Origin of the sequence: Streptomyces sp. NPDC091972, from assembly GCF_044756385.1 — a bacterium.
Lineage (GTDB): Bacteria > Actinomycetota > Actinomycetes > Streptomycetales > Streptomycetaceae > Streptomyces.
The window spans coordinates 57672-113926 of record NZ_JBIVSV010000018.1 but is presented as its reverse complement, the minus strand read 5'-3'; the positions used below and the strand labels follow the sequence as shown (position 1 = coordinate 113926).

Annotated in this window: 53 protein-coding genes and 1 pseudogene (1 of these 54 only partly in view); 33 read left to right on the top strand and 21 right to left on the bottom strand. The window is 69.0% G+C overall.

Annotation, left to right across the window (positions count from 1 at the left end):
* Window positions 1-10: 10 nt before the first annotated feature.
* A complete protein-coding gene (locus tag ACIQJT_RS37980) occupies window positions 11-1594 on the bottom strand; it encodes an FMN-binding glutamate synthase family protein (protein WP_402650171.1) in 1584 nt (527 codons plus the stop codon).
* A 398-nt stretch (window positions 1595-1992) separates the two neighbouring features.
* Here ACIQJT_RS37980 and ACIQJT_RS37975 point away from each other — a divergent pair, with 398 nt between their 5' ends.
* Complete coding sequence (locus tag ACIQJT_RS37975; protein WP_097276311.1) at window positions 1993-2196, top strand: cold-shock protein; 204 nt, start codon at window positions 1993-1995, stop codon at window positions 2194-2196.
* A gap of 194 nt (window positions 2197-2390) precedes the next feature.
* On the opposite strand, the gene ACIQJT_RS37970 is transcribed toward ACIQJT_RS37975, so the two are convergent.
* Window positions 2391-3278: an SDR family NAD(P)-dependent oxidoreductase gene (locus ACIQJT_RS37970; protein ID WP_402650170.1), complete on the bottom strand. Its 888-nt coding sequence runs from the start codon at window positions 3276-3278 to the stop codon at window positions 2391-2393.
* Between the two features lie 68 nt (window positions 3279-3346).
* On the opposite strand from ACIQJT_RS37970, the gene ACIQJT_RS37965 reads away from it, so the two are divergent.
* The 5 genes from ACIQJT_RS37965 (at window position 3347) to ACIQJT_RS37945 (ending at window position 10627) form a co-directional block, all read left to right on the top strand.
* Window positions 3347-4018, top strand: coding sequence for a TetR family transcriptional regulator (locus ACIQJT_RS37965; RefSeq protein WP_402650169.1), 672 nt, complete (start codon window positions 3347-3349; stop codon window positions 4016-4018).
* Between the two features lie 58 nt (window positions 4019-4076).
* A complete protein-coding gene (locus tag ACIQJT_RS37960) occupies window positions 4077-4292 on the top strand; it encodes a hypothetical protein (protein ID WP_402650168.1) in 216 nt (71 codons plus the stop codon).
* Window positions 4293-4315: 23 nt separating this feature from the next.
* Window positions 4316-5692, top strand: a complete 1377-nt coding sequence (locus tag ACIQJT_RS37955) for an MMPL family transporter (protein WP_402650208.1) — start codon at window positions 4316-4318, stop codon at window positions 5690-5692.
* 336 nt (window positions 5693-6028) lie between these two features.
* Window positions 6029-8659, top strand: coding sequence for an alpha-L-rhamnosidase C-terminal domain-containing protein (locus tag ACIQJT_RS37950; protein ID WP_402650167.1), 2631 nt, complete (start codon window positions 6029-6031; stop codon window positions 8657-8659).
* Between the two features lie 996 nt (window positions 8660-9655).
* Window positions 9656-10627: an amidohydrolase family protein gene (locus ACIQJT_RS37945; protein ID WP_402650166.1), complete on the top strand. Its 972-nt coding sequence runs from the start codon at window positions 9656-9658 to the stop codon at window positions 10625-10627.
* 16 nt (window positions 10628-10643) lie between these two features.
* Here the strand turns inward: ACIQJT_RS37945 and ACIQJT_RS37940 are convergent, their stop codons facing one another.
* The gene (locus ACIQJT_RS37940; RefSeq protein ID WP_402650165.1) at window positions 10644-11324 is read right to left on the bottom strand and encodes a GntR family transcriptional regulator; all 681 of its coding nucleotides are present in this window, start codon (window positions 11322-11324) and stop codon (window positions 10644-10646) included.
* Between the two features lie 79 nt (window positions 11325-11403).
* Between ACIQJT_RS37940 and ACIQJT_RS37935 the strand changes: the two genes are divergently transcribed.
* Window positions 11404-12504 (top strand): MBL fold metallo-hydrolase, encoded by a 1101-nt coding sequence (locus ACIQJT_RS37935; RefSeq protein ID WP_402650164.1) that lies wholly within the window; start codon window positions 11404-11406, stop codon window positions 12502-12504.
* A 9-nt stretch (window positions 12505-12513) separates the two neighbouring features.
* Here the strand turns inward: ACIQJT_RS37935 and ACIQJT_RS37930 are convergent, their stop codons facing one another.
* Complete coding sequence (locus tag ACIQJT_RS37930) at window positions 12514-13170, bottom strand: TetR/AcrR family transcriptional regulator (RefSeq protein ID WP_365463997.1); 657 nt, start codon at window positions 13168-13170, stop codon at window positions 12514-12516.
* A gap of 121 nt (window positions 13171-13291) precedes the next feature.
* Between ACIQJT_RS37930 and ACIQJT_RS37925 the strand changes: the two genes are divergently transcribed.
* From ACIQJT_RS37925 to ACIQJT_RS37905, 5 genes are read left to right on the top strand one after another with little or no spacing between them, the layout of a single operon-like run.
* Entirely contained in the window at window positions 13292-14422 is a 1131-nt protein-coding gene (locus ACIQJT_RS37925) for a VOC family protein (protein ID WP_402650163.1), read from the top strand.
* Window positions 14419-15360 carry a fumarylacetoacetate hydrolase family protein gene (locus tag ACIQJT_RS37920; protein ID WP_402650162.1) on the top strand — a complete coding sequence of 314 codons (942 nt, stop codon included), beginning with the start codon at window positions 14419-14421 and terminating at the stop codon, window positions 15358-15360. The genes ACIQJT_RS37925 and ACIQJT_RS37920 overlap by 4 nt, the downstream gene beginning before the upstream one ends.
* Window positions 15357-17219, top strand: coding sequence for an acyl-CoA synthetase (locus ACIQJT_RS37915; protein ID WP_402650161.1), 1863 nt, complete (start codon window positions 15357-15359; stop codon window positions 17217-17219). Before ACIQJT_RS37920 ends, ACIQJT_RS37915 begins: the two co-directional genes overlap by 4 nt.
* Window positions 17216-18745, top strand: coding sequence for a bifunctional 3-(3-hydroxy-phenyl)propionate/3-hydroxycinnamic acid hydroxylase (locus ACIQJT_RS37910; protein ID WP_402650160.1), 1530 nt, complete (start codon window positions 17216-17218; stop codon window positions 18743-18745). Before ACIQJT_RS37915 ends, ACIQJT_RS37910 begins: the two co-directional genes overlap by 4 nt.
* Window positions 18732-19820 (top strand): alpha/beta fold hydrolase, encoded by a 1089-nt coding sequence (locus tag ACIQJT_RS37905; RefSeq protein ID WP_402650159.1) that lies wholly within the window; start codon window positions 18732-18734, stop codon window positions 19818-19820. The genes ACIQJT_RS37910 and ACIQJT_RS37905 overlap by 14 nt, the downstream gene beginning before the upstream one ends.
* Before the next feature lie 58 nt (window positions 19821-19878).
* Here the strand turns inward: ACIQJT_RS37905 and ACIQJT_RS37900 are convergent, their stop codons facing one another.
* Both ACIQJT_RS37900 and ACIQJT_RS37895 read right to left on the bottom strand, forming a co-directional pair.
* A complete protein-coding gene (locus tag ACIQJT_RS37900) occupies window positions 19879-20121 on the bottom strand; it encodes a hypothetical protein (RefSeq protein WP_402650158.1) in 243 nt (80 codons plus the stop codon).
* Window positions 20122-20197: 76 nt separating this feature from the next.
* Window positions 20198-21070 carry an MBL fold metallo-hydrolase gene (locus tag ACIQJT_RS37895; RefSeq protein ID WP_402650157.1) on the bottom strand — a complete coding sequence of 291 codons (873 nt, stop codon included), beginning with the start codon at window positions 21068-21070 and terminating at the stop codon, window positions 20198-20200.
* 130 nt (window positions 21071-21200) lie between these two features.
* Here ACIQJT_RS37895 and ACIQJT_RS37890 point away from each other — a divergent pair, with 130 nt between their 5' ends.
* From ACIQJT_RS37890 to ACIQJT_RS37880, 3 genes and pseudogenes are all read left to right on the top strand, one after another.
* Window positions 21201-21815 (top strand): CGNR zinc finger domain-containing protein, encoded by a 615-nt coding sequence (locus ACIQJT_RS37890; protein WP_402650156.1) that lies wholly within the window; start codon window positions 21201-21203, stop codon window positions 21813-21815.
* Window positions 21816-22582: 767 nt separating this feature from the next.
* A pseudogene (locus ACIQJT_RS37885) lies at window positions 22583-22960 on the top strand (transposase); the annotation flags it as partial.
* Between the two features lie 572 nt (window positions 22961-23532).
* Window positions 23533-23829 (top strand): hypothetical protein, encoded by a 297-nt coding sequence (locus ACIQJT_RS37880; protein WP_402650155.1) that lies wholly within the window; start codon window positions 23533-23535, stop codon window positions 23827-23829.
* 214 nt (window positions 23830-24043) lie between these two features.
* Here the strand turns inward: ACIQJT_RS37880 and ACIQJT_RS37875 are convergent, their stop codons facing one another.
* The 3 genes from ACIQJT_RS37875 to ACIQJT_RS37865 all read right to left on the bottom strand — a co-directional run bounded on the left by ACIQJT_RS37875 (window position 24044) and on the right by ACIQJT_RS37865 (window position 26141).
* Window positions 24044-24199, bottom strand: coding sequence for a hypothetical protein (locus ACIQJT_RS37875; protein ID WP_402650154.1), 156 nt, complete (start codon window positions 24197-24199; stop codon window positions 24044-24046).
* A 168-nt stretch (window positions 24200-24367) separates the two neighbouring features.
* The gene (locus ACIQJT_RS37870; RefSeq protein WP_365464023.1) at window positions 24368-25204 is read right to left on the bottom strand and encodes an alpha/beta hydrolase; all 837 of its coding nucleotides are present in this window, start codon (window positions 25202-25204) and stop codon (window positions 24368-24370) included.
* 1 nt (window position 25205) lies between these two features.
* Entirely contained in the window at window positions 25206-26141 is a 936-nt protein-coding gene (locus ACIQJT_RS37865; protein WP_402650153.1) for an alpha/beta hydrolase, read from the bottom strand.
* Between the two features lie 201 nt (window positions 26142-26342).
* Between ACIQJT_RS37865 and ACIQJT_RS37860 the strand changes: the two genes are divergently transcribed.
* From ACIQJT_RS37860 to ACIQJT_RS37835, 6 genes are all read left to right on the top strand, one after another.
* Window positions 26343-27281, top strand: a complete 939-nt coding sequence (locus tag ACIQJT_RS37860) for a helix-turn-helix transcriptional regulator (protein WP_365464028.1) — start codon at window positions 26343-26345, stop codon at window positions 27279-27281.
* A gap of 7 nt (window positions 27282-27288) precedes the next feature.
* The gene (locus tag ACIQJT_RS37855; protein WP_365464031.1) at window positions 27289-28296 is read left to right on the top strand and encodes a helix-turn-helix domain-containing protein; all 1008 of its coding nucleotides are present in this window, start codon (window positions 27289-27291) and stop codon (window positions 28294-28296) included.
* 448 nt (window positions 28297-28744) lie between these two features.
* Window positions 28745-29518, top strand: coding sequence for a two-component system response regulator CseB (gene cseB / locus ACIQJT_RS37850; RefSeq protein WP_402650152.1), 774 nt, complete (start codon window positions 28745-28747; stop codon window positions 29516-29518).
* 1 nt (window position 29519) lies between these two features.
* On the top strand, window positions 29520-30758 hold the full coding sequence (locus ACIQJT_RS37845; protein ID WP_402650151.1) for an ATP-binding protein: 1239 nt from the start codon (window positions 29520-29522) through the stop codon (window positions 30756-30758).
* A gap of 280 nt (window positions 30759-31038) precedes the next feature.
* Entirely contained in the window at window positions 31039-31965 is a 927-nt protein-coding gene (locus tag ACIQJT_RS37840) for a D-alanyl-D-alanine carboxypeptidase family protein (protein WP_402650150.1), read from the top strand.
* Between the two features lie 6 nt (window positions 31966-31971).
* Window positions 31972-32958, top strand: a complete 987-nt coding sequence (locus ACIQJT_RS37835) for an endonuclease/exonuclease/phosphatase family protein (protein ID WP_402650149.1) — start codon at window positions 31972-31974, stop codon at window positions 32956-32958.
* A gap of 267 nt (window positions 32959-33225) precedes the next feature.
* On the opposite strand, the gene ACIQJT_RS37830 is transcribed toward ACIQJT_RS37835, so the two are convergent.
* On the bottom strand, window positions 33226-35199 hold the full coding sequence (locus ACIQJT_RS37830) for an NAD-binding lipoprotein (protein ID WP_402650148.1): 1974 nt from the start codon (window positions 35197-35199) through the stop codon (window positions 33226-33228).
* Between the two features lie 235 nt (window positions 35200-35434).
* Here ACIQJT_RS37830 and ACIQJT_RS37825 point away from each other — a divergent pair, with 235 nt between their 5' ends.
* Entirely contained in the window at window positions 35435-37456 is a 2022-nt protein-coding gene (locus ACIQJT_RS37825; RefSeq protein ID WP_402650147.1) for a flavin monoamine oxidase family protein, read from the top strand.
* Window positions 37457-37969: 513 nt separating this feature from the next.
* On the opposite strand, the gene ACIQJT_RS37820 is transcribed toward ACIQJT_RS37825, so the two are convergent.
* Entirely contained in the window at window positions 37970-38428 is a 459-nt protein-coding gene (locus tag ACIQJT_RS37820) for an ATP-binding protein (RefSeq protein WP_402650146.1), read from the bottom strand.
* Between the two features lie 136 nt (window positions 38429-38564).
* On the opposite strand from ACIQJT_RS37820, the gene ACIQJT_RS37815 reads away from it, so the two are divergent.
* Window positions 38565-38942, top strand: coding sequence for an STAS domain-containing protein (locus ACIQJT_RS37815; RefSeq protein WP_365464054.1), 378 nt, complete (start codon window positions 38565-38567; stop codon window positions 38940-38942).
* 286 nt (window positions 38943-39228) lie between these two features.
* Here the strand turns inward: ACIQJT_RS37815 and ACIQJT_RS37810 are convergent, their stop codons facing one another.
* Window positions 39229-39615, bottom strand: a complete 387-nt coding sequence (locus ACIQJT_RS37810; protein ID WP_402650145.1) for a DUF3566 domain-containing protein — start codon at window positions 39613-39615, stop codon at window positions 39229-39231.
* 814 nt (window positions 39616-40429) lie between these two features.
* Between ACIQJT_RS37810 and ACIQJT_RS37805 the strand changes: the two genes are divergently transcribed.
* The gene (locus ACIQJT_RS37805) at window positions 40430-40624 is read left to right on the top strand and encodes a hypothetical protein (RefSeq protein WP_402650144.1); all 195 of its coding nucleotides are present in this window, start codon (window positions 40430-40432) and stop codon (window positions 40622-40624) included.
* A gap of 167 nt (window positions 40625-40791) precedes the next feature.
* Here ACIQJT_RS37805 and ACIQJT_RS37800 read toward each other — a convergent pair whose 3' ends face one another.
* Window positions 40792-41256, bottom strand: coding sequence for a hypothetical protein (locus ACIQJT_RS37800; protein ID WP_402650143.1), 465 nt, complete (start codon window positions 41254-41256; stop codon window positions 40792-40794).
* Window positions 41257-41775: 519 nt separating this feature from the next.
* On the bottom strand, window positions 41776-43086 hold the full coding sequence (locus ACIQJT_RS37795) for a glucuronoxylanase (RefSeq protein ID WP_402650142.1): 1311 nt from the start codon (window positions 43084-43086) through the stop codon (window positions 41776-41778).
* Window positions 43087-43699: 613 nt separating this feature from the next.
* Here ACIQJT_RS37795 and ACIQJT_RS37790 point away from each other — a divergent pair.
* Complete coding sequence (locus ACIQJT_RS37790) at window positions 43700-44875, top strand: Cmx/CmrA family chloramphenicol efflux MFS transporter (RefSeq protein WP_402650141.1); 1176 nt, start codon at window positions 43700-43702, stop codon at window positions 44873-44875.
* 450 nt (window positions 44876-45325) lie between these two features.
* Here the strand turns inward: ACIQJT_RS37790 and ACIQJT_RS37785 are convergent, their stop codons facing one another.
* Window positions 45326-46042, bottom strand: a complete 717-nt coding sequence (locus ACIQJT_RS37785; protein WP_402650140.1) for an SDR family oxidoreductase — start codon at window positions 46040-46042, stop codon at window positions 45326-45328.
* Window positions 46043-46113: 71 nt separating this feature from the next.
* On the opposite strand from ACIQJT_RS37785, the gene ACIQJT_RS37780 reads away from it, so the two are divergent.
* The 4 genes from ACIQJT_RS37780 (at window position 46114) to ACIQJT_RS37765 (ending at window position 47906) form a co-directional block, all read left to right on the top strand.
* Window positions 46114-46926, top strand: coding sequence for a helix-turn-helix transcriptional regulator (locus ACIQJT_RS37780; RefSeq protein WP_402650139.1), 813 nt, complete (start codon window positions 46114-46116; stop codon window positions 46924-46926).
* A 130-nt stretch (window positions 46927-47056) separates the two neighbouring features.
* Window positions 47057-47245 carry an ANTAR domain-containing protein gene (locus tag ACIQJT_RS37775; protein WP_402650138.1) on the top strand — a complete coding sequence of 63 codons (189 nt, stop codon included), beginning with the start codon at window positions 47057-47059 and terminating at the stop codon, window positions 47243-47245.
* Between the two features lie 74 nt (window positions 47246-47319).
* On the top strand, window positions 47320-47526 hold the full coding sequence (locus ACIQJT_RS37770) for a hypothetical protein (protein WP_402650137.1): 207 nt from the start codon (window positions 47320-47322) through the stop codon (window positions 47524-47526).
* Window positions 47523-47906, top strand: a complete 384-nt coding sequence (locus tag ACIQJT_RS37765; RefSeq protein ID WP_402650136.1) for a hypothetical protein — start codon at window positions 47523-47525, stop codon at window positions 47904-47906. Before ACIQJT_RS37770 ends, ACIQJT_RS37765 begins: the two co-directional genes overlap by 4 nt.
* An 18-nt stretch (window positions 47907-47924) precedes the next feature.
* Here the strand turns inward: ACIQJT_RS37765 and ACIQJT_RS37760 are convergent, their stop codons facing one another.
* The 4 genes from ACIQJT_RS37760 to ACIQJT_RS37745 form a co-directional block, all read right to left on the bottom strand.
* A complete protein-coding gene (locus ACIQJT_RS37760; protein ID WP_402650135.1) occupies window positions 47925-48296 on the bottom strand; it encodes a hypothetical protein in 372 nt (123 codons plus the stop codon).
* Window positions 48297-48591: 295 nt separating this feature from the next.
* Entirely contained in the window at window positions 48592-49587 is a 996-nt protein-coding gene (locus tag ACIQJT_RS37755) for a TDT family transporter (RefSeq protein ID WP_402650134.1), read from the bottom strand.
* A gap of 126 nt (window positions 49588-49713) precedes the next feature.
* Entirely contained in the window at window positions 49714-50163 is a 450-nt protein-coding gene (locus ACIQJT_RS37750; RefSeq protein ID WP_365464088.1) for a MarR family transcriptional regulator, read from the bottom strand.
* A 265-nt stretch (window positions 50164-50428) separates the two neighbouring features.
* The gene (locus ACIQJT_RS37745) at window positions 50429-51541 is read right to left on the bottom strand and encodes an NAD(P)-dependent alcohol dehydrogenase (protein ID WP_402650133.1); all 1113 of its coding nucleotides are present in this window, start codon (window positions 51539-51541) and stop codon (window positions 50429-50431) included.
* 326 nt (window positions 51542-51867) lie between these two features.
* Between ACIQJT_RS37745 and ACIQJT_RS37740 the strand changes: the two genes are divergently transcribed.
* The 4 genes from ACIQJT_RS37740 to ACIQJT_RS37725 all read left to right on the top strand — a co-directional run bounded on the left by ACIQJT_RS37740 (window position 51868) and on the right by ACIQJT_RS37725 (window position 54954).
* Window positions 51868-52494, top strand: coding sequence for an isochorismatase family protein (locus tag ACIQJT_RS37740; RefSeq protein ID WP_402650132.1), 627 nt, complete (start codon window positions 51868-51870; stop codon window positions 52492-52494).
* Window positions 52495-52515: 21 nt separating this feature from the next.
* On the top strand, window positions 52516-52896 hold the full coding sequence (locus ACIQJT_RS37735) for a pirin-like C-terminal cupin domain-containing protein (RefSeq protein WP_402650131.1): 381 nt from the start codon (window positions 52516-52518) through the stop codon (window positions 52894-52896).
* Window positions 52897-52917: 21 nt separating this feature from the next.
* Window positions 52918-54096, top strand: coding sequence for an alpha/beta hydrolase (locus ACIQJT_RS37730; protein WP_365464099.1), 1179 nt, complete (start codon window positions 52918-52920; stop codon window positions 54094-54096).
* 288 nt (window positions 54097-54384) lie between these two features.
* The gene (locus ACIQJT_RS37725; protein WP_402650130.1) at window positions 54385-54954 is read left to right on the top strand and encodes a dihydrofolate reductase family protein; all 570 of its coding nucleotides are present in this window, start codon (window positions 54385-54387) and stop codon (window positions 54952-54954) included.
* A gap of 307 nt (window positions 54955-55261) precedes the next feature.
* On the opposite strand, the gene ACIQJT_RS37720 is transcribed toward ACIQJT_RS37725, so the two are convergent.
* Together ACIQJT_RS37720 and ACIQJT_RS37715 are read right to left on the bottom strand one after the other, a co-directional pair.
* Window positions 55262-55759: a peptidase inhibitor family I36 protein gene (locus tag ACIQJT_RS37720; protein ID WP_402650129.1), complete on the bottom strand. Its 498-nt coding sequence runs from the start codon at window positions 55757-55759 to the stop codon at window positions 55262-55264.
* Between the two features lie 37 nt (window positions 55760-55796).
* Window positions 55797-56255, bottom strand: partial view of a hypothetical protein gene (locus ACIQJT_RS37715; RefSeq protein WP_402650128.1) — the 3' portion only. Its footprint extends 468 nt past the window's final position; the window shows 459 of its 927 coding nt (coding positions 469-927); the start codon falls outside the window, past its right edge; the stop codon is at window positions 55797-55799.

The window sequence follows — 56255 nt, the reverse complement described above, 5'->3', positions numbered from 1 at the left end:
CTCCGGTTTTTCAGACGGTGAATCGGTCGGGGTCGGCGGCGGTCCAGTCGGCCGCCCAGGCGGCAGGCGGCTCGGCGAGCAGCTGCCCCGGTTCGAGCCACTCGTACAACTCCTCGTAGGAGCGCTCGGTGTAGGGATCGATGCGCCGGCGCAGCATGTGCGGGCGCAGGTCGGCGGGATCGGTGACGCCCATGGACGCCATGAGCTGCAGGGCGCTGGCCACGGTCGCTTCCTGGAAGCGCTGGACGCGCGGCGTCTTGTCACGCACGTCCAGGGCGCGGGCGCGCCGGGGGTCCTGGGTCGTCACCCCGGTGGGGCAGGTGTTGGTGTGGCAGCGCTGGGCCTGGATGCAGCCGACGGCGAACATCATCGCCCGCGCCGCGTTGCCGTAGTCGGCCCCCTGCACCAGCCGTTTCACCAGATCGGTGCCCGTGGCGATCTTGCCGCTCGCACCGATTCTGATCCAGTCGCGCAGGCCCGCGCCGACGAGGGCGTTGTGCACGGTGAGCAGGCCCTCGGTCAGCGGGGTGCCCACGTGGTCGGCGAACTCCAGAGGAGCGGCTCCGGTGCCGCCCTCGCCTCCGTCCACGATGATGAAGTCGGGGGCCGTGCCCTCCGCCAGCATGGCCTTGCACACGGCGAGGAACTGCCGGCGCGAGCCCACACACAGTTTGAATCCGGTCGGCTTGCCGCCGGACAGCTCGCGCATCCGGGCGATGAAGCGGACGAGTTCGCGCGGGGTGGAGAACACCTTGTGGTACGGGGGCGAGATCACCGTCCGCCCCTCGGGCACGTCCCGCACCTTCGCTATCTCCGCGTTGACCTTCGCCCCCGGCAGGACTCCGCCGATGCCCGGCTTGGCGCCCTGCGAAAGCTTCAGGGACACACACTTGACGTGATCGTGGGCGGCCTTGTCGGCGAACTCGGCCGGGTCGAAGTCGCCGTCCGGGGTACGGCAGCCGAAGTAGCCGGTGCCGATCTCCCAGACCAGGTCCCCACCCGGCTTCAGGTGGTACTCCGACAGGCCGCCCTCCCCCGTGTCGTGGGCGAAACCTCCGGCCGCCGCGCCGCCGTTGAGGGCGAGGATCGCGTTGGACGACAGCGAGCCGAAGCTCATCGCCGACACGTTCAGCAGGGCCATGTCGTAGGGGCGGGAGCAGTCGGGTCCGCCGATCCGCACCCGCGGAGGTGTCTTCGGCACCGGGCACGGCGCCATCGACGGCACCAGGAACTCGTAGCCGGGCAGATAGACGTCCCGTTCGGTGCCGTACGGCTGCTCGGCGTCGGTGCCTTTCGCACGCTCGTAGACGATGGTGCGGACATCCCGGTCGAAGGGTCGCCCGTCGAAGTTGCGCTCGATGAAGTACTGCTGCAGCTCCGGGCGGATGCGCTCCAGGAGGAAGCGGGCGTGGCCCAGAACGGGATAGTTGCGCAGCACCGAATGCCGGCGCTGCAACAGGTCCGCGGCACCCAGCAGACCCAGCAGGGTGAGCGGTACGGCGGCCAGCCACCACCAGGGGGAGAAACCTGCCGCGGCGACGACCGCCACGATGCCGGCGGCCAGGGTGAGGACGACGATCGCAATGCGTTTCACTTCTCGCTCATTGCCCTGCGTCAGAGGTCCACTCCCGCCCTTTCGGTCAAGAAACGTGCAAGACAGGACCTATTGTCGTCCAGTCCCCCGGCGAAAGCGGCTGGGCCGCACTCAAGCGCTACATCCGGAACTCCACCGTTTTGCGCAATCACGAAGCAGCGTCGCCACGCATCTCTGGCCCGGACGCGGAGGGCACAGCAGGGTGGGCCCGGCGCACCTCTCGCAGCAGATGGTGTCGCGGTGACTGGTCTGCTGGTGTGAGCGGGCTTCGCATGCGGTGTGGTGTCGGTCGGATAAGGCGAGTGATCGGGGGTACAACAGCTGAGGCTCGTGCGGTTGCAGGGCCGGAGCATGCCCGGTTCGACGGCTGCTCCAGGTATGAACGAAGGATCGACGGTATGGCCAGCGGCACCGTGAAGTGGTTCAACTCCGAGAAGGGCTTCGGTTTCATCGAGCAGGACGGCGGGGGCCCGGACGTCTTCGCGCACTACTCCGAGATCGCGGGCAACGGGTACCGCGAGCTGACCGAGGGCGAGCACGTGACCTTCGACATCGGCCAGGGACAGAAGGGGCCGCAGGCGCAGAACATCGTCCGCGGCTGAGCGGGCCACGAAACGCAGCGCGAGGCGGCTGACCGGTTCGGCAGCCGCCTCGCTCATGCAGATCCGTGACTGGACCAGTCGGAAACTCCGCACCACGGAGGTGGCGGACACTTCGCCGACCGCGCTGTGTCGGCTACCTTTCCCCGGGCTCCGTGGCGTCGGCGCCGAACGGACGGTTACCCGCAGGGCCGGTGCTATCCCTGGGGCGGCAGTTCCACGGGGTACGGTTCCGTGAAGTCGGCCGAGCGGCTCACCTTGTCCCAGGCACTCGCCTCGGCCAGTTGGCGACGAGAGTAGTCGAGCGCCATGGTCACCGCGTTCACGCCGAGCAGCAGATGGCTCGGGACCTCGCCGCGTCGCACCGTACGCACGATGATGTCGGCAGCCCGCTCCGGGTCGCCGGCAGCGCCGGCCTCGCTCTGGCGCACCTGCCGGTTCAGCGCGCCTACCGTCTCGTCGTAGGCCTCCGGGATGGGGTGGACGGTCATGGAGGAGCCCGCCCAGTCGGTGGCGAATCCGCTCGGCTCGACCACCATGAATCGCACCCCGAACGGCGCGGTCTCCGCTGCCAGCGACCGGGTGAATCCATCGACCGCGAACTTGGCCGCCTGGTACGAGGCGATGCCCGGGGACCCGCCGACGCGTCCGCCCACCGAGCTGAACTGGACCACTGTGCCCGAGCCCTGCCGGCGCAGAGTGGACAGCGCCGCTTTGGTCACGTTGTAGACGCCCCAGAAGTTGGTCTCGAACTGGGCGCGGAAGTCGTCGTCGTCCGCCGTCTCCACCGGTGACACATTGGCGTACCCCGCGTTGTTCACCAACACGTCGAGGCGGCCGAAGCGGTCGAGCGTGGCGTCGATCGCCCTGCGGGCCGCATCGGCGTCGGTGACGTCGAGCGGCAGGACGAGGGCCCGGTCACCGTAGCCCTCCAGTTCCGTGGCGAGTGTGTCGGGGCGGCGGGCGGTGGCGACGACGAGATGGCCGGCGTCGAGGACCGCGGTGACCAGGGCGCGCCCGAGTCCGCGAGACGAGCCGGTGATGAACCAGACCTGGGTGCCGCGTTCGTGCTGAGTATCAGTCATAGGTTTAGTGCAACACCGTTCTCCTAATAATGCAACACGGTTGCGCTAAGTGTCCCTATGATGACTGCATGACTCAGGCAGCCTCCTTCCAACGGGCCCGCAGCGCGGAGGCCAAGCAGGCGCGTGAAGCAGCGATCCTGGAGGCGGCCCGGCGGCTCGGCCAGGGGCGCGGCATCCGTGAGGTGACGCTCACCGACCTCGCCGCGGAAGTGGGCATGCACAAGTCAGCGCTGCTGCGTTACTTCGAGACGCGGGAGCAGATCTTCCTCGAGCTCACAGCGGAGGGCTGGCGGGAGTGGTCCGCGGCGCTGCGCGCCGACCTGGGGGCCAGGCGGGAGGCCACAGCCGCGGATGTCGCCGAGGTGTTCGCCGAGACGCTGGCCGCACGCCCCATGTTCTGCGACCTGCTGGCCCAGGCCCCGCTCAACCTGGAGCGCAACGTGTCGCTGGAGACGGTACGCGCGTTCAAGCTTGTCGCGCTGCACGAGGTCGCTGCGATCAGCGCCGAGTTGGGCCGGCTTCTGGGGCTGGACGAGCAGCAGGCCGTCGACATGATCTCCACCGCTACGGGCATGGCGGGTGCTCTGTGGCAGATGGCCAGTCCAGGCCCTCGCCTGCGGGAGCTCTACACCAGCGACCCCCGGCTCGCGCACGCGGTCGTCGAGGTGGAACCCCGCCTGCGCCGCATCCTCACCGCTTTCCTGAAGGGCACTGGGGCGGGCACACCGACCTCTGGCTGATCTCGGGCTGCTGCCCACCGGCCCGAGCGGGCGGGAGCGATTCTTCTCCGTCACCAGCATGTACGGCCCCTCCGGCGCCGCCCAGATCAGCCCGGACCGGACCATCGCCTACGCCACGGTGACCTTCGACGCTCAGGCAGACCGGGTGCCCGTCGCGGACACCACCAGGGTCATGCGCACCGCCGAGTCCGTTGCGGACTCCCGCGTGGAAAACGCCCTGGGTGGCGGGGCGGTCAGCAACGCGACCAGCTCCTCCAACCTGAGCACCGAGTAGACAGGTGTCCTAGCCGCGGCGTCATCCTGTTCCTCGCCTTCGGCACCCTTCTCGGCATGCTCGTCCCGCTGCTGGTGGCGACAGCCGGTGTCGGTGCCGGCATGCTCACCATCGGCCTGCTGTCCCGCACCACCACCCTCGGCACCATCGCCCCTACCGTCGCCGCACTGATCGGACTGGGCGTCGCCATCGACTACGCCCTGTTCATCGTCGTCCGGTACCGCGCCGGTCTGCATACCGGCCTTTCCCCGCAGGAAGCCGCCTTACGAGTCCAGAACACCTCCGGGCGCGCCGTCCTGTTCGCCGGCGGCACCGTCATCGTCGCTCTGCTCGGGATGTTCACCCTGAGGATCACCCCGCTGACCGGAGTCGGTCTCGCCGCCGTCATCACGGTCCTGTTCACCGTCCTGGCCGCCATGACACTCCTACCGGCGCTCCTCGACGTCTTCGGCACCAGGCTGCTCACCCGTCGCCAGCGCCGCCGACTCTCCTCGAGCCCACCCGGTTCCGTCGACACCCGTGCGGAAACCGCGACCAGCGCCGGTTCCCGATACCGGTGGTCCCATCTCGTCAACCGTCACAAGGCCGCCTTCAGCGTTGTGGCGCCCGTCGTCCTCACCGTCCTGTCCCTGCCCGCCCTCTCCCTGCGGCTCGGCACGGCCGACGCCGCCAACGACCCCGCCGGAACTACTACGCGTCGGGCCTACGACCTGCTCGCCGACGGCTTCGGCCCCGGCACCAACGGCCCCCTCCTCCGGGTGTCCCCCATGCACGGGCCCGACGACACGGCGGGACTCAACCGCCTGGCCGCCACCGTGCGCCATCTCCCCGAAATCGCATCCGCCCAGGTCACGCCCACCTCTACCTGCGGCGCAGGGGTCTGGGATGGATCTACCTCTTCACCGCCGGACTCGGCGGCCTCGGCTGGCGCGTCGACCCGTTCCTCATCCCGCGCCAGGTCGTTCGGCCAACACCCGGCTACTCGGCGCGCCCGGCCCGGTCCGTCCGGCGGCCGTTCGAACCCGCACTTCCGCTCACCTGGCGCAGGCGGGACCGGGAGACGGAGAACCGGTGACGCATTGCCCGGGTACGGACCGCCGTGCCCGGGCACGGCTGCTCTCGCACGGCCATCCGAAGGACCGGGTCAGGCTTCCGTAAGAGACGCCGGCGAACCGGCCAGGCAGCCCAGGACGTCGCCGGCGCGGCGACCGCGAGCACCGCATCCCCGACCAGTACCCACACCGCGTCCCACAGCAGGCCCAGCGCCCGCACCGGGACAGGAGAGGCGAGACCGGCGCAGGTCAGGCCTCGGTACGGCGTTCCGATCTGCAGGCAGGTGTCATCGTCCCAACCCACCGAAGGCTTGTCCGGCTTGCCGCAACCCCGACGGTCGTGAGTGACGACGAAGGAGCCGGGGCCTAAGACAGGCCGGGCGCCACGCCCCTCACGGGCCCGTCGAAAGGTGCCGCGGATCAGGACCGCAGTCCGACCCGCGGCCTTGCCCTCGCAAGTGCAGTTCGATGCTTGATCGGCTGCGGGTCTAGCCCTGTGACGGGCTCAGGCGCTGACCGACCGTCAGCCATCACGGCGGATCCGAACCTTGTGGTGGAGGCCGACCAAAAGGCCCGGCAAACAGACGTCCGCAGTATGTACTTGAGAAACGCGCCCGGGATACCTTCTCTCCGCACACCTCGTTTGAATCGTTTCAATCGATCGAGCAAGAGGGATGAGACGTCATGCCCACGAGCCGCAGGAACGCGCAGTCCGTCAACGGACCTACCCGCAGAACCGTCATGACGGCGGGAGCCGGCATGGCCGCGCTCACCGCCACCGGACTCCCCTTGGCCACCGCTTCCCCGGCCACGGCCTCCGCTTCGTCCCCGGTGCCCGACAAGGTGCCGACCACCCCGGGCTCCTGGCACCGCTACGTGCAGGGTCCGTCCGGTCGCACCGTCCGGCCGGTGCGCGTCATCGCTTCCACGGGAGAGACCCGCGCCCCGGAAGCGTTGCTCAAGCGCGGTGGTGCCGTCACGGTCCTGACCCGTCCCGAGCCCGTCGCACCACCACGCTGGCCCGTGGGCACCACGGCTGAGGCCTCCTCCGCCCACGCGGGCAACAACGGCAACGACGGCCAGCCGCGCACCTACGACGCGAGCAACGCCATCGACGGCGATCCGGACACCTTCTGGAACGACGACACGATCGCCGCCTTCCCCGACACGCTCACGATCATCCTTCCCGCAGCCGAGCAGCTGTCGGGCATCACCGTGGTGTCCAACAGCGACGGAGTGCCCACCGACTTCACGGTGGAGACCTGGCAGGACGACGCCTGGCACACCGCCGCCACGGTTTCGGACAACGATGTCATCCAGCGGGCAGTCCCCTTCCCCCAGACCCTCACCACGAGCCGGGTCCGCATCACGGTCACGGCCGTACAGGACACGCCGCGCGGCGCCTTCAGCCGGATCAACGAGGTGTGGCCCGCCCCCGTGGAGGCGGTCGCTGCCCCCAGCGTGACGGTCGACTTCGGCAAGGTCGTCGTGGGATACCCCCGCATCCGCTTCGCGTCCGCCTCGGGCAACTCCCCCGGGGTACGCCTCGCGTTCTCGGAGACCAGGCAGTTCCTCACCGACCGATCCGACTTCACACGCTCCGACCAGGCGGGCGGCGCCGGCCAGGGCACCGACCAGTTCGCCGTCCCCGCCGGCGGCACCACCTGGACGGACCACAAGGGGTACCTCCGGGACGGCAAGGTGTTCGCCGACGGACTGCACGGATTCCGCTACCTCAAGATCACGCTCGACGCGCTGCCGGGGGACGCCCCCGTCGCCCAGCCCTGGGGCACCGTCCGCATCGACTCCGTCGAGCTGGACTTCACCGGCTATGTCGGGACGCCCAGCACCTACCGCGGCTGGTTCCTCTGCTCCGACGACGACCTCAACCGGTACTGGTACGGAGCCTCCTACACCAACGAACTGGTCACCGACACCTTCCGCCAAGACGACGTGGACCCCCGCAACGCCTGGAGCCCCACGCTCGAAGGCAGGCTGGTCCTGCACGACGGGGCCAAACGCGATCGCGACCCCTACGTCGGCGACCTCGCCGTCTCCGCACGCACCCTCTACCTCACCCACGACGACACGGCGGCCGCCGCGCGCAACGTCCTGGCCGACCTCGCCGACCACCAGCGCTCCGACGGCTGGATCCCCCCGGCCTCCATAGCCGGATACGACCTGCCCCTGTTCGACTATCCCCTGTGGTGGGTGACGTGCAGCTGGGACTACGTCCTCTACACCGGCGACCGGACCTACGCCACCCGCTACTATCCCCACCTGGTCGCAGTGCTGGACACCTGGTACCCGAGCGTCACCGACTCCGCCGGGCTGCTGAGCAAGGGCCTCAACGACACCGGCCGCTACGGCGACTACGCGTTTCTCGACCGCACCGGCCAGATCACCTACTACAACGCGCTGTACGTAAAGGCGCTCAACGACAGCGCCGCGCTGGCCCGTTGGCTGGGGCACGAGACCGACGCCAAGCGATGGACCGACCGAGCCGGAGCTGTGGCCACCGCGGTCAACGCCCACCTGTGGGACGACTCCGTCGGCGCCTACCTGGACTCCTCGACCGGAGCCGTACGGCACGCCCAGGACGGCAACTCCCTCGCCATCGTCTCCGGCCTCGCCGGCCCCGAGCGTGCGGCCTCGGCACTCGACCACCTCGAGGCCACCACACGTCTGCCGTACGGCAACGCCTTCATGGACAACGACACCATCTTCGGCGACGCCTCCCAGCGCGTCTACGCGTTCACTTCCTACCCTGAGATCGTGGCCCGGTTCGAGAGCGGACGAGAAGCCTCCGCCCTGGACCAGATACGGCGAACCTACGGCTGGATGGACAGCCACGACCCCGGGGTCACCAACTGGGAGGGCATCGGCCCCGACGGCTCCCTCTACGAGGGCGCCTACACGAGCATGGCGCACGGGTGGTCCACGGGTGTGCTGCCGGCACTCACACACCAACTCCTGGGCGCGCGGCCGACGTCTCCCGGATACGTCGACTGGGAGGTGAAGCCCCATCCGGGCGATGTCGCCTGGGCGCAAGGCGAACTACCGACTCCGGCCGGTCCGTTGGCGGTCGACTGGACGAACTCGGAGACGTCGTTCACCCTCACGCTCCGAGTTCCCCACGGCACCCGCGGCGTGGCATCGTTGCCGGTCGGCGAGTCACCGGCGGTGGTACGCCAGGAAGGGCGGGTTCTCTGGGACGGTCGTCGTGCACACAGCCGGCAGGTGGCGAAGGACGGCAACCGCGTCACGGTCTCCGGTCTGGGAGCGGGCCGCCACCGCTTCACCGTCTCGCGCTAGGTGACGTCTGACTGGATGAGCATCACCGCGGAGACAGCCAGCGAGTGACGGGAGGCAGGTCGGCGAGAGAGCGGCCGGCCACGGCCCGGAAGTGTTGGAGCCCGCTGAAGTGATGCTCCGGAACGTTGCGGGATTGCCCCCCGGCATCGAAAGCCGTGGATCGGCCGCCGTTCCACGGCGCCGGCCTGCGACCGAGGCAACCCGTCCCAGTGCGGGTGCTCGGACACTGCGCCGTCGTCGGTGCACGGCGGGCGAGACGGAGTGGGACATCCGCGCCGCCGTGGCGGCGCCCACCCCGGTCAGAGACGGCGTTGGCCACCGACGCCGTCTCAGCCATCGCGCCCTGCTGCAACACCAACCGAGTGACTGGTCATCTGTGCCGTCAAGATGACCGGTTACCCCCGTGCCGTCCCGTGCGACCCCGCCCTCCCCGAGCCCTCGGCCTTCGACCACGGCGTAGGAAAGGCGGACCCCCGGACCGCGTGTGTCCTAGTGACGTCGTTGCGGTTGCCGCCGGTCAGCGACACCGCGAGCGGGATGCCCTCAGCTCCTGCTGAGACGCCAGGCACGTCGAGTTCGCAGAACTGCGCTGCGGTGCCAGCGAATATCGATCGGCGTGCTGCTGGGGGGGTACACCGTGCGCATCAGGTCGACTCTCAGACCCCCAGGCGGTCACCTGCTCGGCCATCAGGCTGCGACTGAAGACGCCCAGGGCTCCGATCGCCGTCAAGTCGTGGCTGCGGCCCACGGCGGCGAGGTGGCGATCGTCCTCGAGACCGGCACACCGCTGCGGCATCGGAAGTTCGGAGGCTGTACTCCCTGTCGCCGACATCGCCAAGGGTCGCCGTCCGGGACGCGTCACGCTCACCCGCACCGTGGGAACACCGCTCCCCTGGTGCCGCCTGGCAGCCACAAATTTGGTCAATCACTTGAAATTTCGAAACTCTGGCCGAAGACTGTGCGCGTTGCCCGTCGAGAAGCAGCGAGGTGCCGACGATGACCGAGAAACCCTTTGACGACGTGGACAGGCTTGTCGACGTGCACGCACACTTCCTGACGCCCGCTTACGTCGAGGCCGCCCAGGCGGCGGGGCACCAGGCGCCGGACGGAATGCCGTGGTGGCCCGGCTGGGAGGCCGACGAGCATCTGGAGCTGATGGACAAGTGGGGGATCGAGGCGTCACTGCTGTCGGTCTCGTCGCCGGGAACCCACTTCGGAGACGACGCGGCCGCACGCCGCCTCACCAGGGAAGTGAACGACGCCGGCGCCGAGCTCCGCCGTGCTCACCCCGGCCGCTTCGGCCACCTGGCGTCCCTCCCCCTGCCCGACGTGGACGGTGCGCTCACGGAACTGGTCCACGCACTCGACGAACTCGACTGCGACGGCGTGATCGTCGAGACCAATGTCGGTGGCCGATACCTCGGCGACGCGGAATTCGCGCCCGTGTGGGAGGAGTTGTCGCGACGCCGGACGCCCGTGCTGGTGCACCCGACGTCGCCGCCCCATGCCGAGACCATCGCGCTCGGCCGGCCCCGGCCCATGCTGGAGTTCCCCTTCGAGACGGTCCGGGCGGTGAGCGACCTGGTCTTCACCGGGGCGTTCCAGCGATATGCCGGGATCCAGTGGATCTTCACTCACGGCGGTGGCCCGCTACCTTTGCTGGCGGACCGTATCGAACTGTTCCGCTCCGTGCTGGCGCCGGATGGTGACCCGGTGACGGACCAGGCGCGGAATCTGTGGTTCGACATGGCCGGAACGCCGTTCCCGAACCAAGTCCCGGCCGTAGAGCACGCGTTCGGCACGGAGCGCCTGCTTTACGGGAGCGACTACTGCTGGACCCCGTCGTTCGCGGTGGACGCCCAGCTCGCCGCCATCGACGCGGCGGACCGACCCGGCGAGGAGACGTGGCGGGCCCTGGCGGCGCGCAACGGCACCCGTCTGTTTCCGCGCGTCGCGCGGCGGAGCTGAGGGCCGCGTGCGGCAGTCAGGCTTCGCCCAGCCCGGCCTGCGCGGCATAGCGCAGCAGCACGTCGGTGGTCTGCTGGATATGGGCGGCGAGCACGCTCGCCAGGCCCTCGGCATCACGGCCGATGGCCAGGGAGAGCAAGGCGCTGTGCTCTCCGGCGATGTCCCGGGTGTGGTCGCGCGTGAGCGCTTGCGACCAGATCCGGTACAGCTCGGCGGCGTCCCGGAGCGCGGTGGCCATCGCTCGCAGACGGCGGCTCCCGCAGCCCGCGATCAGTGCCTCGTGGAACGCCCGGTGAGCAGCGATCCACTCCTCGTTGACCTCGCCGTCGGGGGTGGTCGTCGGAGTGCCCGCCAGCCTGTGGTGCGCGGCGACCAGCGCGGTCTCCCATGCGAGGTCGCCCCGCTCCACCGAACGCCGGGCCGCGAGTGTCTCGAGGTCGATCCGGGTGGCGGTCAGATCGGCGAGGTCTTCGGGGCTGAGCTCGACGACGCTGAAGCCCCGCTGGGGGTGTGCGACCACCAAGCCTTGTTCGGCGAGGCGACTCAGCGCCTCGCGGACCACGGAGAGGCTGGCCGTATAGCGCTGTCCGAGCACCGCGAGCTTCAGCTTCGAGCCGGGAGCGTGGCGACCGGCCAGCAGGTCGGCGCGCAGGCGGTCGAAGACCTCATTGCTTCGGGTGGTCGGTACGGCTGGCATCGTGCGTCACGATAACACGACATTCCGAAATTGACCTTGATTTTGTTTCCTCAGGAAAATATCGAAAATAGGAGGCTGCATGTCGTTGTCCCGCCGCTCCGTCCTTCGTGCCACCGCGGTGACGTCCGGTGCCGCGATCGGTGCCCCGTCCGCCGCTGCCGCCGCGGCGGCCCGTCCCACCACCCTGCCGCCGGCATCCGAGTTGAACACGGGCGCCCATCTGGTACTGCTCGGCACCGCCGCCGGTCCCGTCCCGATGCAGGGACGCACCGGCATTGCGAGCGCCCTGCTGGTCGACGGCAGGATTTACCTGATCGACCTCGGGCACGGCGCGTTCGACCAGTTCCAGAAAGCCGGAATTTCCGCGGCCGCCGTGGACGCGGTGTTCGTCACGCACCTGCACTCCGACCACCTCGCCGACCTCTTCACACTGCTCTGGCTGCGTTTCGGCGGCGTCAACGCGCTCTCGCACCCCGTCACGCTCTACGGACCCGGCTCCGCAGGGGCATTGCCCGCGCCGTCGTCGGGGCAACCGGTCGCGACCCTCGCGCCGGACAACCCGACACCCGGACTCGCGGATTTCGTCGAGAAGTCGATCTCCGCGAGTGCCTATGACATCAACCTCCGCATGCGCGACGAGAACTGGCCCGACATCAGGAACCTGTACCGCGTGCACGAGATCGCCGTGCCCGAGGTCGGCGCGAGCCCGCTCGGCGAGATGGCTCCCTTGATGGATCCGTTCCCCGTGATGTCCGACGCCCATGTGGAGGTGAGCGCCATTCTGGTCGCCCACCCGCCGGTGTTCCCGTCATTCGCGTTCCGCTTCGACACGGAGTACGGGTCGGTCACGTTCTCCGGTGACACCACGATCACGCCGAACATGGTCACCCTGGCCCGCGGCAGCGACATCCTGGTGCACGAGGCCATCGACCTGGACATCGTGAAGGCGGCGGGTCTCACGCCGGAGCAGTTGCAACACCACGAGAACAGTCACGCGGACGTGACGCGGATCGGCCCCGAGGTGGCCCGGCCGGCCAGGGTGAAGACGCTGGTGCTGTCGCATCTGGCCCCGGGCAGCAAGGAGATACCCGACAGCCGGTGGAAGAGCCAGGCAGGCAAGGGCTACAACGGCCGGGTCTACGTAGGCAACGACCTCATGCACATCCCGTTGGGCAGGTGAACTCCCGCCTCAGGCGGCGAAGTCGGCCCGGTCGATCGCGGCGTCGAGATCGGGCAGCGGCCGGGTGCAGATGTCGTGCGCCTCGGCGGCACCGATGCCGAACATGCGCAGCAGATCCTCGGTCACCTGGTCGGTGGCTTCGGCGTCGTCGTAGTCCGGGCGGCGGTGCAGCAGCCAGCCGAGACTCAGGGCGGCGCCCGCGACGGTGACCAACGCCAGTTCGGGGTTGCGCACCGTGAACCGGCCCTCGCGTGCGGCGTCCTCGATGTCGCGGCGGGCACGCGGAGCGAGCCCGTTGTCGGACGTGGTCAGTTCGAACCCGTAGTGCAGCAGCACCTTGCTCAGATCGGGCTGGCGTCGGTGCAGGCGCCCGGTCAGGCGGAAGCTCTGCGAGAACACCTGTGCCGGGTCGGCCAGGTCCGCGGTCAGCTCGTCCAGCAGCGCGCCGTGGGTTTCCAGTGCGGCTTCGACCGCCGCCCGGAAGAGATCCTCCTTCGACGCGAAGTGGTTGTAGAACGAGCCTGTTCCCACGTCCGCGGCCTTGGTGATCTCCAGGACGGGGACGCTGGTCCGACCTGTCGCGATGAGCGCCTGCGCGGCCCGGACGAGGGCCGCGCGGGTGTGGGCTTTGCGGCGCTCCAGCCGGCTTGAAGGCTGCTCGGGCATGCGTCTCCCTCTGTCGTTCGGTCAACCAGCTTAGTCAGTGCTGAGGAAATCGTCAGAACTCTTGACTGAGGGAATCGTCAGGACTGACGATATCTTCAGAACTTGCGAGAGGGTTATGACCATGACCGACCAGGACCACCATGCGGATCTGCACAGCGAGCACGGCGCGCTCGCCGGCGAACACCGCGGACGTGACGCGAATCCCCTGATCAAAGTGCACGACCTCGCCTGGCTGGAGTTCGCCAAACCGGACCTCGAACGCACCGAGGTCTTCGCCGGGGCGTTCGGGTTCACCACCTCCCTGCGCACCGCGGACGAACTGCACCTGCGCGGCACGGACCCCGGCACGCCCTGCGTGATCGTCCGCAAGGGACCCAGGTCGACCTTCCTCGGGCCGGCGTTCCACGCCGCCGACGCGCAGGACGTGCGACGGCTCGCCGAGGCCACCGGGCACCGCGTCACCCGCCTGCCGGAGACCCTCGGGGGGATCGCCGCCGACACAACAGATCCCGGCGGGCTGCCCGTCCGGGTCGTCTCCGGCACGCACGAACTGCCCGCCCTGCCACCGCAGATACCGCATACACTCAACTCAGGACACGACCAGCGCCGTACCAACACCACGCAGCGGCCGCCGCGGGAGCCCGCCCGCGTGCAGCGGCTGGGGCACCTGGTGCTGCAGACGACGACCTACCGCCGGACCCTGGACTGGTACCTGAAGCACCTGGGCATGATCGTCAGCGACTTCCTGTACTACCCGGGGCAGCGCGAGCGCGGTCCGGTCATGAGCTTCATCCGCTGCGACCGCGGCGCCACCCCGACCGATCACCACACCCTGGCCATGATGCTCGGGCCGGTCAACCGCTACGTGCACTCGGCCTACCAGGTCGCCGACCTGGACGCGCTCGCCGCCGGCGGGGAGTACCTGCGAGACCACGGCTACCAGCGGTCATGGGGGATCGGCAGACACATCGAGGGCAGCCAGCTCTTCGACTACTGGCGCGACCCGGAGGGATTCCTCGTCGAACACTTCAGCGACGGCGACCTCTTCGACAACACCCTCGAACCCGGCTGGGCACCAATGACCGCCTCGGGCCTGGCCCAGTGGGGGCCGCCCGCCACCGCGGACTTCCTCGGCGTCAAGCCGGGCAAGGAGTCCCTGCGCGAGCTGCGCGGGATGTTCTCCGCACTGCGAGAAGACAACGAATTCGACCTCCGCCGCCTGCTCGGCATGCTGAAAGTGGCCCGTTCATGAGCACCTCCCTCCTGCGCACCGCCCACGCCTGGTACGTCCTCACCGACGGCGGCGCGACCAAGATCGTCACCGCGGCGACCACCACCGGCGAGTTGCTTGCCGACCGGCAGGCGATCCAGGCCGCCGCCGCGTCCCCGGCCACCGACCGCACCGAGGACCTCGCGCCGCTCTCCCCCGTCACCGCCCCCTGCCGGGTGGTCGCCCAGATGACCAACTTCGCCTCGCACGTACGGGATTCCGGGATGGACCCGGCCACCGTCCCACTGACGTTCTTCCGCAAGACGTCCGGGTCGATCGGCGGCCCCGAGGACGACGTCGTCAAACCCGCGCACGTGCGGCTGCTCGACTACGAGGTCGAGATCGGACTGGTCATCGGCCGCGCCATACCCCTCGGCACCGAGATCACCGCTGACACCCTCTCCGAGTACGTGGCCGGGGTGGTGGTCACCGACGACGTGTCCGCACGAGAGATCCAGCTCACCCGCACACAGTTCTACGAAGCCAAGTCCTACCCGGGTTTCACGCCGGTCGGCCCCGTCCTGGTACTGCTCGACGCCGAGGACTTCGCGCGCTTCCCCGACCTGCGGCTGACACTCTCCGTCAACGGCGAGCCGCGCCAGAACGCGCTCGTCGGCGGAGACATGGTCTACCCGCCCCTGGAGGCGCTGCGGGCGCTGACCCGGTTCCAGCGTCTCGACCCGGGCGACCTGGTGCTGACCGGAACACCCGCCGGCACCGCACTGTCCGCTCCGCCGAAGCCGGTGGAGAAGATCGCCGGCCTGCTGCCCCCGGCACTGAAGTGGCGGCTGTTCTTCAAGGGCCAGGCGAAGAACCCGAAGTACCTGGCAGACGGCGATGTCATCGAAGCCCGCGTCGCCACCGACGACGGGAAGCTCGACCTCGGCACCCAGCGCACGACGGTGAGGTACGCGCGATGACCGAAGACCTCATGTGGCCGCGCTACGCCGAACCCGCTGACCTGGACGCGATCGAGTCCGTGCCGCTCGAGGCGCGCGGACTGCCGGATTCGACCTACGCGCTGCTGGCACGCGCGGCCCGGCTGTGGCCACAGCGCACGGCCACCAGCGTGCTGCCCGACGCCACTCGCTGGCGCGAACCCGCCACCCGCACCTTCGCCGGCCTGCTCGCCGACGTGCACCGCTACGCCAACCTGCTGCGCGAGCTGGGAGTGCGGCGCGGCGACGCCGTGGCGCTGATGTCGCCCAACTGCGACGACCTGGTGCCCGCGACGCTGGCCGCACAACTGGCCGGGATCGCCGCACCGCTCAACGGCGCCCTGTCCGTAAGCCACCTCACCGCACTGCTCCGCCGATCCGGCGCCCGCATCCTGATCACCGCCGGACCGGAACTGGCGCCAACGGTGTGGGACACCGCGCGCGCACTCGCCGGTCAGCTCGACACCCTCCTCGTACTGCGCCCGACCGGTGCGACCGGTGCCCCGCCGCCCCTTCCCGACGTCGCCGGAGTGCGCGTCGCCCATCTCCACGACCTCGCCGCCGACTCGGACCCCGACACGTTCACCGGCGCACCGCCACGCTCCTCGGATCTGGCCGCGCTCTTCCACACCGGCGGCACCACCGGCGCGCCGAAGCTGGCAGCGCACACGCACGCCAACGAGATCGCCGACGCCTGGACGGTCGCCGCCAACTCCTCCGTCGACGCGGACTCCGTCATCTTCGCCGGGCTGCCGCTGTTCCACGTCAACGCGCTGGTGGTCACCTTGCTCGCACCGCTGTTCAAGGGCCAGCAGACGGTGTGGGCCGGCCCGCTCGGCTATCGCGAACCCGAGCTGTACGGGCAGTTCTGGAAGATCGTCGAGCACTACCGCATCGCCACGATGAGCGCGGTGCCCACCGTGTACGCGGCGCTGGCGCACGTGCCGCTGGACGCCGACATCCGCGCCCTGCGCTTCGCCATCGTCGGCGCCTCGCCGCTGCCCGCCGCCGTCCGCGAGAGTTTCCAGGCACACACCGGCGTGGAACTGCTCGAGGGCTACGGCCTGACCGAGGCCACCTGCGCCAGTGTGCGCGGGTTCCCCGGCACACCGCGGCCGGGAGTCGTCGGCCAGCGCATGCCGTACCAGCGGCTGAAGGTGGTCGACCCCCGGACCGGGCGGGAACTGGCGCACGGCGAGACAGGCGTACTGGCCATCAGCGGACCGACCGTGTTCCCTGGCTACGTCGTCGGCTGCGACGAACGCGGCCACGCACTGGACGGCGGCGGCAAACTGGCCGACGGCTGGCTGAACACCGGCGATCTGGCCGCCGTGGACGAAGACGGCTTCGTCCGCCTGGCGGGCCGCACCAAGGACCTGATCATCCGCGGCGGCCACAACATCGACCCCGCCGTCATCGAGGACGCCCTGCTGGCGCACCCAGCGGTGACCGCGGCGGGCGCGGTCGGCCGCCCCGACGAGCATGCCGGCGAGGTCCCCGTCGCGTACGTCACGCTCACCCCCGGTACGGCAGTCGACGAGGACGAACTGATGGCCTTCGCCGCCGAACGCGTCACCGAACGGGCCGCCGCACCCAAGTCCGTGACGGTGCTCGACACCCTGCCGGTGACCGCCGTCGGCAAACCCTACAAACTCGCCCTGCGTGCCGACGCCACCCGCCGTGTGATCCGCGAGGCCCTCGCCGGGACCGGCGAGGCCCACGCGGTCGTCGAGGACGGGACAGTGGTCGCGGTGGTCAGCACCTCCGCAGACAACAGCGTCGTGGTGAAGGCCGTGCTCGACCGCTTCGCCGTCCCCGCCCGCGTCGAGGTGCGTCCGTGAGCGTCCCCGTCGTGATCGTCGGCGCCGGACCGACTGGCCTGACCGCCGCCTCTCTGCTCGGCAGGTACGGCGTCGAGTGCCTGGTGCTCGACCGCTGGAAGGCGGTCTTCCCGCAGCCCCGCGCGGTGCACCTGGACGACGAGGTCTACCGGACCCTCGGGCGCCTGGGACTGGCCGACGTGTTCGCCGCCACCTCATGGCCCTGCTACGGGCTGCGGTTGCTGGATCCCAGCCAGCGGGTGCTGGCCGAGTTCCGGCGCGCCGCGGGCGACGGACGCCACGGCTATCCGGAAGCCAACATGTTCGACCAGCCCGACCTGGAGCGCCTGCTGCGCGCCGGCCTGAGCGGCCCCGTCACCCTGCGGGGCGGAAGTGAGGTCGTCAGTGTCGCGCAGAGTGCGCACGGCGTCCGCGTCGATGTGATCGACACGGACACCCGGCGACGGGAGACGATCGAAGCGGAGTATGTGCTGGGCTGCGACGGTGCGAACAGCCTTACCAGGACAGCCATCGGCGCGACGATGGAGGACCTCCGGTTCGAGCAGCGCTGGTTCGTGGTCGACATCGCCACCACCGCGGACCTCGGGGCGTGGGAAGGCGTGCACCAGGTCTGCGATCCGCACCGCGCCGCGACCTACATGCGCATCGGCAAGACCCGCTACCGATGGGAGTTCCGGCTGCTGCCGGACGAGAACCGTGAGACCTTCCGCGACCACAGCCGACTGCGCCCCCTGCTCGCGCCCTGGACCAAGGACATCCCGGACAGCGACCTGGACGTTCTTCGCGTGGCCGAGTACACCTTCCGCGCCCAGGTTGCGGACCGGTGGCGCGAGGGGAGGGTGTTCCTGCTCGGCGACGCCGCACACCTCACCCCGCCCTTCGTCGGCCAGGGGATGGGCGCCGGGATCCGCGACGCCGCCAACCTCGCCTGGAAACTCGCCGGCGTACGGGCCGGCAGTCTGCCCGAGTCGGCGCTCGACACGTATCAGACCGAGCGCAAGCCGCACGCGCGCACGATGATCCGGCTGGCGGTTGTGATCGGCAAGGCGATGACCGAAGGCGGGCGCCCGGGGGAACTGATCCGCCGCGTGCTGGCACCGAGACTGGCCAGGACTCCCGGATTCTCCGGCCGCGTCCTCGACAGCGAATCACCGCCGCTGCACCGGTCGGACATGGTGACGCGGCCGCGCCTCGGCCGCTCGCTCGCCGGCCGCCTGTCCCCCAACGCCGTTCTCGCCGACGGCAGACGACTCGACGAGGCGGCGGCCGGCCGCTTCGCCCTCGTCACCCGAGAGGAACTCCGGGCCCCGCAACGGGCGGTCGTCCAGCGCCGTGGGGCGGTGCTTGTACACACCGAGCCGTCCGGAGAACTGCACCGCTGGCTGCGTGCGGGCCGTGCCCGTGCCGCCGTCGTCCGTCCGGACGGAACGGTGTTGGCTGCCGGCCGCTCACTCACCCGGCTGCTCGCGAAGCTGCCCCAGTTCGACCTGGTTCTCAACGAGGAGAGCACACATGAGCACATCTGACAGGATCTCGCGACGTCGCGCGCTGGCCACCGGCGCCGGAGTTCTGGGAGCCGGCCTTCTGGCCGGCGTCCCGGGAGCCGGCCGCGCCCAGGCGGACACCGGCGGAGACGCCTACTGGCACCTGCGCGTGAACCTGGCCGGCTACCGCGCGAAGACGGCACGGATCGGCGACGTGAACTTCAGTTACCGCGAGGGGCCCGCGAACGGTCCGGCCCTGCTGCTCCTGCACGCCCAGCAGATGGACTGGTTCAGTTACAGCCGCGTCCTGCCCGCCCTAGCGGCGTCGTTCCACGTCTTCGACGTCGACTACCAGGGCCACGGCACGACCACCACGTCGACGGACTACCCGATGAACGCCAACCGGATCGGCGCCGACCTCGCCTCGTTCGTCGAGTCCGTGGTCGGCCGGCCCGCGTTCGTCACCGGCAACTCCTCCGGCGGCCTCCTCACGGCCTGGCTCGCGGCCAATCGGCCCGACCTGGTCAAGGCCGCGATCTTGGAGGACCCGCCCCTGTTCGCCTCGGAATACCCGCGGATCATGAAGACGATCGCTTACCGCGACTTCGCCTCCAGCGCCAAGGCCGTGGCACAGGACATCCAGGATTTCCTGCTGTTCTGGATCTCCGACAACGAGGAATTCATCACCCAGAACGTCGGTGACGGCGCGGCCGCCGCGCTCACCGCGGCCATCAAGGCCCAACGCCTGCTCGTCCCCGGCCGCCCGGTGGAAATCCCGCTCCTCACCGACGACACCATCCGCCTTTTCGTCCGTGGCATGGACTACCAGTACGACCCCCGCTTCGGGGAGGCGTTCTACGACGGCACATGGAACTCCGGCTTCGATCACGCCACCGCTCTGGCGAAGATCTCCGCACCCACCCTGCTGATGCACGCCAACTACTCCTGGGTCGACGGCGACATCCTCTACGGCGCCATGGACCAGAACGACGCCGACAAGGCGATGACATACCTGCCCCACGGAACCTACAAGCGAGTCGACGCCAGCCACGTCACCCACCTCGACAAGCCGCAGGACTTCATCGACACCCTCACCGGATTCTTCACCCAGGCGTGAGGGGAGGCTGCTTCGCGGCAGAATCGCTTTTCCGTGTTCCAGTGCGTGGTCCAGTGCATCAGCGGCGACGCAGCCTGTTGGCCAGTGCCGCCTGCGCTCCCGCGTTCGGTGTGGTCGTGGGGCCTGCCTTCAGCACGACCACGTTGCGCTCCAGTTGTTCATGCTTGACGTCGCGAAGTTCCAGGCCGAGCCCGTCGCCGGCTGTGCCCGTCTTCATGGTCAGCTGGACATCGCGATTACGGGCGAGGGTGGCTTTGATCGGTTGCACGGCGCGACCTGCCGCAACGTCGGATTCGTGCATCCGTACGTCTGCACCCGGTGAGATAACCCCCACGCCCAGCCAACGCACCAGCCGTCCAACCAGGTACGGCACGCCGTCAGTTGGGGAAGAGGCGTCGAGCGCTGAGCCAGATCGCCCACGGGTTCACACGTTCCGGATACTGCTCCTTGAGCGCGTTGAAAAACTGTGTCGCATCGCTCGCCTTCCCAAGAACCGAGGCTGCCGCATCGAGGTAGCGGCGGGTCTCGTCGATGTCCGAGGGCGAGTCGCCTCGTCGAGTGTCCTTGTGGCTGGCGACCACGAAGCGGGGATGCAGGTCAGCGACGGCGTCGAGGGCGCGGTGCCAGGCCTCCAAACCGCCGTCCCGCCCCTCGCCGACGTACTGGTGCACGTTGTTGTACACAACGTCGCCTGCGACAACCAGGTCGAGTGACGGGACGTGCAACACGCTCGTGTCGTCCGTGTCCGAGTGACCGACGTCGACGGCGAAGAGCGGCTGCCCGTCGAGCTCCAGCCCTGCATCGGCGATGGCAGTTCCGTTGACCGTGATGGGCGGCTCGGGGAGAGCGTCACCGAAGAAGCTGATGTACCGCTCGGAGATCTGCCCGTTCGGCGTCTCGCGGCGAATGCGAGCAAGGGTCTCTCCGGTCGCGACCGCGGTGGCGTCCGGGAAATGCCTGAGGAGGTAGTTGGTGGTGAGGTAGTGGTCGGCGTGTCCGTGGGTCAGGTAGATGTACCGCAGCGACACATGCCGGCCTTCGAGCCACTGGATGAGCGCGTCAGCCTGCCCTTGCGTGATCGGTGGGTCTGTCAGCAACGCCTCGGACGGCCCGTAGATCAGTGTGTGCGACAGCGATGACCACTGCGACGGGCAACCGTCCGGCGCCGGAGGGCTGGCGGCCGGAACCATGTCAGAGACGAAGACTTCGTAACGGAGAGTGGAGGACGGACTTGCAGGAATGACGGACATGCGGCTTCCTTCCAACGTCGAATGACGTAACCGTAACATTTTTGGTTACGTCATTCATCACGCTGTGGCGCACGTAAGCAGCAGAAGTCTCTTCGAGACCTGCTCTAACCAAACGAAGTATGCTTCTGTCATGCCACGCAACGAAGCAGCCGCGGGGAGCGACAGCGCCCTGCACGTAGGCGATGGCGGCGCCGGCAGATTCCGAGTGGCTCCGGCGCCCGACAAGCTGCGGCTGGTGCAGGACCTTCTGAACACCGCCCCCGTCACGAAGCGTCGAGGTGATGTGCCCGACCTCCTGGATGCACCCGATTCCGCCGCCAAGTGGCTCAGCGGCCACGGCATCAGCGCCACCAGTCCGGGCGTGAACAGCCTCCGGGAGTTGCGCGACGCGATCCGCCGCTCGCTCATCGCGCGTGACCACGGCCCCGATGCGGTAAGCGGCCAGGCCCCTGTGGTCATCGAAGCATCGGCACGTTTGCGGCTCGACGCCGACGGGATCGTGAGATTTGCACCTGGTCCTGCCGGGATCCCAGCACTCATCGAGCACGTACTGACCGCAATCCACGACGCGCAACGTGCCGGCACCTGGCGCCGCCTGAAGCTGTGCCGCAGCCAGGAGTGCCTCGTCGCTTTCTGGGACAGTTCCAGAAACACCAGCGGCGTCTGGCACGACGTCCGCACCTGCGGCAATGCCGAAAACCTGCGCAAGTCACGGGCACGCCGGGCCGCCGACTCGACTGCTTGAAGGTCATGGTCGCCGCCCGATGACCGTCGCCGCACATGCCGGGCGTGCTCCGAGGCCGAACGGCATGTCCGGCCTCGGCATCCTGACCAAAGCCGGTTCCTAGATGCTGCACGGTGAATCGCCCGGTGATGGCGCAATGCCCATGCGCAGCCCGCCGGCCGAACCAGCCGCCCGGACAGCCAGCCGCTTCAACTCCATTCTTCGCAGCAGTCAACCTCATGGCGACGACCGAAATGATGCGGTTACGAGGGGAACTCGACGACCCGCCCCCGAAAACTGAGGCCCCGTTCGGCAGCGGTCATCCCGTCCCGGATCAGCCTTCGCCGGACGGCCGCACGAACGTACGCAGCCGGAAAGCAGGTCGTTACGCACTGACCTGTCCAGACCCCGAACATGCCGACCGGTCTTACCGGCCAGGGCGGAGTCCATCAAGCACAACGTCGGTCAGCCGATCTCCGAGTTCCGCGTACTTGTTCGTGAACCCGGTGAGCGGTGGCCGGATCTCACGGTGGCGGAGATCAAGCTCCTTGTGGTCGGATGCCAGGCGATGCGCCGTCAGGCGCTCTCTTACGCACCTGACCCCAAGCCGGTCGAGGGCATCTGGTCCCTGCTGCGGCGCGGGACTGTCCAACACCGCCTCCACCACCCCGAGCACCTCATCCAAACCGTCCGCCAGGGCTCGCGAAAGATCCGGTACCGCCCCTGCTTCGTCGACGGACGCCTCGCCGGATCGGGCCTGTCACTCACTTCGGCAACATCATGAGCGCACCAACCATCAGGTCGTCATCGACGCCGAAACACGCGGAACGTCGTCGTGGTCCGCCAGCATGTCGCCGGAAACGCAACGACTGCAAGGCATAGGAGGATCCGACGCCAAGCCGCCGTGGGCAAGACGATCACGATCGCCGACGGCGGCTATCCCGCCACCGGGCCCGTCATGCACCACCGCCGACGCAAGGGCGAAGACCTTCCGGACTGGAGACAGGAACACAACACGCCCCCAAGCGGGCCCGCGCCCGTGTCGAACACGTCTGCGCCGTATGAAGACCTGGAAGATCCTCCGCGACTGCCGACTCAAAGGCGACGGAGAGCACCACGCCATGATCGACATCGCCCACCTGCACAACCTTGCACTCGCCGCATAGCCGTGTGGCCCGCACCGCGACCCACGCCCTCAAACAGCTCGAAGATCATTACGGGACCGCCCTACGCCATGAATCGAACAGAGTCGGAGGCAGGTGCCTCCCGTAGTGGTGAACATCTGCAGTCGGACGATCGGCCAGAATTGCTGGCGGCCAAGGCTGTCGGCCCAGGCGTCGAGTTCGTCGTCTGTGTCGTGGACGAAGCAGGTCTCGAAGTGCCCCAGCCCGAAGCGCGCGCCGGCAACAGACGGAAACCAGTAGTGGCCGGGCCGACCGGGTCTGCGGCCATGCTCATCGCCTGCACGTTCAGCCGGGCACGACGCTGAAGCATGAGGGGGCTTGAGTGAGTGTCAGGTCCATCATGCCTGGTCGAAGCCGCTTTCGGTAGGACGAAGCGCACGCCCGTACAGCCTTGTTGCAGGTGGTGCCGTGACCGCAGACTCGTCGTCATCCACTCTCCGGCCAACGGGCCGGCATCCGTCATCGGCTGCCGGCCCCGTTCGCCGTGCTGTCTCGCCGTGTGACATGTGCCGGCCGGGGAGGGACGGGGACGAAGGGGATCAATGGATCAGGACATGGTTGTGCTGGCGAGGGTCAGGCTGCTCAGTGCCAACCGCCGGGTGGTGCGAGGTGCCGAGGGGCTGTGGATCTACCGCCTGCTGACGCAGGTCGAGCCTGAGGTGTACGGATCGAAGCTGGCGTACGTCCTGGTGGAGGAGAGCGGCTCACCGCTGGTGCAGGAGCTGCCCGAGCGCAGGCTGGCCCTGCTCGACGAGGCCGTAGAGGTGGCGCAGGCCCTCAGTTCAGCCAACCCGTACCGAGAGAAGGTACTGCAGAGAGCACTGGCCGCGAGAGCTCGCACGATGCCATAGCTCCAAGCGGGCGGCCCCGGCGCGGCCGGGGCCCCCGCCCTCGATCGCAGCCACCTTTCGGCGAGAGTCGCGCCGAGGCTGGCTCTGTCGCAGACAAGCCCAGGCCGACCGGGCGCGATGCGCGTCGGCCTCGCACCCGGCCAGATGCCCAACATGGTGGCTACCACGGAGTTGTCGACGATTTCCATCACAGTGATGGACAGGGTGTCAGCGATCAGCGCGCGATCCGGATCGGCTGCGGCCATGGCAAACCGGTGCGCCGGACGCCGCGGGCGGTGAGCGCGTAGCCGAAGATGAAGATGAAGGCGAGAACGACCGTCAGTGCGATGGTGATGCCGTTGCTCAGGCCCGCCGTGGTGCCGATCGCCATGCCCAAATCTCGCCGATGGCGCATCCGGTGAGGCAGTGCAGGGTGGCGCTTGTCGCCGTCGGCCAGCCGCCGACCAGGGAGCCCGCATGGTGTAGGTGCTGGGTCAAGATCCGCACCTTTCGGGGGCACGCCGACCGACGCACTCCGGCGTCGGTCGGCGGAAGCGGCTCAGTGGAAGCGCTTGACGAATGCCAGGGCGGTATCGGCGACCTCGCGCCAGCCGCTGTCGATGGTCAAAGAGTGCCCGCGGCCCGGAACCTCGACGATCTCGGTCGGGTTCGGATTGTCCTTCTGCTGCTTGTAGGAGGCGTTGGCGATGGCCCACGGCACGGTGTGGTCCTTCTCCCCCGAGATGATCAGCAGCGGGCCGCGCTCGGGGTTGCCGGTGTCAACCTTGGCCTCGGTCCACGGGTTGAAGTTCGCCACCGCGGCTTGGAACAACGGTTCACCGGAGGCCGGGACCGCATAGGTCGCGTACAGATGCCGGGCCTCCTCTTCGGTGACCGCGTTGGCGAAGCCGTACCGGAACTGGTCGTAGGTCAAAGGCACCGCCCGGTGATAGTTGGCGGGGTTGCCGAGGACGGCGCTGGCGACCCGCAGTGCGGAGATCGGCAGGGGCAGCACGCCGCGGAACGGTGCCGGATCGATGGCCACGGACACGGCCGACAGACCGCGACCGGCGGTGATCTGGGTGATCAGGCCGCCGAAGGAGTGACCGACGACGGCAGGTTTGCGGTCGAGTTTGCCGATCAGGTCGCAGAAGTGGTCGGCGACCTGGCCGACGCTCTTCCGAGCGAAGACCTCAGGGTTGGCGTGGGCTTCCTCGACCGTCTCCGGGTCGTCGGGCCAGCCGGCCACGACCGGGGCGTAGCCGGCGTCACGGAACACCTCGGCCCAGCGCTGCCAGCTCGAGGGCAGCAGCCACAGGCCGTGGATGAAGATCACCGGCGGTTTGCCGCTGGCGTTGGCCGCCTCGATCTGGGCAAGGTCGGTCTGCAAGGACATGTCATCTCTCCGTCTTCAGGATGGTGCGCAGGAAGGCGATGGCCTGGCTGATGGCGGCCTCGGCTGCGTGCGTGTTCCGCAGCGCGTTGAGCATCACGAAGTCGTGGATGATGCCCTGGTAGCGGACGGCGGTGACCGGGACGCCGGCCTCGCGGAGCTTGTTGGCGTAGGCCTCGCCCTCGTCGCGCAGCACGTCGGCCTCGGCGGTGATGACCAGCGCCGGTGGCAGGCCTGTCAACTGCTCGGTGGTGGCCCGTAGCGGCGATGCCGTGATCTCGGCGCGCTGCGACTCGTCGGTGGTGTACTGGTCCCAGAACCACCGCATGGCGTCGCGGCGCAGGAAGTAGCCCTCGGCGAAGTCGTGGTAGGAGGCGGTGTCGAAGTTGGCGTCGGTGACGGGATAGAACAGCACCTGGCCCGCGAGGTTCAGATCACCGCGCTGTTTGGCCATCAAGGTCAAGGCAGCCGTCATGTTGCCGCCGACGGAGTCGCCGGCCACGGCGATCCGGGTGGCGTCAAGTCCGTGCTCGGCGCCGTGCTCGCTGACCCAACGGGCGACGGCGTAGTTCTCGTTGATCGCCGTCGGGTACTTCGCTTCGGGCGACAGGCTGTAGTCAGGGAAGACGACCGCCGCGCCGGTACCGGCGGCGAGTTCGCGGACGAGCCGGTCGTGGGTGTGATTGTTGCCGAACACCCAGCCGGCACCGTGGATGTAGAGGATCACCGGCAGTGGGCCTTCGGCGTGCTCCGGCCGGAAGATCGTCAGAGCGGGGTCGGTGAACGACTCCTTTGTCGTTGCCGGCACCACCGGTTCCGGGCTCTGCACCTCATCGACCACCTTGCGGCCCTCGACGGGGCCGAGATCGAACAGGTACGGCGGCTTCGATGTCGCGTCAGCGAAAGCCTGGGCAGAGGCTTCGAGGACTGGTCTGGACACAGTGCTCTCCTGGTCTCATGAAGACGGGGCCGACGCGGTCGACGACCAGGCCCGGTCCCGGACGGCGTACCCCCGGCCGTCAGACGAAACGCTAAGGACGGGAGCGCTCCCGCACATGTATGAGAGCGCACGGAATTTGACTGAGCGTGCAACCACGAAAGAGGGTTTCCGCTGGTAGGAGCGGTCGTCTACATTGCCGACATGCCTGTCCTACTGAGCACAAGGGATGTGGAGGAACGGCACCGCCGGGACGCCATCCTCACCACCGTGCAAGAGACTTGCGGACGCACCGACATCACTCTGGAGAACACCGGCGGGCCGGTGAGTGCTCAACTGGAGTTCTGGCCTCTCGGGACCGCGGTGCACACCTTCTCGTTCCACGGCACCGGCATGCGGATGACGCAGACCGCCCGGCACGTCCGGCTCGGTGCCCCGGAACAGTTCAGCCTGAGCATTCACGAGAACGCCACCGGCCGGACCCGGGCACCCGGAGTGGAACGGCGCCTCGGGCACGGCGACGTGATGCTGATGGACCAGACCGACGAGTACGACTACCACCGCATCGGCGACGGCGGCACCCGCGCGCTCGGCTTCGACATCACCGCGCTGGACATCAGCGTGGACCAACTCCGCCGGGCCAACCGCGAGTTCCTCACCAACCCCCTGCTCGGGCTGGTCCGCCAGCACATCACCTACGTCCTGCAGAACGCCGAGCAGCTGTCGATGTCACCGGCCGCCGCCGCGATCGGCACGGCCTCCGCCGACCTCGCCCGTGCCTTCATCCTTGCCGCCCAGGGCGACACCGGCCGGCGCGAGGCGCTGCACGAGACCCTGCTGGCCCGGCTCACCGCCTACGTTCGAGCACACCTGACCGACGCCGACCTGACTCCCGCACGCATCGCCGCCCACCACAACATCTCCGTGCGCCACCTGCACACCGTCTGGTCCCACGGCACCGGCAGCACCTTGGAACAGTGGATCATGATGGAGCGTCTGGCCGGCGCCCGCGACCAACTCGCCACCGGCCGGTCCATCACCGCCCTGGCGCATGCATGGGGTTTCACCGACGCCAGCCACTTCACACGCCGCTTCCGGCAGGCCTTCGGGGTGGCCCCCCGCGACTGGCGCAGGGAGCAGTGACGGACCCGTGGTCATCCACCTCGACACCCGTGACCTACCGCCGCAGGACCGCGACGACGCGCTGCGCGACGTCATGCGACAGGCCACCGTGCCCGCGGCGGTCCACCTCGAACAGCCCACCGAAGCACGCCTGGGCTACTGGCGGCTCGGCGCCGCCGCCAGCGTCTACAGCCACGAGGGTTCCGGCCTGCACCTCACTCGCGGCCCTGCTGAACTACGCCAAGCTGCACCGGAGTTGGTCGCCCTGGCGCTGCAGACCGCGGGCCGCGGCGACTACCGGCAGCACGACACCGAGCACACCGTACGCACCGGCGAGCTCATGCTGGTCGACCTGACCGCACCCTATGACTACCGGTGGAGCGGCACCGGCGGATCGTTCGCCGTCCAGATCGAGCACACCCAGCTCGGCCTGCCTGTCGAAACCATCCGGCGCGGGGCCCTCCACCTGAACCGCGACCCTGTCACCTACCGGATGCTGCGCAACCATCTCACCCAGCTACGCCGCGACGTCGACGGCATCGACGCCCTGCCAGGGCCCGCGGCACTGGTCGGCACCGCCACCGCCGCCCTGGTCCGCGCCCTGATCCTGACCGCGGCCGACGAACCGGTGGCATCCCCGGACGACCGGCTCGCCCGTATCCGCCACTGGATCATGCAGCGCCTCGGTGACCCGGCCCTGACCCCGGCTCAGATCGCCGCCGCCCACGACGTCTCCCTGCGCACGCTGTACAACCTCTGGCGACACCCGACGCTCAGCCTCACGCAATGGATCACGCAAGAGCGACTCGAAGCGGCCCGCCGCGACCTGACCCTCGCCGACTCCCAGCCGATCGGTGCCGTTGCCCGTCGTTGGGGATTCACCGACGCCGCCCACTTCAGCCGTCGGTTCCGCACCGCATACGGCATGAGCGCACGGGAATGGCGTCACCTTCATCGTGCGCGCCCTCACCCTGAAGTCGGCAACGGCCCGTCAGCAGGCAAACGAGCAGAACGCGAGCAGTCCGATCCCGGCTAGCAGTCGGGCGCGTTCCTGCGTCGGGCTGCAACGCAGCGGTGGGGGGATCATCAGGCAGACGGCGAGTCCGAGGAACACTTCGTGAATGTCGTCGGCTTCGTTCCCAGCGGATGCGCAGGCGGGGAAGCCGTGCAGCCACGAGACCGTCCGCTCGACGAACCAGCAGAGGACCCCCAGGCCAGTGACGTGAGGGCGGCCTGGCCCAAGGCCCCCTGCTCTCTGGTCCCTGCTCTCGCACACCGGAAGCGGCGCCGCCGTATCCTGTTCACCGCGCCCGCGGCCTCGACGGCGGCGATGGTCACCTCATACCTCATCAGTTGGCTGTACGGTGTGAAGATCCGCCCATGCCCTGGCACCCGACCTGGGTGGCACCCGGAGTCAGGAGCACTCAACGGGTTCCTGACGGCAATGGTGCAGCCCCGCCCGCCCCTCCCCCAGGTCGGAGAAGATGTCCCATTCATCCGTCGATGTCGGCGCTCCCACTCCCGATCCCGTCACGATCCTCCTCGTCGAGGACGACGAAGTGATCCGTAGGTCGGTCGCGATGGCGCTGGAGCGTTACGGCTACCGCGTCATGACGGCCGGCGACGGACTGACCGGTCTCGAACTGTTCCGGGAGGGCATGCACGACCTGCTGTTGCTGGACGTGATGCTGCCGGAACTCGACGGCATCGGGCTGTGCCGCCGCATCCGGGAGACCAGCATGGACCCGATCCTGATGATGTCGGCACGTGGCGACGGGCTGGACGTCGTCGCCGGCCTGGAGGCGGGCGCCGACGACTACGTGGTCAAGCCGGTAGACACCGCTGTGCTGGTGGCCCGGATCCGCTCATTGCTGCGGCGGGCCACCTTCACTCCGGCCGCCGCACTCACGGGCCGACCGGAGCAGGCAGGCACACGGGCCCGGTCGGGCCACCTCGACCAGTCCGACCAGCGCGCTCTGCTCGTCTTCGGGGATCTGGCCATCGACACCGCCGGCCTGGAGGTGTTCCTGGCCGGCGAGCCGATCGCGCTGGCCCCCACCGAGCTGCGGCTGCTGCTGGAGTTCGGCGCGAATCCCGGCATCGTCCTGGACCGGCAGACCCTTCTGCGCAACGTGTGGGACTACGGCTGGGACGGTGACAGCCGCGTCGTCGACCTGTGTGTGCAGCGGCTGCGGAAGAAGATCGGGTCCGAGCGGATCGAGACGGTCCGAGGCTTCGGCTACAAGTTGCGGCGCTGACATGGGCACCGTCCGAGCCCTGCTCCACTGGCGCTCGCTGCGCTGGAAGATCGCCGTGTTGGTGGCCGTGGCATGTTGCGGCATCGCGCTGACGGTCGGCCTGCTGGTGCACCGCAGTACCTACGAACGATCGATGAACGACGGTGCGGCCAAGGCCTACACCGCCCTGAGCACCGCCCTCACCTCGGACAGCCCGGACGCGACGGACAGCCTCGTCCACAACCCCCAGGAGATGCCACCGGCCCTGGCGCGGAGCGTGCGGGCTCATGGCGAGGCCGCCCTGTACGACGAGAGCAACCGGTATCAGCCGCGGATGTGGGCCGGGCGACTGCTGTCTGACGGCAGCATGGCGGCGACCTTCGTCGACATGACCCCCGACCAGCTCAGCCGCAACGCCCTGGACCGGCACATGTGGCAGTACTCCCTGCTCGCGCTGGCCGTCGTCGTACCCCTCTCGGCCCTCGCCGCCGAACTGCCCAACCGGCGGCTGCGGCGGGTGGCGCTGACCGCCCGCCGCATCGCGGCGGGGGACTTGGCCGCCAGGACCGAGATGCGCGGCCGGGGCGGCGACGAGATCGCCGAGATCTCGGACACCGTCGACTCGATGGCCGACAGTCTGCGGGGCCGACTGCGCAGCGAACAGCGCTTCACCGCCGATGTCGCACACGAGTTGCGCACCCCGCTCATGGGTCTGGTCACGTCCGCCGAGCTGCTCCCGGACAGTGAGGCCACTGACCTGGTCAGGGACCGGGTGCGGGTACTGCGCACCCTCGTCGAGGACCTGCTGGAGATCTCCCGGCTGGACGCCGGCGTGGAACGCGCCGAACTGCGGCCCGTCGTCCTCGCCGACGTGGTCCGGGACTCGCTGGCCCGCACCGGAGTGGAGGCGCGGCTCGTTTTCGACGGCGCGCCCGTCGTGGCCGAGACCGACCCACGGCGGCTCGACCGGATTATCGCCAATCTGGTCATCAACGCGCATCGGCACGGCAGTCCACCGGTCGAGGTCACCGTCGACGGGACGACGGTCGTCGTCCGCGACCACGGCTCCGGTTTCCCCGGCAGCCTGCTCGCCGAAGGGCCGCAGCGTTTCCGCACCAGCACGCCCGACCGTGGCCCCGGCCACGGTCTCGGGCTGACCATCGCCTCGGGCCAGGCCCAGGTCATCGGTGCGTCGCTGACCTTCTACAACGCCGCCGACGGCGGAGCCGTCGCCACGCTCCGGCTGCCGTCAGCCGGCTGACGCGACAGGGCTGATACACAACGGATGACCGGCCGAGCGGTGCCGGATCCACGGCCACGGCCCTGCGGAGACCTGCCCCGGCCACAGTCGTCGACGTGCGAACGCCGCACCTCGGTCCCCAGGAGGCACCGCTCCCATGCGCCTTTCCCGTGATCCTGGCCTGCGCGGCCCACGCCAAGCGAGACCACGGCGGCCACTGTCGGCGGCTCGCCGGTGGTGTTCTCCTCGCCCGGCAGACCGACCGGGCGCCCCTTCCGTGGTCCTCCTCGGCGCCGGAATCATGGCCCTGATCATCGTGGTCGTTCTCGGCATCGCCTTCCGGCTCACTTCCGGCGACGGCGACTCGCGCGCCGGCCAGACCACCGCGCGGACGGTGAGCTCGGCAGCGGGGACGTTGCCCTGGCCGAGGGAGGGCCAGACGAGCGTCCTGGTCGAGGGCGTCGGTGATCGTGGTGATCTCGGGACGAAGGGCGCACAGAAGCCCGTGCCGATCGCCAGTCTCACGAAGGTGATGACCGCGTACGTGATCCTCCGCGACCACCCGTTGCGGATGGGCGAGACCGGCCCCGACATCACCGTCGACCAGCAGGCCGACGACGAGTCCGTGTCGGGTGTGGAGTCGAGCGTGCCCGTCAGGCAGGGGCAGCGGTTGAGTGAACGGCGGCTGCTGGAACTGATGCTGATCCCCTCCGGGAACAACATCGCGCGTCTGCTGGCCCGTTGGGACGCCGGCTCTCAGGAGGCGTTCGCCACGAAGATGAACCATGCGGCCCACGCCCTGGGCATGCGCCACACCACCTACACCAGCGCCAGCGGCTTGGAGTCCACGACCACCAGCACATCCGCCGACCAGCTGAAGCTGGCACGGCAGGCCATGCGCGACGAGGTGATCCGGTCCATCGTTGCGATGCCCAGCACCACCGTCCCCGGTACATCCGGCCGGACCTCCAACACCAACGCGCTGCTCGGCACGTCCGGCGTGATCGGCCTCAAGACCGGATCCAGCACCCCCGCCGGCGGCAACCTGATGTGGGCGGCCACGGCACCCGACGGCAGCGGACACGACCGTCTGGTCCTCGGCGTCGTCCTCCACCAGCACGCCGGCACCAGCCCCCAGCAGGGCCTCCAGGCCGCCTTCGCCAACAGCGCCACGCTGATCGAGGGCGTACGGCAGTGGCTCGCGCAGACCGAGCCCGGGACGAGGTGAGAGCACATGGCATCCACGCTCGACACCCCTTCCCTGAGACCGGCGCCCTCTCCCCCACCCGAGCCCGGCGCTGACACCGGCGTCTGGCGACGCGGCCGGATCGTCGCGGCCGTCGCACTGCTGGCCGCGCTGCTGATGCTGGGCCACGCCCACATACCCAACCGGGTCGGCAACCTCGGCAGCCTCATCGAGACCTTCCTGCCCTGGACGGGCCTGGCCGTGCCGCTCCTGCTGCTGTGCGCGCTGGTCCGCCGGTCCGCGACCGCCGCCGTGGCCGTCCTGCTGCCCGCGGTCATCTGGTGCTCGCTCTTCGGCGGGACGCTCATCGACAAACAGGCCCGCGGCGGAGATCTGACCGTCGTGACACACAACGTCAACGAGCACAATCCTCACCCGGCGCGTACAGCACGCGCCCTCGCCGCCTCCGGTGCCGACGTGGTGGCCCTCGAAGAGCTGGGCGGTGCGGCGACACAGGAGTACGTCAGCACGCTGGCCCGCGCGTACCCGTACCACTCGGTGCAGGGCACCGTCGGCCTGTGGAGCAGGTACCCGATCGCCGATACCAGGCCCGTCGACATCTCGCCCTGGACGCGCGCCCTGCGCACCACCGTCCACACCCGCAAGGGACCGGTCGCCGTCTTCGTCGCCCACCTGATGTCGGTCCGCTTCACCTCCTCCGGCTTCTCCACCGACGACCGCAATGCCGCAGCGCGACGCCTCGGCGCCGCCCTGCGAGCCGAAACTCTGCCTCGCATCGTGCTCGTGGGTGACTTCAACGGCACCCTCGACGACCGGGCGCTGTCCGCCGCCACCTCCGGGCTGCGCTCGGCCCAGTCCGCTGCGGGCGCCGGGTTCGGCCTCACCTGGCCCGCCTCGTTCCCCGTGGTGAGGATCGACCAGATCCTCGTGCGTGGTGTGGACCCACGCGCATCCTGGACGCTGCCCGCCACCGGCAGCGACCACCTGCCGGTGGCGGCCAGGTTGGGGTTGTGAGTAGGTGTTGTCTTTCCGGTCTTGAGAGCGACGAGTACGCGGACACCGACTCGTCCGTCCAGCGCATCGCATGCAGGACGATCACGTCGTCGCACAGCCTCAGCACTCTCAGACGCTCCCGCCCCGACCAGGCGACTGCCCCTTAGTCGGGGTCTCTATGGCTGTGGTCGAGGTTAGGGAGCCGCGGGCCGCGAAGCTCCGGGAGGCTTCGCTCCCCTGCATGGTGTGTGCGATACGCCGTCGGCGCGGGCGCCGCTTTCGACGTGGTCATCCTCGGGGAGTGGAGCGAGGAAGCGGGAGCCGGCCGCTCCTGACGGCACCCCGTCGTCCCTCCCCGGCGATGACGACCACCTCGTCGCCGTCGGACCAGCGCCGGCGGTCCGCCTTGGGGGGATTGAGGCGCAGCCCGTACCCGGGGGCCCGGCGGGCGTCGGCCTGGCTGCGGTAGCCGATGGCGCACTCGCCCCGGGCGCGTGCCGCCGCGACGACCGTGGCGAAGGACGTCTCGTGGCCGGTCACGACGTAGTCGGCGGCCGACCGCAGGTGGATCTGCGTGCCGCCGGCCGAGAACAGTTCGTCGAACACGTCCGCCAGGTGGTGGTTCTGGGAGATCTGCGCCATCAGCAGCCCGATGAGCTTGCCGCTGATGATCACGTCCGCTCCGGGGCCGAGCGGGGCGAGGGGCCGGTTGGCGTCGTCGGTGAGCTCGGTGACCAACGGCAGCTCGCGGCCGGTGCGCCGTTCGAGGTGGCGCAGGACGAGCAGGGTGACGAGTGTGCGGGTGTCCGGCTCCTCGGGGGGCTCGCCGGCCGGTGGCTCCTGGCCGAGCACGATGACGCTGTCGTAGGAGCCGAGATCCAGGCCGGCCAGGGTCTCCGGGCGGGTGGTGTCGCCCCTGAAGGGCACACAGGTCCAGCCGGAGCCGTCACCGTCACCGTCACCGACGTCACTGTCGTCGTCGTAGGCGGCCCGCACCACGGCCTCGTCCTGGTCCGCCACCACGTCGACCACGGAACCCGGGGGTGCGTTGCGGCCCCACTCCCGCAGGACGAGGGGTGCGCGGCGGTTCCAGCCCAGCATCAGCAGCCGCTCCGGCCGGGTGTCCGACGGCCGGGGGCCCGCCACGGACCGCTCGTCGACCAGCGGCGCGCAGTCGGCGAGCTCGGCGGTGTCGTCGTCGGCGGCGATGACGAGGAGCTGGTCGTCGGGTTCGAGCACCGTCCGCGCGGGCGGGTTCAGCCAGGGCACTCCGTCGCGGATCAGCCCGACCGCGCTGGCGTTGCCGTAGGAGAGCAGCGCTTCGCCGAACTCCCGGCCGGTCAGGGACGGGTGGGTGGCCGGGTAGAACTCGTCCCCGGCGAAGTCGAGCAGGTCGCGGTGGACCAGGGACAGTCCCGGGCGGCGCGCCGCCTGCGCGATCAGCCGGGCGGTGACGGTGTCGCTCTCCAGGACGACGCCCCGGGCCCCGGCGGCCAGGCGGGCGGCGAGCAGGTAGCCGCTGTCGCGGACGGCCGCCACGACGGGCACGGTGACATCGGCTCCGCGCGCCGTCGCCCTCAGGGCCAGCAGTGCTTTGACGACGTCCGCGTCGCTGCGGGACGCGTCGGGTGGCAGCACGATCACCGAGTCGGCGGTGGCCGGACTGGTCAGTGCCAGCACGGCCGGGTCGGCCGACGGACCGCTGCGGCAGATCAGCCGGGTCCGGCCGGTCGGGCCGACCTTGCTCTGCAGGGACTCCTCCATGGCCGTCTTGTCCCGGTCGGCCAGGATCGCCACGGCCGATCGCCGCTGGTTGGCGCCCGCCGCGACCAGTTCGCTCACCACCGTGAAGACCTGTTCCGACCAGCCGAGGACCACCACGTGGCCGCGCTCCAGGAGCTTGGAGCGGCCGCGTCGCAGGGCGATGAGCCGCTCGGTGAGCCCGGTCGTGATGAGACCGACGAGGGTCGAGACGTAGACCAGGGCGACCAGGGCCAGCAGCACCGACAGCGCCACCCGGGCCGGACTGCCGGTGGTGCCGCCCAGCCGCATCGTCTCCCCGGTCAGGCGCCAGACGGCCGCCACCTTCCCGGAGAGGGTGGCGGGGGCGTGCCCGCCCGTCCACACCAGCGCCGCGCTCGCGGGGACGACGACGGCCAGGCAGGCCAGCACCAGCCAGCCCACCAGGGCCGAGGTGCCGCGCGCCAGGGTCGTGTCGAACCAGTACCGCGCTCGGGCACCCGTCCCGGGCCGCTGTTCCACTGTGTTCCCCCTCCGCGCGCAGGTCTCTGTAGGGGGCAGTGTCCTGACCCGGCCTCGCGCGCCGGGCGGCACGGAGGCGCGATTCATCCCATCGCCGTAACCGGGGGCAGGCGCCCTCGCGTGCGTGCCCCCGCGCACCTGGTCCGCACCGGTTTGAACGGGGGCTTTCCCTCGTCCGTGGCAATTCACCACAATCCTGAGCGAACCGGTCCGGTGGGCCCGTAGAAGTTGCGACATGACCGAGCGTCAGCAGGCCGACGCCGATCACGGCTGCCTGACCAGACGTACGCTCACGACGGCTGCGGGCACGACCGCCGCGGCCGCCTTCCTCGGCGCGGGCAGCGCGGCGGCGCTGCCCGCCCAGTCGCCCCTACGCAATCCCGCCCCGGCGGCGGCCCCGTCCGCAGCACGTGGCGCGGACTTCGACCGCTGCCTCGCCGTCGCCCGGGCCCTGCTCGTCGTCGACGACGACGGCCGGCCCCTCGTCCCCGGCTACCGGCGCGTGCTCAAGGACGGCCTGCCCCGCACCCGGACGGCCAAGAAGGTCCTGGTCATCGGGGCGGGCCCGGCCGGCCTCGTCACGGCGTGGCTGCTCCAGCGCGCAGGACACCACGTGACCGTCCTGGAGGCCAACGGCAACCGGGTAGGCGGGCGCATCAAGACATTCCGCCGCGGCGGCCACGAGAAGGCGGCTCAGCCCTTCGCCGACCCGCGCCAGTACGCCGAGGCCGGCGCGATGCGGCTGCCCGGCAGCCACCCGCTGGTGATGGACCTCATCGGCCAACTGGGCTTGAAGAAGCGGCCGTTCTACTACGTCGACGTGGACGGCCAGGGCCGGCCCGCCGCTCACACCTGGATCCACGTCAACGGCGTCCGCATGCGCCGCGCCGACTACGCCCGTGCCCCCCGGCGCATCAACCGCTCCTTCGGCGTCCCGCGCGCCCACTGGGACACCCCGGCCGCGGCCATCCTGCGCTCGGTCCTCGACCCGGTGCGCGACGAGTTCAGCACGCTCGGGCCGGACGGCAAGCGCACCGACAAGCCGCTGCCCGAACGCATCCAGGGCTGGGCCAGGGTGATCCAGCGCTTCGGCGACTGGTCGATGTTCCGCTTCCTGACCGAGCACGCGGGCCTGGACGAGCGGACGGTCGACCTGATCGGCACCGTCGAGAACCTCACCTCACGGCTGCCGCTGGCCTTCGTGCACAGCTTCATCGGGTCCTCCCTGATCAGCCCGGACACCGCGTTCTGGGAGCTGGAGGGCGGCACGGCCGTCCTGCCCGACGCCCTGCTGGCCAAGGTCCGCGACACCGTGCGGTTCGACCGGCGGGTGACCCGGATCGAGTACTACGACCCCGACCCCGGCCGGGGTGGCGGCGACACCCGGCACGTACGCGACCGAGGACCACACGTGTGGGTGGACACCGTCTCCGAGGGACGGGGCGGCCCGGTCGTGCGCGAGCAGTTCACGGCGGACGCGGCGGTGGTGACCGTGCCCTTCTCCGGCCTGCGGCACGTGCAGGTCAGCCCGCCGATGTCGTACACCAAGCGCCGAGCGGTCACCGAACTGCACTACGACAGCGCGACCAAGGTGCTGCTGGAGTTCAGCCGCCGCTGGTGGGAGTTCGACGAGGCCGACTGGAAGCGGGAGCTGGGCCGCGTCGACCCCGGGCTGTACGACGCCTACCGCGCCGGACGGACCCCGGGCGACGGCAGCCTGCTCGGTGCCCACCCGTCCGTCCCGTCCGGCCACATCACCGCCGGCCAGCGCACCCACTACGCCGCGAACCGCGCCGTCACCCGCGACCAGCCGGCCGCGGTCGACGTCGTCGGTGGCGGCTCGGTCTCGGACAACGCCAACCGGTTCATGTACCAGCCGTCCCACCCGGTGCCAGGCAGCGCCGGCGGGGTGGTCCTGGCGTCCTACAGCTGGGCGGACGACGCCCTGCGCTGGGACTGCCTGGACGACGAGGCCCGCTACCCGCACGCCCTGCGCGGGCTCCAGGAGGTGTACGGCCAGCGGATCGAGGTCTTCTACACCGGCGCGGGCCGCACCCAGAGCTGGATGCGCGACCCGTACGCCTACGGCGAGGCGTCCGTGCTGCTGCCCGGCCAGCACACCGAGCTGCTCACATCCATCCCGGCCCCCGAGGGGCCGCTGCACTTCGCGGGCGACCACACCTCCGTGAAACCGGCGTGGATCGAGGGAGCGCTGGAGTCCGCCGTGCGCGCCGCCCTGGAGGTCCACTCGGCGTGAACGCGCCTGGCGCCGCTCCCCGTGAGAGGGGGCGGCGCCGGGCGTCCCGGGACAGCGCACCTGTGGCGTGTGTCGGAAATGCTGTGGTTTTGGCTGGCGTGAGTGTGAGGAGGCAGAGTCACAGGTATCTGGATGAGGGAGCGGCAGGCCCGGGCTTCGGTGTAGTCGTGTGCTCCCGCCGGCTCGCAGTGGTCTGGTCGTCGCCCCGCAGTATGAGACAGGCGGCTCGTCGTACAGTTCTGCGGCTGCGCCGTGCCGGGCGGGAAGCGAGCGGATCGCGAAGATCGGTGTGGACGCGGACAGCGAGGACAGGCCGGCCCCAGCGGTGCTGGTGCCGCACCGGATGGCGACCACAGAGCAGATGCACCGGGTGGTGGCGACCGGTGTGTCAGGATCGAGCACACCAGGCGGCGCTTGGCCCGGCTGCGGGAGGAGTGGCTCATCGACCGGATCACGCTGCCGCAGGCCGGGCGCGTCCTCCTGATCCGGTGCGCGGCGGAAGCAGCTGTCCGGTCATGGGCCGCCGGAGTCGTCGAAGAGCGAGAGGCGGACGGTGATGCGCTTGCCCACCGGCTCCCGCCGCACCTCGAAACCCTGCGCGACGGCCATCACGATCTCCAGACCGTGCTGGCCCACCCTCCCCACGTCGGCGGCCCGCGCCACCGGCAACACCGGATCGCAGTCCCACACCACCACCTCCACCACATCGCCGATGACCCGCACATCCAGCAGCACCGGGCCCGGCGCGTACTTGAGGGAGTTGGTGACCAACTCACTGACCACCAGCCGGGTCACGTCCATGGCGCGCTGCGAAACCGGCAGGCCATACACGGTCTGAACGTAAGTGAGGAAATCCGCGGCATGCCGACGGGCATCGGATATCGACGTGCTGTCCCCTTCCAGCGCCACCGTGGTCTGGAGGGCCTGCTCCCCGGGCACCGGGGCGTTCTCACCCACTGAAGTTGATTGCATCGCGGTCCGCCTTTACCCCGTACACACCTCACGCCTACCCGCAGCACAGGCTTTACGCCTTCGACATGAAGGTATTGCCCATCCTGTCCAGGGGCAGCACTGCAGGTGAAGTCGCTGGTGTGCCAGGATCACCCACATGACCGGGGACGAGATGCCAGACACCGAACAAACGGCGCAGCCAGGCCATCTGTCGATCGTGGACACCTCCAGCGCAGGCATCCGCATCCTTGCCCTCGCCGGTGAGATCGACGACGACACCGGCGAAAAACTCCGTCAGGCGCTGGACGTCTCCGGCACCCCACGGCCCCGCCTCGTGCTCGACGTACAGCGGGTCACCTTCATGGACTCCACCGGCATCAACATCCTCATCGCCGCCCACCAGACCGTCACCGCCGCCGGCGGCTGGCTCCGCCTGGCCGCACCTACCAGCCCCGTCCAGCGCATCATCCAGATCGTCGGCCTCGACACCCTCATCGACTGCTATCCCACCCTCCGCGAAGCGCTCAGCCACTGAGCTGTGAACGGTGACCGGATCACAGCTGCACCCCGGCACCCCCGCTGCCCGGCGCCATCTCGGTGCTGGCATCGTGCGTGGTCGGCAGCAACTGAGCGCTCCGCTCACATACGTCTGCCGGCTGTCGTGAGGGCATGCCGGCGGACGCGGCCAGCGCAGGGCCCGGGATGCGATCAAGCACTGCGTGACTGGCCTGCGGCCGCTTTCTTCCCTGCGGCCGGTCTGCGACCGCACCTACGGTCGCAGGAGCCGGTCGCGGCCGATGGCGCGGCCGATGGCCGCGGGCTCAGGTTGTCGGCCGCCGACGCACGCCAAGCCGCACGGGGAGGCGGGAGCTCCAACGGTCTCGTTCCAGCGCGGCTCGAAGTCGCACCAGGCCGGGGCGCCGTGCATCCTGTCGGCGCAGCGTGAAATGGACGCCCCCTGTGTGCGGCGCCGCCAGGTTGTAGAAGCAGGCGATCATCGTTGCGACAGCCGTTCCCAGCACCGTTTCCACCAGCACCGTGACGGCGAGGAGAGTCAGACCCCACATGAGCGAAGGCCCTGGCTGTCCCGGGCTCACCGCATCGGTCACGACCCATGAAAGACAGGCAGCCACGGCCAGAGCCACCCCCACCCCGAAAGACACCAGGGCGCCGGTCAGAGCCACGGACCACAGATCGATCTCCGCCACACGCAGCTGTGTCACGGCGGCCGGGGACGACTGGGAAGACGGCGGCGGCGAGGCCTGACCGGCATCAACGGGCGCATCCGCACGGCCGTGCTGTACGGGTGGCGTGTGATCAGGCGGCAGTACGACTGGCGCGCCGTCGTCCGGAGCCTGCGCCGTCTCGACGCAAGTGACGCGGGCTCCAGCCGTGTCACCTCCGGCACCGCCGGCCACGGGCCCGGTGGAACGGCGCTGGCGGTTCGGCCCTTCGCGCCGTTCTCCCGGGGCTCTCCCCCGCTGAGTGCGGGCGCGTCGGTCGCGAGCACTCTTGGCCCGGCCCATGCTGCTCTCCTACCTGTCAACGAGATTGCCTGAAACCGATGGCCGCCAGACGCCGGACGCCAGCCCTCGAAGGGTCACCCAGCGTGAAGCACCACGCCACGATCGGCCCGGACGTTGCCATCACTCGCAGCGGGCAGCGCCAAGTGGCCGATGTCCCGCCAGCGGACAAAACCGACGGTAGGCGTGCGCCCCGAACCCTGCATCCTGGGTGTCCACCGCAGCAGCAGCTCAACGACCGCCTCGTCACTGCCCAACGGGACGAACGCGCTCAGCCTGAATCGCGGCGGCAGACATGGGCAGTCGCTGTCCCGTCGCCCGCCGGTCGACGCGTCCGCGCCCGCTGAGCATCACGGCTGCCATGCGACCGTATGGAGGCACAGGCGCCAGGGCCGGGACGGGGCCCGCATGTCACTCCAACGGCTCACGTCAGGCGGTGCACTCGCTGCGGGCAGGGTCTGCTGGGAGCCGAAAGGCATCCCCCACAAGGAGGCCGATCATGTACGAGATGCGTCCTGGACCCAACCGTCCCGGCAGCACCGTGGTGTGGCACGTCACCGCCAAACAGACAGCCATCGCCCTGTGCGGACAACAACTCCCTGACCACATCCATCCCTCACAGGCCGAGCAGGCGCGCCACTGCCCCGCATGCATGGCCGACTTCGCCCAACTCGTTGCTACAGCCCCGTCGTGAGAACTCCATGACCTCGTTTCTGTCCCCCCTCACGGAGGGACGGCCCGGGTGTTCGCCCGACGTACAGGGCTTCGGCGCCCCTCACCGTCCCGGTCGGCTGCCCGGAGCGCAGCGCGGCGAGGGCCCCGTCAAAGGACGCATGTGCCGGAACCTGCGGGACACAGTGTTCAGTCCCCGTTTGCTTGCGGATCTGTGCGAACGCTGCCGAGGTCGACTGGGCTGGCGGTGATGTGCGCAAGGGCGTCCTGGAGTCGGCGGACGGCGTCCTCCGCCTCCGTGTATTCCTCGGGCCTAGGAAGGACAGTGCCGAAGGTACCGCCGCGGTCAGCCGGCAGGGCTCGCCAGCGCAGGATCGGTTCGAGCGCGTTGAGGGCGCCGGAGAGAAACCAGGCCAGACGGCCGTGCGTACGCGCGAGGGAGATGGCCAGGACAGCGAGGGTTTCCCGCAGGTGTTCGAGGCGCTTGATCTGCGGCAGAGCCTCCTGGACGTCCCGCGGGCCGACAACGTCGCGCAGACCGGCCTCGGTATCCCGTGCGAGTGCCCGGTCGCTCGGCGTCAATCTCCATACTTGATCGTGGATCTGCTGTTCAGCTTCCTCAACCAGCGCCGCGACGCTACTGCGCATGTCCATGCAGATCACCCTAATGAACGGGCCACCGCCACCCGACACAGCCTCCTGGCCTTGGAGTCATCCGGGGTGGACTGCCCTGGTACATGTCAAGGACACGTTCACGTTCGCGATGACGCCGGGCGCCATTTTGGGGGCATACGGCCGCCCCCCGTGCATGCCCGTTCGCGTCGGGTGCCAGGCCGAAGTCGAGGTAGTCGGCCCACATCCCGAGCCGGCCCGCAGGATGGCCCGACGACCGACCGTTGCAGAAGCAGCACCAGGGCAATGAGGGGGCCGATGGCGAGCGGGGCGCCGGTGATGGCGAGCGTGTACAGCGACGGCGAGCCGGAGCCGCGCTCGAGCAGGGAGTTCAACCCGACCGTGAGAGGGACGGTCCGGCTACCGGCACAGCAGTACCTGCTGGAGACCATCGGCACAGAACCCGCGAGCGAGGACGAGATCGTGCGCCCGGCGCGTCGTTTCCTTCTCCTGATGCCTGCTCCGCTCGCACCGCCGCGACCGCCACGTCGCCGCGGGGAGTCACCCGGTCACGAGGGTCGTCAGGCTCTGCGCGGGAAGCTGTGCTGTGAAGGAGCCGTTCGTCACGGTGATCCTGCTCTGGGGCGCGAGGTTTCGGCTCGCGTCCGTCAACCAGACCGACACGCCGGAGGAGGTGTTGTTGAGCAGAGTGAACTGCTGGCTCACCGGCGAGGTGCCCTTGTTGACGGCCACGATCACCACACGGGAACCGCTCCCCTTGTACGCCGAGAGGTACACGTTCTGCTGCGGGTTCGCCGTCACCGCGAGCCGCACGTGCCCCGGGCGGACGAACTTCGAGAAGTGCGCCATGCTCGCTCCCCGCTTGCTGATCCGCCCGTCCTCCCGCATGGGGCCGTATCCGCGCCGGATGTACCACCACACGTATGCCTGAAACTCGGCGTCCACCATCGCGCGATGAATGTGCTCTCCCACGTCAAGCGCCTGGGGCCACAGATCGGCCGAGTCGGTGCTGTTGGGGTAGTAGACCTCGGTCATCCACAGTTCCTTTCCGGCGCCCTTCTGCTTGAAGAGGGGGTACGGGAAGTTCTGGAACGGTGTGCCGTAGAGGTGCGCTCCCAGGATGTCCACGTTGGCCAGGGCAGCGGCGTCGTTCAGGATCGGGTCCGAGAAGCTCTTCACGTACTGGAAGGACTCCGGGGCGATCACCTTGGTGCTGATGGAGCCTGCGTTCTCGCGCAGGAACCGGGTCATCTCGCTGGGGGTCCACCAGGTCCAGTCGTGAGCGTAGTCTGGCTCGTTCTGCACGGAGATGGCGTACAGGTCGACTCCGTTGTTCCGCATGAACACCACGAAGTCGTTGAGGTGTTGCGCATAGGCGCCGTACATGCTGTATCGCAGCCGCTTCGCATTGGTCTGCTGGCCGTGGACGAAGGTCTCCACCATCTGGCTGGGTGGATTCCACGGCGAGGCGAAGACGGTAGCCCCGAGTTCCACCGCGCGCTTCGCCGTCGCGACCTCGCGACTCCAGTTCGCCCGGTCCTCGGAGACGAAGATCCTCAACACGGAGAAGCCGAGCTGGCCGTCACCATTGCCGAAAGCCGTCTCTCTCTGGGCGGCCGTCAGATCGCCGATCCACAGTGGGTGGTTCATGCCGCCGAACCCTCGGATCGTCTGCCGTGTCGCGGACGGGTCGACGACCGCCGTGGCCGCCGCGGCGGACGGGCTACGAGGTGCTGCCACCGCTGGTGTCGCCGCGGCGAGCAACGGCAGAGCGCTCATGGTTGCGAGAACGGATCGGCGACTGGGGTGGTGCAGTTCTGCTGCACCTAAGTCATTGCGGTCTGACGACATGGGCGATTCCTCCTTGTTTTTCCTGATCTACTTCTGACGCGTACACTTCCATCCCTAGTGATCACCGAACCGAAATTTTCGGATTTCGATTACCCGGCTTAGTCGGGAAGGGGCACGTGGGAGCGCATGTCTCGGGAAGAACGCAGAGCGGTTCACTGTGGGAGCGCTCCCCTCGCGTCGAATATTTCGACGACGGGAACGATCGTAAGGCGGTGTAGGGACCGTAAGTTCGCGGTGTTCCGGCGTCAAGCCTTTCGCGCACTCCGAGATTCCGGTTCACTCGGCGAGTCACCCCCTTCGTTAGGAGAGCGTCCAGCTCTACGAGGCGGCGGATGACTGCGTGACCTGGGTCGGTCGCCTCCCTCGAAAGGTGTTCGCCCGCAGTCCGAAAAAGCAGGATGCTTCGACGGCCGTCGGTCGGGTAGCGTGCGGGCCATGTCGAGTCCTGAGTCAGACAAGGTGGGGGCTTTCGGTCACGCCGTCAGCCCCCTGAACCACTGAGCTCGTAGCCCTGCCGTCACGCCGCTTTCTGCGGTGGGACGAGTGTGCGCTCGGGGCCGGCCGTGGTGACGAGATGACCTTCTCTTGCCTCGCCTCACCTCGGAGCCACTCGATGCCTCTCCCGCTGTACCTGCTTGCCCTGGCGGTCTTCGCCATGGGCACCTCGGAGTTCATGCTCGCCGGCCTCTTGCCGGACATCGCCTCGGATTTCGACGTCACCGTCGGGACGGCAGGCGTGCTCACCTCGGCCTTCGCGATCGGCATGATCGTCGGTGCGCCCCTGGTGGCCGTACTTGCCCGCAACTGGCCCAGGCGCCCGGCCCTTCTCGGCTTCGTCCTCGTTTTCGCGGCAGCTCACGCCTTGGGCGCCGTCACCACGAGCTTCCCCATCCTGTTCGCTACCCGAGTCATCGCCGCGCTCGCGAACGCGGGGTTCCTCGCCGTCGCTCTGACAGCTGCGGCCGGTCTGGTCTCACCGGACAGGAAGGGACGCGCACTGGCCGTCTTGCTGTCGGGCACGACGGTGGCCACGATCGCCGGTGTCCCCGGCGGGTCAGTGCTCGGCACGGCACTCGGCTGGCGGGCCACCTTCTGGGCAGTCGCCGCTCTCTGTCTGCCTGCTGCTCTAGGCATCCTGAAAGGCGTCCCCGCGGGACGTGCCGAGGACGAAGCGACCGGCAGGCCGGCGTTGCGAGCAGAACTCGCCCAGCTCGCCCGACCGCGGCTGATCCTCGTAATGCTGCTCGGCGCACTGGTGAACGCGGCTACCTTCGGCAGCCTCACCTTTCTTGCCCCCGTGGTAACCGACAGCGCCGGGCTGGGCGAGCTGTGGATCTCTGTCGCTCTGGTGCTCTTCGGTGCCGGTTCCTTCGTGGGCGTCACCGTCGCGGGACGGCTGTCCGACCGAAGCCCCGGCCCGGTCATCGCTGTCGCCGGTCCATTGCTGCTCATCGGCTGGCCCACTCTGGCGGTGCTGGGCCATGTGCCGGCCGCCCTGTTCACCCTCGTGTTCGTGCAGGGCACGCTGTCGTTCGCGCTGGGCAGCACGCTGATCACACGGGTCCTTTACGAGGCCGCGGGAGCCCCCACGATGGCTGGCTCGTATGCGACTGCGGCTCTGAACGTGGGCGCCGCCGTCGGCCCCGTCGTTGCTGGAGCCACGCTCGACACCGAAGCCGGGGCCCTCGGGCCGCTCTGGACGAGCGGTCTCCTCGTCGCGGTCGCGCTGCTCATCGCACTCCCCCTGCGCACCGTCATCAGGGCCGGCCGGGGTACCGAGGTGCTGTGATGACACATGCGACCTCCCCCGTCTGATGTCGTCGAACGGAGCGAGCAGCTGCGGCAGGACGACAGGTGGTCCGTCTGCCGAATCACCCTCGCACTCGCGAGCCAAGGCGTGCGGAACAACGAACGCACGGTAGGCCGGTGGCCAGCGCGCCTTGGCAGCAACCAGCGCCGCTTCCTCGACCTTGACGGCTCGACCCACGGGCGTCCGAAACGGATCGTGGCCCGCAACCCGGGCCACACGGTGCCGACCCCAGCCAACCCTGTCCGCCGCCTTCCCGTCATCGCCCCGGAACATCCCCGTCGGCACGGCCTTTCACCTACACGATGGCTGCGATCGGGCCTGGTCGCCCAGCCCACACCCGAACCGCTGCGCGACCTGCGCGAGGCCGCGTCGACGACAATCAGACGGACTCGGGCCTGAACGACCACCGGTGGAGACCGCCCGAACCGCTCACCAGGGCACGGGCGTTCCGTCCCAGGAGAAGAAGCCACCGGTGGGGCCGTCGTTCGGGAGCAGGGCCAGGCGGAGGGCACCGTGGGCGGCCTCGGCCGGGTCGCCGCCGGCAGCGGCGGCCCGGGGATTGAGGTCAGTGGCTCGTATGCCGGGGGCGAGCGCGTTGACCTTGAAGCCGTCCTCGGCCAGTGTCTGGGCGTAGAAGACGGTGAGGGCGTTGAGGGCGGCCTTGGACGACCGGTAGGCGGCCCCGTTGCCGCTTCCCGGGGTGAACTGGGGGTTGGGGTTCGTGCTCCAGGTCAGCGACGCGGTGCCGCTGGAGACGTTGACGATGCGCGGGTGCGGGGACCTGCGCAGGGCGGGCAGGAAGGCATTGGTCACCGCCACCACCCCGAAGACGTTGGTCTCGAATGTGTGCCGGAACTCCTCGACACTCGTGTCGGCCGGCGGTGCGAGTGACGGTGAGATCCCGGCGTTGTTGACCAGCACGTCCAGGCGGTCCACCTGGGTCGCGGCCCGTGCGATGCCGGCAGGATCTGTCACGTCGAGGACCAGCAGGCGGGCGCCTGCGCCGATCTCCTCGACGGCTCGCTGTCCGAGCCCGGGATCGCGGGAGCCCACGTACACGGTGAGGCCCTCGGCGGCGAGGAGCCGGGCGATGTGCTTGCCGATGCCCTTGTTGGCACCGGTGACCAGAGCTGTGCGATCGTTCATGGGACAACGGTCCCCTGGTCGTGGGCGCCCTGCCAGGGACAACCTGTACCAGGCAAGCGGCCGGAGGTGGCATGGCGCGGCAGGAACTGGCCCGCTTTCTGCGGGACCGCCGAGCGGGGCTGCGCCCGCACGAGATCGGCCTGACAACGACGGGCGCCGACCGCCGTACACCAGGCCTGCGCCGCGAGGAGGTCGCGGACCTCGCCCACATGTCGGTCGACTACTACACGCGACTGGAGCAAGCCCGCGGACCGCGGCCATCGCCCCGCATCCTGGACGCGCTGGCCCAGGCCCTGCGCCTCACGCCGGCCGAGCGCAGCCACCTCTTCCGCCTGGCGGGATCGAACCCGCCGCCCGGCAGCAGCGCCGTGCGGCGGGTACGCCCGCACGTGGCCCGGATGCTGGAGCGACTGCCGGAGACCGCTGCCATCGTCACTGACGCGGCGTATGGCGTCGTCGCCTGGAACCCCCTGGCCCAGGCACTTCTCGGCGACCTCGGAGGCGGGACGACGAACCTGGCCCGGCGCCGCTTCCTCGGCCAGGGGCGGATGTACGAGAGCTCCAGCGCCGAGGAGTTCGGGCACATCGTGGTGGCGCGGCTGCGACGGGCCGCCGACCGTTACCCGCACGACCCGCAGCTGACCGCCCTGCTGGCCGAACTGCACACCGGCAGCGAGGAGTTTCGGCACATCTGGCAGACGCGTCCGGTCCACGCCCCCGGGCACCGCTCCAAGATCCTCGACCACCCGGAGACCGGCCCGCTGCGGTTGAACTGTGACGTCCTGCTCGTGCCCGAGGACGACCAGGAAGTCGTCCTGATCACGGCCGACCCCGGATCACCTGCCGCGCGAACCCTGCACAGGCTGGCGAGGCAGACGACCTGAAACACAGGACTGGCACAGATCTCGCCAGTGGTTGCAGCGTCTCAATCACATGATCACTGCGGCCTGTGCCGCACAGCAGGTGTTCTTTCGCACCGCGGAATGCTGAAAGTGTGACCACCGCAAACACGCGATGAAGAGCCGCCTCGTGATTGACATGGCCCGCGGCATGCTGATAGCCGGCCACGGCTCCCAGCCGGACCAGGCGTGGCAGCTCCTGCCGACCGCCTCTCAGCACACCAACACCAAACTTCACACCGTCGCCGAGGCCATCACCCGGGTAACGGCCTGCTGTCTGCCAAGGAAGGGCCGCAATACCTGAGGAGGCCGTAACGCCCTGCCCGCTCCTCGGCGACGAGGTACCTGTAGTGGTACCTAGCGAGGTACCGTTGACGTATGCCTGCACTCAACGTGGAATTCAGCGAAGAAGAGATGGCTCGCCTCCGTGAGCGAGCGGCTTTGACGGGTCGGAGTCTGAAACAGCACGTGCACGACGTGACAGTGGAGGAGGCCGACCGGCTCGCCTTCGTAGAAGGGGCGGTGGCCGAAGCCACGCGCATCCTGCCCGGCGTGGCGGCACGCTTCCCTGAAGGACAGCGGTGAGCCCGATCATTCGCGTCGACGTCGGCTGGGTGCTGCAGATCCAGTCGGCGATCTCCCCGCTGAACGTGCCCATCGCGGACTGGGGCGCTCTCGGGTTCATGGCCGACCGGCACAAGTTCGAACGGCAGCGCGGCGCCCTGTACTACGAAGAACCTGCCTCCCGAGCCGCGACCTTTCTGCACACGGCGCTGCTGCTTCGGCCCTTCACCGACTACAACCTGGTCATCGGTTGGGCCTGCACCAGCCAGTACATGCACGTCTCCAACCAGCCGCTCCAGGCCAAGGACGACGAGCTGTACGAACTCGCCCAGGCGGTCCGCACCCAGGAAGCCGACCTGCGCACGATCGCCCAGCGCTTGGAGACCTGGCGCAGCGAGTGACGCCTTCCGGGGCTCCAGTCATCCCATAGGTCCTTGAACGGCTGGGATTGCCGAGCCGCCGCTCGCAGTGGTTGTCACCTTGAGTACGGGATTGACGGGCTCCGCGAGTTCCTTGCTGGCAACAGTCACGAGGCGGCCCGGTGCGTCATTCTTCAGCAACGCGCTCACATACTCGACGGCTTCTGCAGGCGAGAACCATCGGCCCGCGTATCCGGGCCCGGTAGTCGGTCTCCCACTCCCCTGCGCTCGCGGTCCCCCGTCGACGCAGTCGAACAGGTATGGACCCCAGCCGACCAGCATGTCCTCGACCTTCCACGTCCGCACGAACTTCTCGGACTGCCCGTAGACGGTCCACGCCGGCTCGTGCTCTTCGACGCTGAGCACGGCCATCCGCACTGCTTCTGCACCGAAGGCTCACCACTGCTGATGGTCGAGCACCGGATACACCTCGACCGCCTCCGCGGCGACATCACGCTCGAATACACGTGCAGCCTCCCGTGCCAGCCACCGCCCGGCTCCTGGACGAAGCCGGCAGGGCCCGCGTTCAGGAACTCATGAAGCAGAAATTCGTCTTGGACCGCCTGGTCGGCGCCGTCGACCACGTTCTGCGCCGCAAGCGCCCACTGGTGGCATCGCCGTCTCCGCCTGAGCGGGACCGCGGCGCTGTGTCCGGTTGAGAGCTACCTCAGGCCGCCTCGTCGGACGGTGAGGCGATCGTGACCGCGGCAGGGGTCCGGGGAAGGAAACTGCGCCTGGCCAGACCCAGTACGGTCCGGGTTGCGAGCAACGTGTACGCCAGCGTGGCGATCGCCAGAGCGAGATAGGTCAGGGGCTCTTGGCCGGCGACGCGCTTGGCGTCCAGCCAGTGCACACCGTTGGTGAAGACCGCCGCATAAGAGAAGGCGAATGCCCAGTATCCGGGCCCGAAAGGCGCACGGCGGTACGTACTCGCCAGGCAGACCTGCACGAGGACCATCAGGAGTGCGTATCCGCCGAGGATCTCTGCCCCAAGATCGGCCTTTCCTCCGTTGATGGCGAACCATGCATTGCCCGCCACAACCGGCGGAGCGACCTCGATCGCGATTGTCGGTAGCAGTGGAGCAGGCAGCATAGGCTGCGTGAAGAGGCGGAGCAGGAGAATGGAGCCCAGAACGAACCAGCAGACCATTCCGTAGCCGAACATCAAGTGCGACAGCGTTTTCCAGCCGAGTGCGGAGCTGCAGGCGGATGCGATGAGGCCTCCTGCGACGGTGGGCAGGAAGTATCCGGGATGCCACTGCCTCAGTTCGAGGTCCGCACGGATCCAGAGGCTGGTCAGCCACGATCCCAGCACGATGGTCAGCACGAGGCTGACCGCGAAGACGGCCTCCCCCGCTGTCCGTGCGTGAGGTGCAAGGCCTATTCCCAAGAGCATGGGAACAATGGCGATGAGCGCGGTGAACGGACCGGTCGTGGGATCCGCCATCTCCGTGCGGAGTCGCCCCTGTGCAATCGTGTTCCGCAGATAGGCGAACAGAGTCACAAGCCAGATTGCTGCTGCCAGGATCCACAGAAGGTACGACGGCCAGGGCGGTGCTGCGACGGTGTCCGTCGCGGTGCTCCAGACCTGGGCGAGGCCTGCTGTACCGAAGCCGATGCCGAAGAGGTTGGGAGTAAGTCGGTAGGGAGATCTGTTTCTCATCGTGTCTCACTTCATCCGGTCGCCCGGCGCATGCTGATTCTTCTCGGCCATGACTTTTGACGCAGCCTGAAGCCGACCAGGGATCTCATGTCCTTGGAGGTCCCATGCGGGGCGTCGCTGGATGTTCTAGGAAATGTCCGGGTGGCGTTGGTTCTCGACCACGTCGAGGAAGACGCGTTTGAATTCCGCGTAGACGTCCGCTCCGAGACGAGCTGCGTGACGGTCCTGCATCTGCGCCATGATCGTGTCCGCTGCCGCCATTTGAGCTCGGCCTCGTTGCGTCGGATACACGAGCTTGGCGCGCCGGTCTGCGGGGTCGCTCCGCCTTTCGACATAACCGAGGTCGGTGAGCTCGTCAATCAAGGTGCCGATGACCTGCTTGTGCTGCCCTGACCTACGGGCCAACTCCGTCGCCCGGATGCCGGATTCCTGGATGTAAGCCAGGACGGCTCCGTGCCGCGGCTTGAGGTCATCGAAGCCGAAGCTTGCAAGGCGGGAAAAGAGCTCGGCCTGTACAGCGAAGAGCAACCGGCCAGCCAGCACTCCGAGGTCTGGCGTGGCAACGTTGCGATCCATCCGACTCACTCTGCTTTCTCTTCCGCCCTGACCGGCCATCGCCGTGGTTGCCAAGTCTTGAAATTCTAGCGGCATGACATCCAGGGGAAACGCGAGCCGTACCTGGCCGCATTTTCGGACGCTCCTTTCGATGGTTTGGCGGGGTTTGTCGTCGTTCGCAACCTGCCGCGTATGCCGACGTTAGTCACCTGACATCTGCCATCGACCGCCGGAAGGCGTCCGACTCATTACACGTGTGACATCGATCGGCCTGTAGCTCGCTCCTTCAGGGCACCAACACAGGCTTGACCGCCAGGCCGGACCTCATCTCTTCGGCGGCCCGCTCGATGTCGCCGAGCGGGAACGCCTTCACCAGCTCGCGTACCGGGAGTCGCCCATCGGCCACCATGGTGGCCAGCCGCGGCAGGAACTCGGGCGGGTTGCTCTGCCCCTCCACGACCCCGACGATCCGCTTGCTCGCGTTGACGATGTCGGCGACGTCCAGAGGAGCAGTTGCACCGAACGCGGGTACGCCGACCACTGCGGCGGTCCCACCTGTTGCCAGGCTCCTGACCGCCTGTGCCAGCACCGCCGGTACGCCGCTGCTCTCCACCACCAAGTCGGGGCCGCCGCCGGTGAGGTCCCTGAGCGCTTGCACGGGGTCGTCGGTGCCGCTGTTGACGACCTGCGTGGCGCCGAGCTTGCGGGCGAGCTCGAGGCGGGAGTCCTTGATGTCCACGACCACGATCTCGCGCAGCGGCAGCAGGGCCGCGGCCATCAGTGCCGCAAGGCCGACGACGCCCCCGCCGAAGATCGCCACGGTCGAGCCGCCGCTGGGCTGGAGGACGTTGAGCACGACGCCCGCACCCGTCTGGACGCCGCAGCCGAGCGGCGCCAGCTCCTGCGCCGGCACGTCAGCGACGTTGTCGGGTACGGCGATGGTGTTGCGCTCCCTGGTCAGGGCGTATCCGGCGAACGACGATTGCCCGAAGAAGTTGCCGTGCAGGTCGCCGTCGGCGGACGACAGGGTGCAGCTTCCGTCGAGCCGGGTGCCGCGCGTGAAGTTGTACGCGACGAACTCGGCGCACTGGGAGGGCAGTCCCGACACGCAGCCGGTGCACCGCCCACACGAGTCGAAGGTCAGGATGACGCGGTCTCCCGGGCGCACGGCGGTGACGGCCTCGCCGATGCGTTCGACCACGCCGGCGCCCTCATGACCGAGGACTCCGGCGAGGGGGAACGGGAAGTCGCCGTTCCGAGCGGCCAGATCGGCGTGGCACATTCCGGTGGCCTGCACCCGCACCAGGATCTCATCGCGTCGTGGCTCCTGGACCTCGATCGGGCGGAGCGCGAACTGTGCCCCCCTGCGGTCCACCACGGCTGCCGTGGTCTGAGGCATCCGCTCTCTTCCTTTCTGCCCTGCGTACGACCGGGCTGCGATCGGCACATGCGTGTCGCATCCCCATGTCACTGCCTGGCGAGGGCGTGCGGAGGGTCACCCAACCAACTGTCAGTCACTAAGACTGATAGTCACGATTCATTACTAATGACTCTATAGCCATCCCGTCCGAGACGCAAGGACGTCGCCGCAGCGACCGAACGGTCCAGCACAACGGGCGGTTGCGGGCGGCACGCAACCGCGCTAGCGTCAAGTAGTCACTAACCTTGACTGTCACTGAACATTTCTAATCGCGTGTTCAGGTTCCGAGAGGAAGTACCGGCGGCATGACCACCGAGAACAAGTTCCACGAGTTCCTGACCTCCGAGAACGCGGCGCTGGTCTTCGTCGACCACCAGGTCGCGCTCTACAGCGGCGTGCGGGACACGAGCTTGCTGGAGCTGAAGCACAACGTGGCGGCTCTCGCCAGGGCCGCGCGCGTGCTGGGTCTGCCGACCGTGGTCACCACCACGGCGGCGGACAGCATGTGGGGCCCGCTCGTTCCCGAACTGGCCGAGGCACTCCCGCGCGACCTGGAGGTCATCGACCGCAGCACGGTCAACGCGTGGCACGACAGCCGTGTACGGGACCGGATCAAGGCCACTGGGCGCAAGAAGCTGATCTTCACGGGCATCTCGCTGGAGGTCTGCGCATCCCTGCCCGCCATCGCCGCGACCGCCGAGGGCTACGACGCCTACGTCGCGCTCGACGCCTCCGGCACCTTCTCCGACGCCAAGCGGGAGGCAGGCCTCGTCCGGCTCCAGCAGTCCGGTGTCATCGTCAGCGACTACGCCACGCTGATGGTGGAGATCCTCGCCGACAACGCCGCCCCGGAGGCCGGGGAGCTCTACGGTGCGCTGGACATGCCCTTTGCCACCTTGGTCGGCCAGATCTCGGCCGCCTACACCAAATAGCCTCGCTGCGGCCCGCTTACGGTGGCCGCCGAACGACTTCGGGCGACAGCACTGGCCGGCCCTCGGCGCTCAGTCCACCTCCGTTCCGGGCCGGACGCGGCGCGGTGGGCGCCGAGCATCGGCCGGCCACCGCGCCAGACCACGCTCTTCGGCACGGGTTCCGCGCCGATCGTCCACGCAGCGAAGCAGGAGACCCGTTCGCCAGACCTGGAGGTGCTCCTGCTCCGCGGCCGGCCCACCCGCGAACCGGTGCCGCACTACGGGCCGTTCGTGATGCAAGCCATGACGCCCCCTCCGGCAGGACAGACCCCGCGGCCGCGATCGCGGGCGGCCCAGACCCCTCGAGCAGAACCGCACACGCAACCAACCATCGCGGCCACCTCCATCCGAGGTGACCAGTGACCTATCGACCAGGAGCTCACCGTGTCCGTCATTGAATTGACCACGTTCGTCGTCGCACCGGACAAGACGTCCGAGATGCTCGCGGCGCGCAGCGACATGCTCGCCGCCTTCCGCACGGACCGCCGCGGTTTCCTCGGAGCGCGGCTCGTGCGCATCGACGACAACACGTGGCTGGACATCGTCGAGTGGACGGACGCGCGGGCGTATGACGACTCCAGCGCCAAAGGCGGCAACCTCCCGGAAATCGCCGCCTTCTTCGACACCATCGAGAAGTTGGTGAGCGCCCGCAGCGGCGTGCGCTACGACGACGCCGAGGACGGCCGCCGCGCAGTGCGGACCATTGCCTACGGCACCGAGCCTTCACAGACGGGTGAGCTTTATCTGCCGGCGGGAGACGGCCCGTTCCCGATCGTCGTCCTCATCCACGGCGGCTGGTGGACAGCCATGTTCGACCGCAGGCAGACGGTCCATCTCGCACAGGACCTGGTTTCACGGGGATTCGCGGTGTGGAACGTCGACTACCGGAGCATCGGCGAGCCCGGCGGTGGCTGGCCCGGAACCTTCGAGGACGTCGCCGCCGCCGTCGACGCGGTGGTCGGGCTCGATCCAGCCGTCGACTCCGGACGGGTCCTGGTGGTCGGTCACTCCGCCGGAGCCCACCTGGCCACGTGGACGGCTCATCGCGCCAGCCTGCCGGACGGCGTTCCCGGCGCGCACCCCAAGGTCAGGCCGCTCGGTGTCGTCAGCCTCGCCGGCGTACTGGACTTGGTGGCAGCGGACGAAGAGCAGCTCGGCACCGTGCTCGCGGACCCGGACGCCGAACCACCGGCCGGCGCCCCTGCACCCGCCCGCCCTGAGGTGTGGCCCGGCGTCGCAGCCCGAGTGGGCGAAGGCATCACGCCCCTGCTGCTGGGCGGACATGTCCCGGAAGTCCCCGACCGATACTCGGTGGCTTCTCCGGCCCTGATGGAGAACGGGGATGTGCCAGTGCTCGTGGTCCACGGGACCGAGGACGAGGTCGTTCCCGCCTCCTACAGCCGCAACTACGCTGAGGCGGCGACCACCAAGGGCGCGGACGTCACCTTCGTCCCCTCACCCGCTGCCGGTCACTTCGAGGTGATCGACCGCGACGGTCACGCCTGGGGAGTCACCGTGGAGTGGCTGGGGCGACGCCTGGCTGCGGCGCAGGCCAACGGCTGAGGCGCGGCAAGGCGCCCCCGATCCGGCACCAGGTCCAGCGGCGCCGGATCGGGATGAACGCCGGCCGCACCAGACGCCGACGCCCCGGATTGCCAGATGTGGCCCTGGCTGGGTCCCTAGGAACCCCCGGCAAGGCCACAGCCGTGCTTTGTCGCGCGCTCGGTCTGCGGTCTGGTTCGCATCGCGACAGCGTCAAGGTGTTATCGGGACGCCGATGAGAAATGGCGCTGACAGTCGTCTGATTACCGACCGGTCGACGTGGGACGCGCAACAAGGGAGAGCAACGGAATGAGACCACTTCGATACTCGATCAACGTCACGCTCGACGGCTGCTGCCATCACGAGGCGGGGCTCCCCCCGGACGAGGAGTCGATGCGCTACTGGACCGCCGAGATGGAGCGAGCCGATGCCCTGCTGTTCGGCCGGGTGACCTACGAGATGATGGAGTCAGCGTGGCGGAAGCCGGCCACGGGAACGTGGCCTGACTGGATGGGTGAGTGGCAGATCCCGTTCGCCGAGGCCATCCACCGGGCGAAGAAGTACGTCGTGTCGAGCACGCTGAGCGCGGTCGATTGGAACGCCGACCTGGTGCGAGGCGACTTGGGGCAAGCGGTTCAGCGGCTCAAGCAGGAATCAGGCGAGGGCCTGTGGGTGGGTGGCGTGACGCTCCCTCTGGCGCTGGCAGATCTGGGACTGATCGACGAGTACGAGTTCCTTGTTCAGCCAGTCCTCGCCGGACACGGGCCGACGTTGTTCGCCGGTCTGCGCGAGCGCATCCAGCTCGATCTCGTGGACCGCCGCGAGTTCCGGTCGGGGGCGGTAGCCCAGCGATACCGGCCTACACAAGTCACGGCTTGACTTGATGTGTCCTGGCACGTTGGCCGCGCCCTCGACGGACATATCGACGGGAGACATCGCCCCGAGACGCCGCTAGCGGACAAGGCAAGCGTTGCGCGACGTGGCACTGACAACGCCTGACAGAATGGGCCTGCGGGGCTTGTACCGCCCCGTCATGCGGCCATCGAGGTCCCCCGACATCCTCCAGGACGGCTCAGCCCCCCATCTCACCGTCATGGTGCCCCATGCCAGCAACCCGTCGCCGCCCAAGGCCAGTTGTGCACCGGCAGGGCGGCACGTGCGGAGTCCGCACGTGCCGCCCCCGGTCTCACGGTCCTGCGCAGAGGTCGTTGATCCACTTGTGCGAGGAGATGTTGTCGTTCAGGGTCTCGCCCTGTCCGGGGCCGTCGTTCAGGAATACCCACTGTGACAGGTCGGCGTAATACCAGCCGTTGTCGATGCAGGCGTTCGTGCCACCGTAGCCGGTGTCCCAGTAGACGACGACGTTCGCGTAGGAGCCCGGGTAGCCGCGGTTCTCGATCGAGCTTGCCTGATTTCGCATGTTCCCGCCGGGCGAGCAGGTGGTCCAGTCGGTGTCGTTGCCCAGCCAGCGGCAGTACTTGCCCGTTCTGTTCGCGCCCTCCCAGGCGTAGAAGTAGCCGTCTGCGGCCGCAGCCGAGGAAGCGGCGGGAGCGGCGGACTTCGGGCCGGGGGTGAGCGCGGGGGCCTCTGCTGCGCCGGCGGTCCCCGGTGCGGCGAGAATGCTCAGACCCGCGAGGGCGAGCCCCGCGAGGCCCGCGCCGATCTTCCTGGTTGATGCAGACATGGCTGTCTCCCTGATTGTCGCTTTCGTGGTCGCGCGGTCAGCGCCCGGGCAGAAAGGCGCGAGCCCGCGGAAGCGCGGCCCTCTCCAACTGGAGGCGGCTGTCCACCGCCGCGCGGTACTGCTTCTGCAGACGCTGGTCATAACCGGCGTCCAGCCGCTGCGCGGTGGCGGACAGCCCGGAGCTGTGCGCGCACCGCGCTTCGTCGACAGCGGTACGCACTTCCTCTTTGTGGTCCTTGGCCCTGTCTGAGGCGAATGCCGCACGGGCCTGGCTCGGAGCCGTGTAACGGTGACCGTGTCGGCGCATGCACACCGCCCATTCCCGCGTGGATTCGCGGAACTTCGGATCGGCGAGGACGTCGGCCCGGCGGATCGACGCGAGTGAGTTGGTCACCGCCTTGGCCCGGAACCATTTCCCGAGGCCGCCGTAGAGCTCTCCCTCTGTCTCCGCCAGGCAGCCGTCAGTACTGCGCCCCGCGATGGCGCCGGTGGGGAG

Excerpts from the sequence above, each read along its gene's own strand:
- ACIQJT_RS37975 (WP_097276311.1), top strand. The coding sequence starts at position 1,993 with ATGGCCAGCGGCACCGTGAAGTGGTTCAACTCCGAGAAGGGCTTCGGT.
- ACIQJT_RS37970 (WP_402650170.1), bottom strand. The coding sequence starts at position 3,278 with ATGACTGATACTCAGCACGAACGCGGCACCCAGGTCTGGTTCATCACC.
- ACIQJT_RS37965 (WP_402650169.1), top strand. The coding sequence starts at position 3,347 with ATGACTCAGGCAGCCTCCTTCCAACGGGCCCGCAGCGCGGAGGCCAAG.
- ACIQJT_RS37960 (WP_402650168.1), top strand. The coding sequence starts at position 4,077 with ATGTACGGCCCCTCCGGCGCCGCCCAGATCAGCCCGGACCGGACCATC.
- ACIQJT_RS37950 (WP_402650167.1), top strand. The coding sequence starts at position 6,029 with ATGCCCACGAGCCGCAGGAACGCGCAGTCCGTCAACGGACCTACCCGC.
- ACIQJT_RS37945 (WP_402650166.1), top strand. The coding sequence starts at position 9,656 with ATGACCGAGAAACCCTTTGACGACGTGGACAGGCTTGTCGACGTGCAC.
- ACIQJT_RS37940 (WP_402650165.1), bottom strand. The coding sequence starts at position 11,324 with ATGCCAGCCGTACCGACCACCCGAAGCAATGAGGTCTTCGACCGCCTG.
- ACIQJT_RS37935 (WP_402650164.1), top strand. The coding sequence starts at position 11,404 with ATGTCGTTGTCCCGCCGCTCCGTCCTTCGTGCCACCGCGGTGACGTCC.
- ACIQJT_RS37930 (WP_365463997.1), bottom strand. The coding sequence starts at position 13,170 with ATGCCCGAGCAGCCTTCAAGCCGGCTGGAGCGCCGCAAAGCCCACACC.
- ACIQJT_RS37925 (WP_402650163.1), top strand. The coding sequence starts at position 13,292 with ATGACCGACCAGGACCACCATGCGGATCTGCACAGCGAGCACGGCGCG.
- ACIQJT_RS37920 (WP_402650162.1), top strand. The coding sequence starts at position 14,419 with ATGAGCACCTCCCTCCTGCGCACCGCCCACGCCTGGTACGTCCTCACC.
- ACIQJT_RS37915 (WP_402650161.1), top strand. The coding sequence starts at position 15,357 with ATGACCGAAGACCTCATGTGGCCGCGCTACGCCGAACCCGCTGACCTG.
- ACIQJT_RS37905 (WP_402650159.1), top strand. The coding sequence starts at position 18,732 with ATGAGCACATCTGACAGGATCTCGCGACGTCGCGCGCTGGCCACCGGC.
- ACIQJT_RS37900 (WP_402650158.1), bottom strand. The coding sequence starts at position 20,121 with ATGCACGAATCCGACGTTGCGGCAGGTCGCGCCGTGCAACCGATCAAA.
- ACIQJT_RS37895 (WP_402650157.1), bottom strand. The coding sequence starts at position 21,070 with ATGTCCGTCATTCCTGCAAGTCCGTCCTCCACTCTCCGTTACGAAGTC.
- ACIQJT_RS37890 (WP_402650156.1), top strand. The coding sequence starts at position 21,201 with ATGCCACGCAACGAAGCAGCCGCGGGGAGCGACAGCGCCCTGCACGTA.
- ACIQJT_RS37880 (WP_402650155.1), top strand. The coding sequence starts at position 23,533 with ATGGTTGTGCTGGCGAGGGTCAGGCTGCTCAGTGCCAACCGCCGGGTG.
- ACIQJT_RS37875 (WP_402650154.1), bottom strand. The coding sequence starts at position 24,199 with ATGGCGATCGGCACCACGGCGGGCCTGAGCAACGGCATCACCATCGCA.
- ACIQJT_RS37870 (WP_365464023.1), bottom strand. The coding sequence starts at position 25,204 with ATGTCCTTGCAGACCGACCTTGCCCAGATCGAGGCGGCCAACGCCAGC.
- ACIQJT_RS37860 (WP_365464028.1), top strand. The coding sequence starts at position 26,343 with ATGCCTGTCCTACTGAGCACAAGGGATGTGGAGGAACGGCACCGCCGG.
- cseB (WP_402650152.1), top strand. The coding sequence starts at position 28,745 with ATGTCCCATTCATCCGTCGATGTCGGCGCTCCCACTCCCGATCCCGTC.
- ACIQJT_RS37845 (WP_402650151.1), top strand. The coding sequence starts at position 29,520 with ATGGGCACCGTCCGAGCCCTGCTCCACTGGCGCTCGCTGCGCTGGAAG.
- ACIQJT_RS37840 (WP_402650150.1), top strand. The coding sequence starts at position 31,039 with ATGGCCCTGATCATCGTGGTCGTTCTCGGCATCGCCTTCCGGCTCACT.
- ACIQJT_RS37835 (WP_402650149.1), top strand. The coding sequence starts at position 31,972 with ATGGCATCCACGCTCGACACCCCTTCCCTGAGACCGGCGCCCTCTCCC.
- ACIQJT_RS37825 (WP_402650147.1), top strand. The coding sequence starts at position 35,435 with ATGACCGAGCGTCAGCAGGCCGACGCCGATCACGGCTGCCTGACCAGA.
- ACIQJT_RS37820 (WP_402650146.1), bottom strand. The coding sequence starts at position 38,428 with ATGCAATCAACTTCAGTGGGTGAGAACGCCCCGGTGCCCGGGGAGCAG.
- ACIQJT_RS37815 (WP_365464054.1), top strand. The coding sequence starts at position 38,565 with ATGACCGGGGACGAGATGCCAGACACCGAACAAACGGCGCAGCCAGGC.
- ACIQJT_RS37805 (WP_402650144.1), top strand. The coding sequence starts at position 40,430 with ATGTACGAGATGCGTCCTGGACCCAACCGTCCCGGCAGCACCGTGGTG.
- ACIQJT_RS37800 (WP_402650143.1), bottom strand. The coding sequence starts at position 41,256 with ATGGACATGCGCAGTAGCGTCGCGGCGCTGGTTGAGGAAGCTGAACAG.
- ACIQJT_RS37795 (WP_402650142.1), bottom strand. The coding sequence starts at position 43,086 with ATGTCGTCAGACCGCAATGACTTAGGTGCAGCAGAACTGCACCACCCC.
- ACIQJT_RS37790 (WP_402650141.1), top strand. The coding sequence starts at position 43,700 with ATGCCTCTCCCGCTGTACCTGCTTGCCCTGGCGGTCTTCGCCATGGGC.
- ACIQJT_RS37785 (WP_402650140.1), bottom strand. The coding sequence starts at position 46,042 with ATGAACGATCGCACAGCTCTGGTCACCGGTGCCAACAAGGGCATCGGC.
- ACIQJT_RS37780 (WP_402650139.1), top strand. The coding sequence starts at position 46,114 with ATGGCGCGGCAGGAACTGGCCCGCTTTCTGCGGGACCGCCGAGCGGGG.
- ACIQJT_RS37775 (WP_402650138.1), top strand. The coding sequence starts at position 47,057 with ATGAAGAGCCGCCTCGTGATTGACATGGCCCGCGGCATGCTGATAGCC.
- ACIQJT_RS37770 (WP_402650137.1), top strand. The coding sequence starts at position 47,320 with ATGCCTGCACTCAACGTGGAATTCAGCGAAGAAGAGATGGCTCGCCTC.
- ACIQJT_RS37760 (WP_402650135.1), bottom strand. The coding sequence starts at position 48,296 with ATGGCCGTGCTCAGCGTCGAAGAGCACGAGCCGGCGTGGACCGTCTAC.
- ACIQJT_RS37755 (WP_402650134.1), bottom strand. The coding sequence starts at position 49,587 with ATGAGAAACAGATCTCCCTACCGACTTACTCCCAACCTCTTCGGCATC.
- ACIQJT_RS37750 (WP_365464088.1), bottom strand. The coding sequence starts at position 50,163 with ATGGATCGCAACGTTGCCACGCCAGACCTCGGAGTGCTGGCTGGCCGG.
- ACIQJT_RS37745 (WP_402650133.1), bottom strand. The coding sequence starts at position 51,541 with ATGCCTCAGACCACGGCAGCCGTGGTGGACCGCAGGGGGGCACAGTTC.
- ACIQJT_RS37740 (WP_402650132.1), top strand. The coding sequence starts at position 51,868 with ATGACCACCGAGAACAAGTTCCACGAGTTCCTGACCTCCGAGAACGCG.
- ACIQJT_RS37725 (WP_402650130.1), top strand. The coding sequence starts at position 54,385 with ATGAGACCACTTCGATACTCGATCAACGTCACGCTCGACGGCTGCTGC.
- ACIQJT_RS37720 (WP_402650129.1), bottom strand. The coding sequence starts at position 55,759 with ATGTCTGCATCAACCAGGAAGATCGGCGCGGGCCTCGCGGGGCTCGCC.